General features: G+C 34.6%; 50 protein-coding genes and 1 tRNA gene (2 of these 51 running past the window's edge). 24 read left to right on the top strand and 27 right to left on the bottom strand.

Annotated features, from left to right (window positions below; all coding sequences use genetic code 11):
* Window positions 1–234: the 5' portion of an exosortase F system-associated protein gene (locus M4I44_RS07090; protein ID WP_017494821.1), read on the bottom strand. It extends 213 nt beyond the left edge of the window; the window shows 234 of its 447 coding nt (coding positions 1–234); its start codon is at window positions 232–234; its stop codon lies beyond the left edge, outside the window.
* Window positions 224–760: an exosortase family protein XrtF gene (gene xrtF, locus M4I44_RS07085; RefSeq protein ID WP_017494820.1), complete on the bottom strand. Its 537-nt coding sequence runs from the start codon at window positions 758–760 to the stop codon at window positions 224–226. Before xrtF ends, M4I44_RS07090 begins: the two co-directional genes overlap by 11 nt.
* Window positions 761–831: 71 nt before the next feature.
* Here xrtF and M4I44_RS07080 point away from each other — a divergent pair, with 71 nt between their 5' ends.
* From M4I44_RS07080 to rpe, 14 genes are all read left to right on the top strand, one after another.
* The gene (locus M4I44_RS07080) at window positions 832–1,287 is read left to right on the top strand and encodes a GAF domain-containing protein (RefSeq protein ID WP_070905922.1); all 456 of its coding nucleotides are present in this window, start codon (window positions 832–834) and stop codon (window positions 1,285–1,287) included.
* 39 nt (window positions 1,288–1,326) lie between these two features.
* The gene (locus tag M4I44_RS07075) at window positions 1,327–2,280 is read left to right on the top strand and encodes an energy transducer TonB (protein WP_249966907.1); all 954 of its coding nucleotides are present in this window, start codon (window positions 1,327–1,329) and stop codon (window positions 2,278–2,280) included.
* An 88-nt stretch (window positions 2,281–2,368) separates the two neighbouring features.
* Window positions 2,369–2,635 carry a 30S ribosomal protein S15 gene (rpsO, locus tag M4I44_RS07070; protein WP_007804772.1) on the top strand — a complete coding sequence of 89 codons (267 nt, stop codon included), beginning with the start codon at window positions 2,369–2,371 and terminating at the stop codon, window positions 2,633–2,635.
* Window positions 2,636–2,798: 163 nt separating this feature from the next.
* Window positions 2,799–4,934, top strand: a complete 2,136-nt coding sequence (locus M4I44_RS07065; RefSeq protein WP_249966906.1) for a polyribonucleotide nucleotidyltransferase — start codon at window positions 2,799–2,801, stop codon at window positions 4,932–4,934.
* A 212-nt stretch (window positions 4,935–5,146) separates the two neighbouring features.
* Window positions 5,147–5,539 carry a hypothetical protein gene (locus tag M4I44_RS07060; RefSeq protein WP_017494816.1) on the top strand — a complete coding sequence of 131 codons (393 nt, stop codon included), beginning with the start codon at window positions 5,147–5,149 and terminating at the stop codon, window positions 5,537–5,539.
* Between the two features lie 287 nt (window positions 5,540–5,826).
* Window positions 5,827–7,368 (top strand): tetratricopeptide repeat-containing sensor histidine kinase, encoded by a 1,542-nt coding sequence (locus tag M4I44_RS07055; protein ID WP_249966905.1) that lies wholly within the window; start codon window positions 5,827–5,829, stop codon window positions 7,366–7,368.
* Complete coding sequence (locus tag M4I44_RS07050; protein WP_017494813.1) at window positions 7,361–8,107, top strand: LytTR family DNA-binding domain-containing protein; 747 nt, start codon at window positions 7,361–7,363, stop codon at window positions 8,105–8,107. The genes M4I44_RS07055 and M4I44_RS07050 overlap by 8 nt, the downstream gene beginning before the upstream one ends.
* A gap of 198 nt (window positions 8,108–8,305) precedes the next feature.
* A complete protein-coding gene (locus M4I44_RS07045; RefSeq protein ID WP_017494812.1) occupies window positions 8,306–8,557 on the top strand; it encodes a hypothetical protein in 252 nt (83 codons plus the stop codon).
* Window positions 8,558–8,794: 237 nt separating this feature from the next.
* Entirely contained in the window at window positions 8,795–9,514 is a 720-nt protein-coding gene (locus M4I44_RS07040) for a hypothetical protein (RefSeq protein WP_249966904.1), read from the top strand.
* Between the two features lie 20 nt (window positions 9,515–9,534).
* Complete coding sequence (locus tag M4I44_RS07035) at window positions 9,535–12,270, top strand: carboxypeptidase-like regulatory domain-containing protein (protein ID WP_249966903.1); 2,736 nt, start codon at window positions 9,535–9,537, stop codon at window positions 12,268–12,270.
* A 5-nt stretch (window positions 12,271–12,275) separates the two neighbouring features.
* The gene (locus M4I44_RS07030) at window positions 12,276–13,508 is read left to right on the top strand and encodes a DUF4249 domain-containing protein (protein ID WP_249966902.1); all 1,233 of its coding nucleotides are present in this window, start codon (window positions 12,276–12,278) and stop codon (window positions 13,506–13,508) included.
* Window positions 13,496–15,232 (top strand): hypothetical protein, encoded by a 1,737-nt coding sequence (locus M4I44_RS07025; protein WP_249966901.1) that lies wholly within the window; start codon window positions 13,496–13,498, stop codon window positions 15,230–15,232. Before M4I44_RS07030 ends, M4I44_RS07025 begins: the two co-directional genes overlap by 13 nt.
* 124 nt (window positions 15,233–15,356) lie before the next feature.
* Window positions 15,357–16,220 carry an RNA polymerase sigma factor RpoD/SigA gene (locus tag M4I44_RS07020; RefSeq protein WP_007804760.1) on the top strand — a complete coding sequence of 288 codons (864 nt, stop codon included), beginning with the start codon at window positions 15,357–15,359 and terminating at the stop codon, window positions 16,218–16,220.
* Window positions 16,221–16,555: 335 nt separating this feature from the next.
* Window positions 16,556–17,218, top strand: a complete 663-nt coding sequence (gene rpe, locus M4I44_RS07015; protein WP_017494806.1) for a ribulose-phosphate 3-epimerase — start codon at window positions 16,556–16,558, stop codon at window positions 17,216–17,218.
* Here rpe and M4I44_RS07010 read toward each other — a convergent pair.
* Both M4I44_RS07010 and M4I44_RS07005 read right to left on the bottom strand, forming a co-directional pair.
* Complete coding sequence (locus M4I44_RS07010) at window positions 17,195–17,980, bottom strand: DNA/RNA non-specific endonuclease (protein ID WP_249966900.1); 786 nt, start codon at window positions 17,978–17,980, stop codon at window positions 17,195–17,197. The two genes, rpe and M4I44_RS07010, sit on opposite strands and share 24 nt — an antisense overlap.
* A 122-nt stretch (window positions 17,981–18,102) precedes the next feature.
* Window positions 18,103–20,286, bottom strand: a complete 2,184-nt coding sequence (locus M4I44_RS07005; RefSeq protein ID WP_017494804.1) for a carboxy terminal-processing peptidase — start codon at window positions 20,284–20,286, stop codon at window positions 18,103–18,105.
* A 201-nt stretch (window positions 20,287–20,487) separates the two neighbouring features.
* On the opposite strand from M4I44_RS07005, the gene surE reads away from it, so the two are divergent.
* The 5 genes from surE to M4I44_RS06980 all read left to right on the top strand — a co-directional run bounded on the left by surE (window position 20,488) and on the right by M4I44_RS06980 (window position 25,303).
* Window positions 20,488–21,267, top strand: coding sequence for a 5'/3'-nucleotidase SurE (gene surE / locus M4I44_RS07000; RefSeq protein WP_249966899.1), 780 nt, complete (start codon window positions 20,488–20,490; stop codon window positions 21,265–21,267).
* Window positions 21,260–21,532 (top strand): hypothetical protein, encoded by a 273-nt coding sequence (locus M4I44_RS06995; protein ID WP_249966898.1) that lies wholly within the window; start codon window positions 21,260–21,262, stop codon window positions 21,530–21,532. Before surE ends, M4I44_RS06995 begins: the two co-directional genes overlap by 8 nt.
* 68 nt (window positions 21,533–21,600) lie before the next feature.
* A complete protein-coding gene (lpxB, locus tag M4I44_RS06990) occupies window positions 21,601–22,719 on the top strand; it encodes a lipid-A-disaccharide synthase (RefSeq protein WP_249966897.1) in 1,119 nt (372 codons plus the stop codon).
* An 11-nt stretch (window positions 22,720–22,730) separates the two neighbouring features.
* Window positions 22,731–23,216, top strand: a complete 486-nt coding sequence (locus M4I44_RS06985) for a C40 family peptidase (RefSeq protein ID WP_249966896.1) — start codon at window positions 22,731–22,733, stop codon at window positions 23,214–23,216.
* A gap of 50 nt (window positions 23,217–23,266) precedes the next feature.
* Window positions 23,267–25,303, top strand: a complete 2,037-nt coding sequence (locus tag M4I44_RS06980; RefSeq protein WP_249966895.1) for a ComEC/Rec2 family competence protein — start codon at window positions 23,267–23,269, stop codon at window positions 25,301–25,303.
* A gap of 52 nt (window positions 25,304–25,355) precedes the next feature.
* On the opposite strand, the gene M4I44_RS06975 is transcribed toward M4I44_RS06980, so the two are convergent.
* From M4I44_RS06975 to M4I44_RS06945, 7 genes are all read right to left on the bottom strand, one after another.
* Window positions 25,356–25,802, bottom strand: coding sequence for a hypothetical protein (locus M4I44_RS06975; RefSeq protein ID WP_017494798.1), 447 nt, complete (start codon window positions 25,800–25,802; stop codon window positions 25,356–25,358).
* Window positions 25,803–26,072: 270 nt separating this feature from the next.
* Window positions 26,073–26,525: a hypothetical protein gene (locus tag M4I44_RS06970; protein WP_017494797.1), complete on the bottom strand. Its 453-nt coding sequence runs from the start codon at window positions 26,523–26,525 to the stop codon at window positions 26,073–26,075.
* Between the two features lie 226 nt (window positions 26,526–26,751).
* Entirely contained in the window at window positions 26,752–27,219 is a 468-nt protein-coding gene (locus M4I44_RS06965) for a thioredoxin family protein (protein ID WP_089076823.1), read from the bottom strand.
* Between the two features lie 53 nt (window positions 27,220–27,272).
* Window positions 27,273–28,757, bottom strand: coding sequence for a peptide MFS transporter (locus M4I44_RS06960; protein WP_249966894.1), 1,485 nt, complete (start codon window positions 28,755–28,757; stop codon window positions 27,273–27,275).
* A 14-nt stretch (window positions 28,758–28,771) separates the two neighbouring features.
* A complete protein-coding gene (locus tag M4I44_RS06955; protein ID WP_249966893.1) occupies window positions 28,772–30,430 on the bottom strand; it encodes a peptide MFS transporter in 1,659 nt (552 codons plus the stop codon).
* 79 nt (window positions 30,431–30,509) lie between these two features.
* Window positions 30,510–32,186, bottom strand: coding sequence for a peptide MFS transporter (locus M4I44_RS06950; protein ID WP_017494793.1), 1,677 nt, complete (start codon window positions 32,184–32,186; stop codon window positions 30,510–30,512).
* Between the two features lie 42 nt (window positions 32,187–32,228).
* Window positions 32,229–34,400, bottom strand: a complete 2,172-nt coding sequence (locus M4I44_RS06945; RefSeq protein WP_249966892.1) for a S9 family peptidase — start codon at window positions 34,398–34,400, stop codon at window positions 32,229–32,231.
* A 183-nt stretch (window positions 34,401–34,583) separates the two neighbouring features.
* Between M4I44_RS06945 and M4I44_RS06940 the strand changes: the two genes are divergently transcribed.
* Both M4I44_RS06940 and M4I44_RS06935 read left to right on the top strand, forming a co-directional pair.
* A complete protein-coding gene (locus M4I44_RS06940; protein ID WP_017494791.1) occupies window positions 34,584–35,900 on the top strand; it encodes a hydroxymethylglutaryl-CoA reductase, degradative in 1,317 nt (438 codons plus the stop codon).
* 101 nt (window positions 35,901–36,001) lie between these two features.
* Entirely contained in the window at window positions 36,002–36,916 is a 915-nt protein-coding gene (locus M4I44_RS06935; protein WP_249966891.1) for a GYDIA family GHMP kinase, read from the top strand.
* Window positions 36,917–36,960: 44 nt separating this feature from the next.
* Here M4I44_RS06935 and M4I44_RS06930 read toward each other — a convergent pair whose 3' ends face one another.
* The 12 genes from M4I44_RS06930 to M4I44_RS06875 all read right to left on the bottom strand — a co-directional run bounded on the left by M4I44_RS06930 (window position 36,961) and on the right by M4I44_RS06875 (window position 47,814).
* Window positions 36,961–37,392 carry a hypothetical protein gene (locus M4I44_RS06930; protein WP_017494789.1) on the bottom strand — a complete coding sequence of 144 codons (432 nt, stop codon included), beginning with the start codon at window positions 37,390–37,392 and terminating at the stop codon, window positions 36,961–36,963.
* Window positions 37,393–37,747: 355 nt separating this feature from the next.
* Window positions 37,748–38,326, bottom strand: a complete 579-nt coding sequence (locus tag M4I44_RS06925) for a hypothetical protein (RefSeq protein WP_249966890.1) — start codon at window positions 38,324–38,326, stop codon at window positions 37,748–37,750.
* Window positions 38,327–38,531: 205 nt separating this feature from the next.
* Window positions 38,532–39,122 (bottom strand): hypothetical protein, encoded by a 591-nt coding sequence (locus M4I44_RS06920; RefSeq protein WP_249966889.1) that lies wholly within the window; start codon window positions 39,120–39,122, stop codon window positions 38,532–38,534.
* A 1-nt stretch (window position 39,123) separates the two neighbouring features.
* Window positions 39,124–39,294 (bottom strand): hypothetical protein, encoded by a 171-nt coding sequence (locus tag M4I44_RS06915; protein ID WP_249966888.1) that lies wholly within the window; start codon window positions 39,292–39,294, stop codon window positions 39,124–39,126.
* 69 nt (window positions 39,295–39,363) lie between these two features.
* Window positions 39,364–39,948 carry a hypothetical protein gene (locus tag M4I44_RS06910; RefSeq protein WP_249966887.1) on the bottom strand — a complete coding sequence of 195 codons (585 nt, stop codon included), beginning with the start codon at window positions 39,946–39,948 and terminating at the stop codon, window positions 39,364–39,366.
* Window positions 39,949–39,953: 5 nt separating this feature from the next.
* Complete coding sequence (locus tag M4I44_RS06905; RefSeq protein ID WP_249966886.1) at window positions 39,954–41,450, bottom strand: hypothetical protein; 1,497 nt, start codon at window positions 41,448–41,450, stop codon at window positions 39,954–39,956.
* A gap of 123 nt (window positions 41,451–41,573) precedes the next feature.
* On the bottom strand, window positions 41,574–43,673 hold the full coding sequence (locus tag M4I44_RS06900; protein WP_249966885.1) for a peptidylprolyl isomerase: 2,100 nt from the start codon (window positions 43,671–43,673) through the stop codon (window positions 41,574–41,576).
* A gap of 108 nt (window positions 43,674–43,781) precedes the next feature.
* Window positions 43,782–45,041, bottom strand: coding sequence for a hemolysin family protein (locus tag M4I44_RS06895; RefSeq protein ID WP_249966884.1), 1,260 nt, complete (start codon window positions 45,039–45,041; stop codon window positions 43,782–43,784).
* Window positions 45,042–45,044: 3 nt separating this feature from the next.
* Window positions 45,045–45,239, bottom strand: a complete 195-nt coding sequence (locus tag M4I44_RS06890) for a hypothetical protein (RefSeq protein WP_017494781.1) — start codon at window positions 45,237–45,239, stop codon at window positions 45,045–45,047.
* An 11-nt stretch (window positions 45,240–45,250) separates the two neighbouring features.
* Window positions 45,251–45,802, bottom strand: a complete 552-nt coding sequence (lptC, locus tag M4I44_RS06885; protein ID WP_202704202.1) for an LPS export ABC transporter periplasmic protein LptC — start codon at window positions 45,800–45,802, stop codon at window positions 45,251–45,253.
* Between the two features lie 52 nt (window positions 45,803–45,854).
* Entirely contained in the window at window positions 45,855–47,087 is a 1,233-nt protein-coding gene (locus M4I44_RS06880) for a membrane protein (RefSeq protein ID WP_017494779.1), read from the bottom strand.
* On the bottom strand, window positions 47,080–47,814 hold the full coding sequence (locus M4I44_RS06875; RefSeq protein WP_026109799.1) for a type III pantothenate kinase: 735 nt from the start codon (window positions 47,812–47,814) through the stop codon (window positions 47,080–47,082). The genes M4I44_RS06880 and M4I44_RS06875 overlap by 8 nt, the downstream gene beginning before the upstream one ends.
* Window positions 47,815–47,918: 104 nt before the next feature.
* On the opposite strand from M4I44_RS06875, the gene M4I44_RS06870 reads away from it, so the two are divergent.
* From M4I44_RS06870 to M4I44_RS06860, 3 genes are all read left to right on the top strand, one after another.
* Window positions 47,919–47,994, top strand: a tRNA-Phe gene (locus M4I44_RS06870).
* A gap of 466 nt (window positions 47,995–48,460) precedes the next feature.
* Window positions 48,461–49,957 carry an MFS transporter gene (locus M4I44_RS06865; protein WP_249966883.1) on the top strand — a complete coding sequence of 499 codons (1,497 nt, stop codon included), beginning with the start codon at window positions 48,461–48,463 and terminating at the stop codon, window positions 49,955–49,957.
* Window positions 49,958–49,967: 10 nt separating this feature from the next.
* Window positions 49,968–50,198, top strand: coding sequence for a DUF6814 family protein (locus M4I44_RS06860; protein WP_070905972.1), 231 nt, complete (start codon window positions 49,968–49,970; stop codon window positions 50,196–50,198).
* A 104-nt stretch (window positions 50,199–50,302) separates the two neighbouring features.
* Here the strand turns inward: M4I44_RS06860 and M4I44_RS06855 are convergent, their stop codons facing one another.
* The 4 genes from M4I44_RS06855 to M4I44_RS06840 form a co-directional block, all read right to left on the bottom strand.
* Window positions 50,303–53,176, bottom strand: a complete 2,874-nt coding sequence (locus tag M4I44_RS06855; protein ID WP_249966882.1) for an alpha-amylase family glycosyl hydrolase — start codon at window positions 53,174–53,176, stop codon at window positions 50,303–50,305.
* Between the two features lie 85 nt (window positions 53,177–53,261).
* Entirely contained in the window at window positions 53,262–54,359 is a 1,098-nt protein-coding gene (locus tag M4I44_RS06850; RefSeq protein WP_249966881.1) for a SusE domain-containing protein, read from the bottom strand.
* A gap of 17 nt (window positions 54,360–54,376) precedes the next feature.
* A complete protein-coding gene (locus M4I44_RS06845) occupies window positions 54,377–56,005 on the bottom strand; it encodes a RagB/SusD family nutrient uptake outer membrane protein (RefSeq protein ID WP_026109798.1) in 1,629 nt (542 codons plus the stop codon).
* A gap of 37 nt (window positions 56,006–56,042) precedes the next feature.
* Window positions 56,043–57,671 carry the 3' portion of a TonB-dependent receptor gene (locus M4I44_RS06840; RefSeq protein WP_017494773.1) on the bottom strand. Its footprint extends 1,347 nt past the window's final position, so the window shows 1,629 of its 2,976 coding nt (coding positions 1,348–2,976); the start codon falls outside the window, past its right edge — the gene reads right to left on this strand; it ends in the stop codon at window positions 56,043–56,045.

Below are 57,671 nucleotides of genomic sequence, written 5' to 3'. Positions count from 1 at the left end.
ATAGATTAATGCCAAAGATAAAATAGTGTTCAGTACATAACGGAGTAACAAATTCAGAAAAAGAGTAAAAGTTTTCACCTCGGGAAAAGGCAAATTTTTAAAATCACCGTCAAAATAATCCAAAAACGGATCATAGAACAGCTGATTTTCAAAAGCTCTGATAACTGCAAAACACAATACAATCGCAACCGCGATTATTAATTTGGACTTATGTTCGAGGATTCTACTTAGCATACTTCGAAAATTTGTTTACCCAAATAATCCACAAAAGAAAAACGAAACCATAAATAATCAAAGGAAACAAAGTTCCATGCAAGAAATGATCCTGTTCCGGAAAACGAAACAATAAAACAACCAATATTGCAATTCTCGCTACATTTAAAACATAAATAGAGAAGATTCCAAATACTATAAACAACAAAGTGGCTCTGAACTTTCCGGAAAAAGCAAGTACAAAAGCAACAAACAAAATCATAACGCTTACCGCATTACAGCCTTCAACAATCCGAACGGAATAGTGCTTATTGTACCAAACCTCCATCCAGGAATCAGTAAGGCTTTTATGAATCTTGATATCACAATTAAAACCCTGCATCAATTGTTCGACATTTCGCCCTACAGTGTTGGTTATTCCATCGATTTCATTTGGCCCAAAACCGTTTAGATAAAACTTATATAGCAAGGTAAGTCCAATATAGGCTGCAAAAAAAGTGCCTATAAAAATAAGGAAGGGTTTAAACTGTACGAGATATTTTTTCAACGAAATTTTTTTTCAAATTTATGTATTTTTTGAGTTTAGCTTTAAATACTTTTGTATAAAATCTTAACATCATGACATTTCAAGAATTACAACCAAAAATAAGCACTATTGTTTCTGACACCGTACTAGTTAGAGACGAAAAATTATTAGCAATCTGCCAGTTATTAAACGAGAATATCGAATACTATAATTGGGTTGGTTTTTATTTTGCTAATCACGAGAACAAAACCTTACACTTAGGCCCGTATGTTGGAGCTGAAACTGATCACACGGTTATTCCTTTCGGGAAAGGAATCTGCGGTCAGGTAGCCGAAAGTAATGCCAATTTTGTAGTGCCGGATGTTGCGGCGCAGGACAATTATATTGCCTGCAGCTTTACGGTAAAATCTGAAATTGTTGTTCCGTTATTTGTTGATGGAGTAAATATTGGTCAGATTGATATCGACAGTCATGTTATAGATCCGTTTACAGAAGCTGACGAACGATTTTTAGAATTCGTAAATCAGGAAGTTGCCAAACTGTACTAAAAATAATACATTCGCGTAATTTTCTTTTTATTAAATTCCATGAAACTAATTTTACGCGTTTTCTTTTTCTTTATAATTTCAGCAAAATTATTTGCCCAAGCCCCTGCGTCGGCTAATAAGTTAATTTATCTCGACTCTTTGTGGACACCTGGTACTCCTGAAAATTATAAGTATACACGTCTTATTGAAGACTATTATTCTGAAAAGAAATCCTATGTCTACAAAGACCATTATAAATCCGGGGCAATAAAGTATATTGCAAATACTACAAACAAAGACGTCATTATAAATGAAGGGCAAGCTGTCTCTTATTATGAAAATGGCAACAAAAAATCTTCCGTGTCTTACGTTAACTCAAAAAAAACAGGGAAAGAATTCAATTGGTATGAAAACGGAAACCTGAAATCGGAACTTGAGTATTCTGACTATAAAAAAGGAGAGGTTGATTTTAAAGTTAACAACTACTGGACTCCTAATAAGGAACAAACTGTAACTGCAGGAAATGGCAAAGTTGAAGACACTAGTTACGATATTGAGCAAAGCGGCACCATAAAAGACGGTTTTCCTGATGGTATATGGAAAGGTAAGAACCTAAAATCCAAATACATTTTTACAGAGCAGTATGAAAATGGCAAATTAATCTCCGGAAAGAGCATTGATTCTTTAAACATTGAACACCGTTACAAAATCATAAGTGAAAAACCTCTTCCGAAAAACGGTATTGATTCATTTTACAGATATTTTAGCAGCAAAATGGTTATCCCCGTGGATATAAGAAACAAAGTGTCCGGAAAAATATACATGACTTTTATAGTAGATGAAACGGGAAATCTGGTAGATCCAAAAGTAATAAAAGGTGTTGGTTATGGATTGGATGAAAATGCAATTCAGATAATTAAAGAAGCTAAAAAATGGAATCCGGGCTTAATTAGAGGGATACCTGCAAGGATTCTATACAAACTCCCCATTACAATTGTAAAAAACGGACGATAAAATTCGTTTTTCCAAAAAAAAGTTCTAATTTTGCACCCGTCTTACAAAAGTTGTATGACATACATAAAAATCATTAAACAATATTGGAATGTATTTAACTAAAGAAAAGAAAGAAGAGATTTTCGCACAACACGGTGGTGCAACAAACACTGGAAGCGCAGAAGGTCAGATTGCATTGTTCACTTACAGAATTTCACACTTAACTGAACACTTGAAAAAAAATCGTCACGATTACAACACTGAGCGTTCACTTGTACTATTAGTAGGTAAGAGAAGAGCTTTGTTGGACTACTTGAAAAAGAAAGAGATCAACAGATATCGTGAGATTATCAAAGTATTGAATATCAGAAAATAATCAATATAGAAAAGAGGTGCGAGAGTGCCTCTTTTTGTTTTTACATTACAAGCATTTTATAAGAAAAAAAGTTTGGTTTTTCATTGGGTTTTAGAACAATAACTACACACAACAACAACTACAACACAACTAAAACCCATTGTATAATCAAAAAGGAAAAATTATGATTCCACAATTATTTGTAGAAAAAATCGATTTAGGTGATGGCAGAAGCATCACAATCGAGACAGGACGTTTAGCCAAACAAGCAGACGGTTCTGTAGTAGTAAGAATGGGCGATACGATGATTCTTGCAACAGCAGTTTCAGCTCGCACTTCAAACCCGGGCGTTGATTTTTTACCTTTAACGGTAGATTATCGCGAAAAATTTGCAGCAGCAGGTCGTTTTCCAGGTGGTTTCTTTAAAAGAGAAGCTCGTCCAAGTGATAGCGAAGTATTGACAATGAGATTAGTTGACCGTGTTCTACGTCCGCTTTTCCCAGACGATTACCATGCTGAAACTCAGGTTATGATTCAATTAATGTCTCATGACGAAGAGGTTATGCCGGACGCTTTAGCTGGTTTAGCGGCATCTGCAGCATTAGCTGTTTCAGATATCCCTTTTTATAACTTAATTTCTGAAGTACGTGTTGCACGTATCGACGGAAAATTAGTGATCAATCCAAGCAGAGAAGAATTAGAAAAATCAGACATCGATATGATGATTGGAGCTTCTATGGATTCTGTGGCAATGGTTGAAGGTGAGATGAAAGAAATTTCAGAAGCCGAAATGATCGAAGCCATTAAATTTGCTCACGAAGCTATTAAAGTTCAAATTCAGGCACAATACCGTTTACAGGAAGCTTTTGGTAAAAAAGAAATTCGTACTTACGAAGGTGAGAAAGAAAACGAAGAAATTTACAAAAAAGTAAAAGCTGCTGCATACGATAAAATTTATGCTATTGCAAAAGTTGGTTCCGCTAAACACGAAAGAGGAGCTGCATTTGCTGAAGTAAAAGAAGAAGTAAAAGCTTTATTTACTGAAGAAGAATTGGCTGCTGATGGTGATTTAGTTTCTAAATACTTTTACAAAACAAACAAAGAAGCTGTTCGTAATGTAGTTTTAGAATTAGGCGTTCGTTTAGACGGAAGAAAAACAACAGATATCAGACCAATCTGGTGTGAAACTGATTACTTACCAAGAGTTCACGGATCTTCATTGTTTACACGTGGAGAAACTCAGGCGTTGGCTACAGTAACTCTAGGAACTTCAAGAGAAGCTAACCAAATCGATTCTCCATCTGAACAAGGTGAAGAGAAATTCTACTTACACTATAACTTCCCTCCTTTCTCAACTGGTGAAGCAAAACCATTAAGAGGAACTTCAAGAAGAGAAGTTGGTCACGGTAACTTAGCTCAAAGAGCATTAAAAAATATGATTCCTGCTGATTGTCCTTACACAATTCGTATTGTTTCTGAGGTTTTAGAATCTAACGGTTCTTCTTCTATGGCAACAGTTTGTGCTGGAACAATGGCCTTGATGGATGCTGGAGTTCAAATGGTAAAACCAGTTTCTGGAATTGCTATGGGATTGATTACTGACGGTGAGAAATTTGCTGTATTGTCTGATATTTTAGGAGATGAAGATCACTTAGGAGACATGGACTTTAAAGTAACCGGAACTGCTGATGGTATTACTGCTTGTCAAATGGATATCAAAATTGACGGTTTACGTTACGACATTATGGAGCAGGCTTTAAGTCAGGCTCGTGATGGGCGTTTACATATCTTAGGTAAATTAACTGAAACTATTGCTGCACCAAGAGCTGACGTTAAAGCACATGCACCAAAAATCATTACCAGAACTATTCCTGGAAACTTTATTGGAGCATTAATCGGACCTGGTGGAAAAGTAATTCAGGAATTACAAAAAGCTACCGGAACTACTATTGTAATCAACGAAGTTGACGAACAAGGTGTAATCGAAATCCTAGGTACAGATCCTGCCGGAATTGAAGCGGTATTGGCAAAAATTAAGTCAATTACTTTCAAACCACAAATGGGAGAAGCTTACGAAGTAAAAGTAATTAAAATGTTAGATTTTGGAGCTGTGGTAGAATATACTGCTGCACCAGGAAATGAAGTTTTATTACACGTTTCTGAATTAGCATGGGAACGCACTGAAAACGTAACTGATGTTGTAAACATGGGTGACGTATTCCAAGTGAAATACTTAGGTGTTGATCCAAAAACTAAAAAAGAAAAAGTGTCAAGAAAAGCGCTTTTACAAAGACCTCCACGTGAGGAGAAAAAAGAGTAATCAGATCTTAGTTTACTAAAGGTTTATTCATAGAAAACCCCAATTCATGCATTTGAATTGGGGTTTTTCGTTTTTATGACATTTTCTAACTAAAATTTCCCTTGATTACTAGAAAAATCACAAAAAAACACGACAAACCTTACATTTATATGTGAAAATAAAATATCTTTAACACACCAAAAAAACAAATTAATAATCCTTAAAACACCACTATGAACTTCAACGTTACCCAAATCACAAGAATTAATCAGCAAGATTTTGTATTTTCAGACAAAAGCAATCTTACTTTCCCAATCCCTCCTTTAGCCTCTTCACAACTTTACAGAAATCAGGGAGTCCTTACCTTAAAAATATGTGCTACTGTTTACATCAACTCTAAAGATTCAGCTGCCCCAGCAGTTCGTACACTAATAGAAAACGATACTAATATCGAAGTTTATTTTGACTATACATGGGATGAAAGCACACCAGATACCTATGATGTTTGGTATGTTGAAATCGATTATATTTCTGACAGAATTAGCCAAATTACATCTGTTACATCTTATTTAAGAAATCTGGACCCTGAAACTTCTAGAGGAACTACAACATCTGTAGACGGGTAGTCTTCAGATCCCATAAGCAATCACATCGTTTAATTTTATCTTTAAAAAATTAAACGATGTTTCACAAATCATAATTGAATCAGGGAATAATGAGAAAACTTAACTTACTTTTCTTTTCAATTTTATTTATTTTTCCTTTATATATCTTTAGTCAAGTAAATTCCAGTCTCATTACTTTTAGTGATTGTATAAAGAAAAAAGCTAATGAATTTCCGAAAGAAGTAAACTTCAATAAAGCCCAATTTTTTTATTTAAAAAAGAATTGGGACTCTACATTGGTATATTCTATGAAACAATTAAGCTCAAGTAACAACAATGAGCTTAAAGATTATTGTCATTACTTTAGAGGATACAGTTTTAGAGAATTAAAACTATTAAAAGAAGCAAAATCAGAATTAAATTTAATTTCTAAAAAATTTATATTCTACAATTTAGTAAACTATAAATTTGGCGCCATTTCATTAGAATTAAAAGAATTTGAGAAAGCCATAAGTTACTTTAACAAAATAGAAAAACTTCCAATTGTAAAAAATGGCGATTATAAATTAAGTAATATCTATGAAAATCTAGGAACAAGTTATCTGCATCTTGAAAAATATAATATTGCCGAAAAATATCTTTTTAAAAGCACTTCTCTTAAAATAAAAGAAAACGACACATTATCTATTATAAGTTCATACCTAAATCTTGCAAATCTTTATTACTTACAATATAAAGATCAACAAGCCATTCCATATTTTGAAAAAGCCTATTTTTTATCCAAAAAAGTAAAGGATTTTAATAAAAAGAAAGAGGCCGCTTTAAATATGGCTGTAGTGGAAGAAAACAGAGGCGATTTTAAAAAAGCCTTAATCTACAGAAAAGAATTAGGACAATGGAAAGACTCCCTAAACAATCAAAACAAAATCTGGGCAGTTGCCGATTTTGAGAAGAAATTTGCAGTTGCACAGAAGCAAAAGCAAATTAAAGTTCTTGAAGTCGAAAACAAACTTAAAAATGCACAGCGTAACGGTTTATTTTTTGCTGCCGTTGGGCTGTTATTGATTTTAACAGCAGGAGTTTACCTCTACGCTCAAAAAGTAAAAAACGGTAAGACTATTTTGCGCCAAAAAAACAAACTTGATGAACTAAACGCTACCAAAGATCAGCTATTCTCGATTGTCAGCCACGATTTGCGCTCGTCTGTTAATGCTTTAAAAACCAGTAACACTAAATTATCTTCTACACTGGAAACCAAAAACTATGACGAATTAAATCATCTAATAATCCAAAACAGTACTATCGCAAATGGCGCTTACACTTTGTTGGATAATTTGCTGCATTGGGCGATGTTACAAACCAAACAGTTGTACTTTCAAAAAGAATCCATTCATTTGTACTCTATCGTTCAACAAATTGAACACAACTACAAACCTTTGCTTCTTGACAAAGCCATTACTTTTGAAAATTCGGTCTCAAAAAATAGTTTTATCTTTGTAGACCTCGATTCGTTAAAAATTGTACTTCGAAATTTATTAGACAATGCTATTAAATTTTCGAATGAAAATAGCAAAATCAGCTTTTACACCCAGGAAACCCACCCTGATTTTTGTGAACTTGTTATTCAGGACAATGGTATAGGAATGAGCGAAAGCACCATTCAGGAATTACTCGCTGACAATGCTTTACTTGCCAAAAAAAACAACACTGAAATTATAGGTACCGGTTTAGGTTTGCAGCTGTGCAAACAAATGATCAAAAAAAATGGCGGAACAATAGCCATAGAAAGTGAACTCCATGCAGGAACTAAAATGATTTTGACTTTCCCAAAAACAAAAAACAATGGATAATATTCATGTATTAATTATAGAAGACACTCCTGAACAAAGCGATGCTCTGCGTAAAGTACTGCTTCAAAACAATTATAAGGTTGTAGGCATAGCAACTAATTTTGCTGATGCGTTAAAACTCTTTTACGAAAATACCATCGACATTATTATTATTGATATTTTCTTAGACGGGAAACCGGAAGGAATCACATTTGCGGAATCGATTAACATTATTCCAAATGCAGCAAAACCGTTTGTGTTTTTAACCAGCTCGCAAGACCGTCAAATTTTTGAAAAAGCCAAGCTTACAAAACCGTTCAGCTTTTTACTAAAACCTTTTAATGAATTGGAAATTCTTTATGCCATAGAAATGGCTGTAGAAAAGTTTTATGCTCAAACCGAAGTTTTTCAGACTGAAGAACAAGATACTGTGATTAGCAACGACTACTTATTTATAAAAAAGAAGAACTCCTTAAAAAAAGTAGCATTAAATGATATCCTTTATATTGACGTTGAAGAACGTTATTGCAATATCATAACCGAGAAAGAAAAATTCGTAATTCTTATCTCTTTAACAAAAATCAGCAATCTACTGGATAAAAACAGATTCATAAAAACACATCGAAATACAATTGTAAACACAAATAAAATTGAAGAAATTATTCTGGCTGATAATCTCATTATTTTAAAAGGCGACCACAAAATAAATCTAAGTGATACCTACAAAGATTTTATAAAAAAGATGAATATTTTGTCATAACAACAGTAAGACGAAAAAATAAAAACTCAGCAAATCCTCTCTATCCGGGAGGATTTTTTTGTTTTAAAAGAAGAATACCCTCCCACAGGGTTAGTAAAAAATTTCATGACAAAAAATTCTGCTTTCATGACATTTTTAATTTCCTTCCCGCAAATCGAAATTACTTTTACACCAAGAAATCCAAATTATAAAATCTAAATGAGAATTGAATTAAACAGACCATCGGACATGAAGCTTTTATCTATATTAAAAAAAATAAAAAACAACCCCTGGGTTGGCGTAACTGTCTCTCTTCTCTTTATCATTCCTTGTTTATATAAAATTCTGGACGACATCACCGTTTTCAGAATCGAATATCTTTTGTTAGCCATTGCATTTCCGATCTACATCAAATCGCTTAAAAAAATATTTGATGACATTTTAGATACCTCAGATGATTTTTCAGATTAAAAAATAAATTTTGCCCCAATTTTATCGAGACACTTTGGCTTAATCTTTTTAAGCCTGAGTGTTTTTTTTATTTTAAGACAGGACAGCTTTCCAAACTCAATAATACCGCATAAATCATTCGCTTTTTAAGTCAAAAAATAACAACCTTATTAAAATTTAACAAAAAGACCATTGTTGTTAATATTTTTTTGATATTTTTGAAGAGCTATAAACCAAAAAATCAAAACCACCAATCCTTTGAAGAAAAACCAAATAAAAGGTCAATATATAATTTTATTGGTCTTATTCTTAAATGCGTACATAATTTACGGGCAAACAAACAACGAAATCTTAGTATACAACTGGTTTGACAAAAATCTGGGCGTAGAATCCTTAGAATTTGAAAATGGACCCGCCCATTTAAACTTCGACAAAACAGTCAACAACGAAAACCGGTATTACATTTCCGAAGATTTCAGAAAAGGAAGTATGCAGTATAATAATCAAAATTATTCTGATCTGTTACTCAACTACGATACTTATACCGACGAACTGATTATAAAACCGTATGGTGAACTTAACACCACTAAAATTAATCTCTTTACCCAAAACATCAGTTACTTTAAAATAGGCAATGATAAATTTGTTCATTTAGACGTTCCGAGTTCAACCACTTTCAGGAAAGGATACTATGAAGAAGTTCCGGTGGGAAACAATGTTATTCTTTACATAAAACACTCTAAAGAGAAGAAAAAAAGCAATAAAGCCGAAGTTGATTTAATAGGATATACAGACAGAAAAGAATTCATCCTTTTAAAGCAAAACAATTTTTATCCTATAAATGATAAAAAAGAGATCATAACTTTATTTCAGGAGAATAAAAGAAAAATAAATGATTTTTATCTACTGTATAGAAATCTAAGAAAAGAAGATGCTGCATTATTTATGAAAAACCTCCTCAAGTACATAAATAACTAAAATCTGTAGCAATTATCCAAATGAGAATATTTACCCTTCTTTTATTATTTTTCGGTTTTAATCAATGTATTTATTCACAAGATCAAAAGATTAGTATAAATTACAACAACATCAATCGGATTGAAGTTCTAAAAAAAATAGAGGCTTCTACAAATTATAAATTCTACTTTCAAAAGGAATGGATAGACAACAACGTATTAATATCCGGAGATTACTCTAATAAAGCCATACAGGATGTACTAAGCAAAATCTTTGAAGACACTGATCTGAATTTCTTTATTACCAAAAACAAAGTCATTCTGACCAAGAACAGTATCATCTATGACAAATTTCAAAATGATAAAGTTAAGGCTGGCAATATTCCAATCTTTTTTCAACAGTATGATTCTGTAAAGAAGAACAAAACAGATCAGGCTGCCCCTATTGCATTAATTGGAAAGGAATCCATCGATTCTGAGACTGATTTTTATACCATTTCAGGCTATATAACGGACCTAAAAGACGGTAAACCTCTTGCTGACATAACGGTAAAAGCAAAAAACACCACCGCAACAACCGTTACAAATGCTCAGGGATTTTACAGTCTAAAACTACCTGTTGGATTGGCAACAATCGAAATCGAATCATTACTGTACAATAACACCGCCCGTAAAATAATGATTTACAGTGATGGTACTTTGGATTTTCCGATAATTGAAAAAATAAATCAATTAAAAGAAGTTTTGGTTAAAGGAAAAAACAGTCAAAATATAAGAACTGCAATAACAGGAGTTACAACAATTGAAGCCGAAGGCGTAAAAACTGTTCCTCTCGTTCTGGGAGAAAGAGATGTTCTAAAAATTGCCCTCACCATTCCCGGAATAAAAACTGCAGGAGAAGGCTCTTCTGGATTTAATGTAAGAGGAGGAAAAGAAGATCAAAACCTAATGTTGTTGGACAACGGAACAATATACAACCCTGCTCATCTTTTTGGTTTTTTCTCTTCCCTAAACCCTTACACCATCAATAAAGTTGACATTTACAAAGGAGGTATACCATCTGAATTCGGCGGCAGATTGTCATCGGTTTTTGACATTACTTCTAAAAACGGAAACACAGAGAAATTTTCGGGTGAAGGAGGAATTGGTCCGGTTACCAGTAACCTTACCGCTTCGATCCCTGTTGTAAAAGGAAAAGCAAGTTTATTATTGGGAGGCAGAGCCACTTACTCGGACTGGATTCTAAAAACCTTAGACGATGAAAATCTCAAAAACAGCCAGGCTTCTTTTTATGATTTGTTTGCAAAATACAGTCACAAAATAAACAAAAACAATACTGTTGAAGGCACCGCCTATTACAGTAAAGATAAATACACTATTACTCCCGACTCGTTGTATCAATACAGCAACCGCTTGATTTCTTTGAAATGGAAACATGCTTTTAATGAAAAAAACAACAGTGAACTTAATGTCTCCAATAGCGAATACAAATTCAGTATCGATTACGAATCTGTGAATCCTGAATCTTTTATTTTCAAGTACAAAATAAACGAAACTCAAGCAAGTCTTAAATTCAATAGTGAACTGAACAGTAAGCATAAATTTACTTATGGAATATCAAGCAAATTATACAACGTTAGTCCCGGCGAGCTCAGTCCTGATGGAGAAACTTCGATAGTGACTCCTATAAAGGTGGATGACGAAAAGGGATTGGAATCAGCGCTGTTTTTCTCTGATAAGTTTAAAATTACCGAAAAACTATTGTTAGATGTTGGAGCGCGATACTCCTTATATGCGGCTTTAGGAGCATCTACACAGAAAATTTACAAAGAAGATGTACCTAAGACTCCTTCAACAGTTATAGAAGAAAAAACGTATGGTAATAATAAAGTAATTACGACTTACGGAGGTTTTGAACCAAGGCTTGCTTTGCGCTATATATTTGATGAAAGTCTATTTGTAAAAGCCGGTTTCGATAAAAACTACCAATACATCCATTTGTTAACCAATAACACAACCCAATCGCCTACAGATACCTGGAAGTTATCTGATTTGAATGTAAAACCGCAAAGCGGACTACAGTATTCTCTTGGGATTTTCAAAAAACTGGATTATAAAGATATTGAGTTAAGCCTGGAAGGATACTACAAAACTTCTAAAAATATACTCGATTACAAAGTTGGAGCCAACTTACTTTTAAACAAGGATCTTGAAACGGAATTACTGCAAGGTAATGGAAAGGCTTACGGTGTAGAGTTTTTGCTAAAAAAATCAACCGGAAGACTTAATGGCTGGCTTGGGTACACTTACTCAAGAACCTTTATAAAACTGGACAGCAAGTTTAACGATGAAAAGGTAAACAATGGTGCCTACTTTCCAACTAATTTCGATAAACCGCATGATGTAAGCATCGTAATGAATTACAAATTTACACACCGCTATAGTTTTTCTTCCAATTTTGTATATCAAACCGGAAGACCAATAACCTATCCTATCGGAAAATACAATTACAACGGTGCCGAATACACCCTGTATAGCGATCGTAACAAATACAGAATACCGGATTATTACAGACTAGACATAGGATTAAATATTGAAGGCAATCATAAGATAAAAAAATTAGCACACAGTTTCTGGAACATCTCCATTTACAATGTGCTGGGGCGTAATAACCCTTATTCTATCTTTTTCGTAACAAAAGAAGGCCAGGTAAAAGCCTATCAAACCTCTATTTTTTCTGTTCCGATACCAACAATTACCTATAATTTTAAATTTTAAAAGTTATGAAAAAGATCTTACACTACGGATTTCTTATAACGATACTTCTTTCAATTGTATTGGGATGCACAACACCCTATTCGTACCAAACTAATGGTTTCGAAGATGCTCTGGTAATAGAAGCCACCATGACCGATCAATTTAAAAACCATCAAATTAAATTGTCCAGAACGTATAAACTTGACGGAAAGAAACCAACCTTTGAAAGTAAAGCGGTGGTATATGTTACCGATGATCTGGGTAATAAATATGATTTTCAGGAAAAAAATGAATCCTATATTTCCGTAAACCAGTTTCAGGCCAGTCCCGGCAGAGCCTATCAATTGCATATCCTTACGAAGAATGGAAGAACATATGTCTCTAATGAGGAAAAACTGCCACAACAGACTCAAATCGAAAAAGTAGAAGCAAAAACTTTGACAAAAAAAGGAGAACTGGGAGTTGAAATCACCGTAAATAGCAATGATCCAACAAATAAATCCCGATATTACCGATACGAATACGACGAAACTTATAAAATTGTTGCTCCAAAAGCTTATCCTAAAAAGGCCGTTGCTGTTTTTTTTGCCCCGGGCTCCAACCCAAAAGGACAAGTGGTATTTGAAGACAGAACAACAGAAGTAAGAGTTTGTTACTCAGATAAAAAATCGAATGAATTAATTCTAACCAATACAAACCAACTAAGCGAAGACAGAGTTACTGATTTTCCAATTAAATTTATTAGCAGTAAAGACCCCATCATAAGAAGCAGATACAGCATTTTAGTCAAACAATATGTACAGAATCTCGCTGCCCATACTTTTTATGAGACCCTTAAAGAAATTGCTGACATAGGAAGTATACTATCGCAAACCCAGCCTGGTTTTTTCTACGGAAACATAAACCCTGTTGACAATCCGGGTGAGAAAGTGATTGGTTTTTTTAATGTGTCCTCCTATTCCGAAAAAAGGATCTTTTTTAATTTTACCGATCTTTTCCCTAAAGAACCAATCCCTAAATACCAATATTATTGCCCCTCTCCCGTTCCTGAAAATGAAATAAATGATTTTTATTTCGAATACTGCTTCAATCCCAACAACGAGATTTGTCGAGGAAATGACATTTTAGATTTACTTAAAAGCGGAATAAAAACTTTTTTCCCTAATGAGTCACCTACTTCTTACCTACTATATCCCGTTGAATGCGGAGATTGCACTTCATTTTCATCAAACATAAAACCATCATTTTGGATAGACTAAAACAGATAACGATCATCACTTTAGCAATGTGTTTTCAGCAGATATTATTTGCTCAAAAAAACAATGCCGTAACTGAACTGAATACAATAGATCAAAACCTTAATGAGTCCATTTACATCAGTACAAATGCCAATTCCTATATAACCGGAGAATCTTTATTCTACAAGGTTTTCTGTATCAATAAATCAACAAACGAAATATCAAAATATAGCAAAGTTGCTTACTTGCAACTAGTCGACAAAAACAAAACAACAATCCTTACCCACAAATTATTTCTGGAAAACGGAACCGCCAGCAGCGACTTTTTCATTCCAACAACTCTGGAAACCGGAAACTATAAAATTATAGGATATACCAACTGGATGCTGAACAAAGAAGCCTCAGAATACTGCAATATTGACATTTACATCTTAAACCCTTACAAAGATAAACCTGTAAACACCATTTCTCAAAAAGAAGTAACTTTAGCAGAAACGATAACAAACAGAGACATCTCTTTTAATTTAAAAAGCAAAATTTACAAAAACAGAGATCAGGCAGAATTGCAAATCAACACAAATTCTGATGAGTTTACAAAAGGGAATTATGTGCTTTCAGTAAGAAAAGCAGATGGTTTTATCGCTCAAAAGAAAATCAATTTTGAAGAACTTAGTGCAGGCAATACTTATAAAAATTCTCTATCAGAAATAAAAAACCCTAATTTTCTATTGCCGGAATTACGCGGTGAACTAATTTCAGGAAAAATAAGATCCAGCAATGCTGACATAAAAAATAAAAAAATAGCTCTTTCTATAGTGGGCAAAAATTATACATTGAAGCTTGCCAAAACTGATAATGAAGGAAACTTTATTTTTAATCTGGAAAAGCCAAACTCAAACTCCAATGTAATCGTTCAAATTCTGGAAGACAACAAACAGGATTATACCATTGAAATGGACAAACCGAAAAATATCAATTTTTCAAATTTAAGCTTTCCGGAATTTCAGTTCAATTCAGACTTCAAACAGAATATTTCAGAAAGACTGATTTCCACTCAAATAGAAAACGCCTATTACAATCTTAAAAAAGACAGCATATTAGCCTCAAATGATACCATTCCTTTTTACAACAATTTATCAAAAGAGTTTAAACTGGACGCTTTTACACGATTCGCAACTATGGAAGAAACGATAACTGAAGTTGTAAAAGGCGTCTATTTTTCAAAAGATAAAAACAACTATGCTATTCATGTTTACGACTACGATCCTAATTACGAATCTCCTTTACCAACTTTAATAATCGTAGACGGATTGATTATAGAAGACCTAAACGAGTTATTTCATTATAACCCAAAAAACATCCATAAAATCAATGTTGTAAAAGGAATTTACAATTATGGAGCAAAATCTTTTAACGGCTTAGTTTCGTTTACAACTAAAAATGGCGATTACGAAACCAAACTTAAAGGCAGTTTTATTATCAGACCCGAACTTCTAAGACCACAGTCTAAAAAAGAATACTTTAAACCTGATTATACCGGCACTAAAAATGAAAGAATTCCTGATTACAGACATCAGCTTCTTTGGATTCCTAAAGTGGATTTAAGTGATGTAAATTCAAAAATACAATTTTACACCTCGGACGTATCCGGCAAATTTGAAATCACACTTGAAGGATTTTCTGCTTCGGGAAAACCCGTTTTTATAAAGGAGACTATCGAAGTTAAAGAGGCGCTTTCAAATTAGATGGGAAGAGATAAAAAAGCAGCCAAACAATTAATTTGTAAAAATAATTTAAATTAATTGTAACTTTTTTTGAACTCATTACGTATAACCATTTGCACACTTAAAAATTGAGGAGACAAAAAACATGAGACAACTTAAAATCACCAAGCAGGTAACCAATCGTGAAACTGCATCATTAGACAAATACCTACAAGAAATTGGAAAAGTTGACCTAATTACCGCCGATGAAGAGGTAGAATTAGCACAAAGAATAAAAGCCGGTGATCAAAGAGCATTAGAAAAATTAACAAAAGCTAACCTACGTTTCGTTGTATCGGTTGCTAAACAATATCAAAATCAAGGATTAACTCTTCCTGACTTAATTAATGAAGGAAACTTAGGTTTAATTAAAGCCGCTCAGCGTTTTGATGAGACTCGTGGTTTCAAATTCATCTCTTATGCTGTATGGTGGATTCGTCAATCGATCCTGCAGGCTTTGGCAGAACAATCTCGTATTGTTCGTTTACCATTAAACAAAATCGGTTCTATCAATAAAATCAACAAAATGTATGCTTTATTAGAGCAATCTAACGAGCGTCCGCCTTCTGCTGAAGAAATTGCAAAAGAACTTGACATGACTGTAAATGACGTAAAAGAGTCTATGAAAAACTCTGGTCGTCACCTATCAATGGATGCACCTCTTGTTGAAGGGGAAGATTCTAACCTTTATGACGTTTTACGTTCAGGAGAATCTCCAAACCCGGACAGAGAATTAATTCACGAATCATTACGTACTGAAATTGAGCGTTCACTAGAGACATTAACTCCAAGAGAGGCCGATGTTGTTCGTTTGTATTTTGGTCTTGGCGATCAGCACCCAATGACTTTAGAAGAAATTGGAGAAACTTTCGATTTAACTCGTGAGCGTGTTCGTCAGATTAAAGAAAAAGCAATCCGTAGATTAAAACATACTTCAAGAAGTAAAATTCTTAAAACTTATCTTGGATAAATTCCAAAGTTCCAATTATAGCAATTCCAAATTCCAATTATTTTGTTGGAATTTGGAATTTATTTCAAAACTACCTATATTGGACGACAAAGCAAACAACAGTTTGATTGACTGTTCGTTTTTTGATTGATGATTGAAACTCCGGCTGATTACCGGAGTTTTTTATTTTATTTTTTTTACTGCAACACCTTTTCAGATCAGACTTTTAAAAAAATACAATGCTTCTTGAATTTATTACTCCAATCAAAACATAAAAACTTTGCATAAATCTTTGCGAGCTTTGCAATTAAAAAAATTAACTTTGCAAAAAAAACAACACAACACACAACTACACAATGAAGAATACACTTATTGCTCCTTCTGTTCTGGCAGCTGATTTTGCTAATTTGCAACGTGATATCGAAATGATCAACAACAGTCAGGCCGACTGGTTTCATATTGATATTATGGACGGAGTTTTTGTTCCGAATATTTCTTTCGGAATGCCGGTTTTAGAAGCTATTTCGAGACATGCTAAAAAAACGATAGACGTACACCTGATGATTGTTGATCCGGATCGTTACATTAAAACCTTTGCCGATTTAGGCGCCAATATCTTAAGCGTACATTACGAAGCCTGCACACACTTACACAGAACGCTACAAGCCATCAAAGCTGAAGGAATGAAAGCAGGAGTTGCAATTAACCCTCACACTAATATTGATTTATTAGAAGATGTAATCAACGATATTGATTTAGTCTGTATCATGAGCGTAAATCCAGGTTTTGGAGGTCAGTCGTTCATCGAAAATACCTATGCTAAAGTAGAGAAGCTAAAAGCCTTAATTACCCGTAAAAATGCTTCGACCATTATTGAAATTGATGGTGGTGTGACCAGTAAAAATGCCAAACAATTAGTAGAAGCCGGTGCTGATGTTCTGGTTGCCGGAAGCTTTGTATTTAAAGCTGAAAACCCAACTCAGACCATTGCTGAATTAAAAACTTTGACTACTTTTTAGATTCTTTAAATTGGGAAAGAAATCAATTCCGGTCATTTTCTCAAGAGTCTCAATTGGAACTACAAAATCATAAAGTGATTTGTCACTATCCTTGTTCGGAACTAAAAAAGCAATAGCCTTATGTTCCTTTCCGGTTTTGACCAGGATAATTTTATAAAAATAGCTAGGAACAGATACTTTTTCTGTTCCTATTTTTTTATCCGAATCTTTCAGAATTCCTCCTGTCACTACATAAATGTCATGATACTTTTCAGCCCAATAACGTGTTTTCTGTTCCAGCCTGTTCCAAATTCCACTGTTGAAATCGTGATCTTGTGGTGAAATATTTGAAGTGTAAAAGGTATCGTTATAAGCACTTTCATTAAACTCCATATCTCCCGCAGGACAAAGATGCCCCTTATCATAACCCGACTTTTTATAATTCCTCCAATCTGCGGAACCGGTTGTTACTTTTGGATCTTCAATAAAATAAGGGCGCTTATAATCAGTGTTTTTTAGATATTCTTTCTTTAATTCATAAGCAACCCATTCTGCCTGTTCAAATTTCTCATTATAGGACAGCGTATAATAGTCATGTTTTACAATTTGTCGCGTCGTAGAAGTAGGCAAATACGCTGCTGTAAATACGGAATCTGAACTGCTTTGATTCGAAACAAATGGAGTCTGCTTCTCCTGTTCGGACAGTTTTACACTTTCATTAATTTCTTTTTTACAGGATAACAGCACAAACCCCAACAAACTCAAAAGGATATAATTTTTCATCTTTCTTTCGGATATTTTTTATCTGATTTCCAACATCTGTAGAATACCGTTAAATCTACAAAAAAACGCTCCAAAAAATACATTTTGGAGCGTTTTCCTAACAAATTAATCCTTTTACAGTATTAAGACTTTACTAATTTATCTCTTTTTATTTTAGTTGTAGCACTGTTTCTTACCACACCTTTTACTTGTAAATCATCTAAAACATTCAATGCTTCTTCTACATAAACATCTTTAGATAATGCCTGATGCCAAGCCTCTCTTTTTTCTTTTAATGTAGCATCACTTTTCATTTCAAGCTCTTCGTAAGGCAATGATTTAAAAACCAAATTGTTTTTGTAATCTGAAATTGGTTTGTATTTTTTACCTTCAGTTTCTACTTGCTCCTGAGTTGCTTTGAAGTTTTTGATGTTTAAACTATACGTATTCTCCTTATTCTTAACATCAATCCATTTTGCGTTGTCTTCGATCAATTTAAACTGTGCATTTTGAGCAATTCTGTTTTTACTGCTTTCAATTGCTTTAGTAAAATTTGTATTCGAATGCCATGTGCTATAATCAGCCGGATCTATTTTGTCCCAAGGCATAGCATTGTCGATATCGCGTTCTCCCATTTTTAAGTAGGCATAACGATCCGGCATTACCACATCACTATGAACTCCTTCTAACTGAGTAGAACCTCCGTTAATTCTATAGAACTTTTGTCCTGTAATCTTCAAGGCTCCTAAATCTCCATAATTTGCATTACGAACAAATTGATTCAGATCCAGAACATTCTGAACTGTTCCTTTTCCGTAGGTTTGTTTACTACCAATGATAACCCCACGTTTGTAATCCTGAATTGCTGCCGCCAAAATCTCTGAAGCCGAAGCTGAGAAACTGTTTACCATAATTACTAATGGTCCGTCCCACTCCACTTTTTTATCTTTATCGTACAGTACTTCTTTCTTTTTCCCTGCAGATTTCACCTGAACAATTGGTCCTTCTTCGATAAATAAACCGGCAATATCAACAACAGTCGATAAAGATCCTCCTCCATCGTCACGCACATCAAGTACGATACCGTTTATATCTTCTTTTTTAAGTCTTTCTACTTCAAGAGCAATATCTTTTCCGGCATCACGACCGTCTTTATTCTCAAAATCGATATAGAATTTAGGCAGATAAATTACTCCGTATTTTAATCCGTTTCTTTCTACAATACTGGATTTTGCGTATGTTTCTTCAATTTCAACTACATCTCTGATAATTGAAATGATCTTAATTGTACCGTCTACTTTTTTAACGGTAAGTTTAACTTCTGTTCCTTTGTGTCCTTTGATTTTTTTCACAACATCATCCAAACGCATTCCCACAACATCTACAGGCTCTTCGTTTCCTTGTGCCACTTTCAGAATTAAATCTCCTGCTTCAAGTTGTTTTCCTTTCCATGCCGGACCTCCTGAAATTAACTCATCAATTTGAGTGAAATCATTTTTCTTAGTCAATCTTGCACCAATACCTTCCAGTTTTCCACTGATATTAACATCGAAACGATCTTTATCTTCAGGCGCAAAATAGCTGGTATGAGGATCAAAACGAGTCATGATTGAATTTACATATACTGAAAACCAATCTTCTTTATTCAAATCTTTAATCAGGCTAAAATTGTCATCTAAAGATTTCAGTGAGCTTTCACGTGTTTCTTTTTCCAGAGTTTCAAAAGTTTTCTCCTTATAATTCGGATCTGTTTTCTTTTTATCCTCTTCTAATTTTTGTTTAGTCACAAGCGAAGAAAGTGTAGATAACTTAATTTGTTTTCTCCATCTTTCGTTGATCTCAGCTGTATTTTTGGCATACGGCAATTTGTCATAATCCGCATTAAAAGTCTCATCAATATCGTAGTTGAAAGGCTGTGCTAAAATTGTCTTATAACGTTTTTTGCTTTCCTCCATTCGTTTCATCAATCTTGTATAAGTAAGGTTGAAGAACGTTAAGTCTTTATTTAAAAACTGATCGTCCAATTGCAATTCATATTGTTTGAATTCGTCAATATCCGATTGCAGGAAGAATCTCTTCGAAGGATCTAATGCTTCGATATAATCTTTAAAAATTCCCTTAGAGAATTCATCATTTATTTCTGCAGGACTATAGTGTCCTTTTTCAATGACAAATGCTAATAATTCTAAAAGTGTTTTATCTCTATTCGGGTCCGGATCTACTGATTTGTCTGCATTTATTTTAAAGGCAAACAACGTCAATGACAAGCATAATACGGCTATAAGTATTTTATAATTTCTTTTCATAAACTTAATAATAGCATTCATCAAATTTTTTAATCTAAGTTACGGTAAAAACTGTGCCAACAAAGCCAAGCCCGCTATAATTTTTTGTTAAAGGTATAAAAATGTTTGACGCGCAAAAATCTTCTTCAAATTAGTTGACAAATTTTGCACTTTTTGTTCGTTTTCTACCGAAATCTGTCACTACATTTGCTTAAACCCCTTATATAACCTTACGATTTTAGCATGAAAAATGAGAAACCCCTAATATTAGTTACGAATGATGATGGTATTTTAGCTCCCGGAATAAGAGCTTTAATCAGTGTGATGGAAACTATTGGCGAAGTCGTAGTAGTAGCTCCGGATAAGCCTCAGAGTGCCATGGGTCATGCCATTACCATAAACAACACTTTATTTCTTGACAAAATTTCTAAAGAAGAAGATGTAGTAACGGAATATAGCTGCTCAGGAACTCCTGTAGATTGTGTTAAACTGGCTGTCAATGAAATTTTAAAAAGAAAACCGGACTTGTGCGTTTCAGGGATCAATCACGGGTCAAATTCTTCTATAAATGTGATTTATTCCGGTACGATGAGTGCTGCTGTAGAGGCCGGTATCGAAGGGATTCAGGCAATTGGGTTTTCTTTACTGGATTTTGACTGGAATGCCGATTTTGAACCGATCAAGTCGTTCGTTAAAAACATTACTTTAGAAACTCTGCAAAACAAACTCCCTCCGGGTGTGGTTTTAAATGTAAATTTCCCAAAACTAAAAGAAGAAGAAATCAAAGGAATAAAAGTTTGTCGTCAGGCGAAAGCATACTACGCACAAAAATTTGACAAAAGACAGACTCCTTTCGGTAAGGATTATTACTGGCTTACCGGAAAATTCACAAACGAAGATCAAGGTGAAGATACTGATGAATGGGCTTTAGAAAACGGATACATTTCAATTGTTCCGGTACAGTTTGATCTGACCGCTCATCATACCATGCAGCAGCTTAATACCTGGAAATTAAATGAATAAAAAAGACATTACCATAGGCTTTGTTATTGGAATTTTCACGGCTTTGCTTGGAAGTTTTTTGTTTGTTTCGTTCTTCACCAAATTTGATTTCTTTATGGGAATTCAAACCATCAGGCATCAAGGATATCTCGGAAAAGTAATCACAATCGGTACCGTTTTAGACTTGGCCGTTTTTGGTATTTTTCTAAAAACGAACCGGGAACTGATGGCCAGAGGTGTTGTTTTGGCAGTCATTGTTCTTGCGATTTCAACTTTATTTATTTAAATCTTATCTTTGTGCTGCAAAAATTATTTTGCGTTTAAAGTTGGAAACACACTTTCAAAAAAATCAATATGAAGTACTACATAATAGCTGGTGAAGCGTCAGGAGATTTACATGGTTCTAATTTAATGAAAGCACTATATGAGGAAGATCCTCAGGCGGAAATTAGATTTTGGGGCGGTGATTTAATGCAAAAAGCCGGCGGAACTCTGGTAAAACATTACCGCGAACTGGCTTTCATGGGGTTTGTTGAAGTTCTTTTCAATTTAAAAACCATATTAAACAATATTAAAATTTGCAAGAAAGATATCACAGCATTTCAACCTGATGTTTTGATTTTTATAGACTATCCCGGTTTTAATATGCGTATTGCAAAATGGGCCAAAGCTTTACATTATAAAACGCATTATTATATTTCTCCGCAAATCTGGGCCTGGAAAGAGAATCGTATCAAGGCAATCAAAAATGATATTGACAAGATGTTTGTGATTTTACCTTTCGAAAAAAGCTTTTACGAGGACAAACATCATTTTCCGGTCGATTTTGTTGGGCATCCTCTGATTGATGCTATTCAGAATCAGCCTTCTTTTGACGAAACAACCTTCAGAAAAGAAAACCAACTGGGAGAGAAACCTATTATTGCAGTTTTACCCGGAAGCCGTCAACAAGAAATCACAAAAATGCTAAGTGTGATGCTAAGCGTTGTGGATGATTTTCAGGATTATGAATTTGTAATTGCCGGTGCTCCAAGTCAGGATTTTGAGTTTTATCAGCAATTCATCAGCAATAAAAACATCAAATTTGTATCGAACAAAACGTATGATTTGTTACGCTCTTCAACCGCAGCTCTGGTAACATCCGGAACAGCTACATTAGAAACGGCTCTTTTTAAAGTGCCCGAAGTAGTCTGCTACAAAGGAAGTGCTATTTCCTATCAAATTGCCAAGCGCATTATCACGCTAAAATATATTTCACTTGTCAATTTAATCATGGATGAAGAAGTGGTTACAGAATTAATTCAGAGTGAATGTAACACGAAACGAATTAAAGAAGAATTACAAAAATTACTGACTTCTGACTATCGCGAAAAATTATTAAAGAATTATGACATCTTAGAGCAAAAACTGGGAGGTGTCGGAGCCAGTAAAAAAACCGCAAAGCTTATTGTAGCTGATTTAAAACACGTTTAAAACTTCTTGCTTTGAAAAGAATCTATTATTTAATACTCATCACTGTCCTTTTTGCTTCCTGTAAATCGGCCTCAACTGCGGTGGGCAACAAAGAATCAAAGCGGGAAAACAGATATACGGTTACGCATTTAATCGAACACGCAACAGACAATATTGGGGTGCGATACAAAGTCGGAGGCACCACCAAAAGTGGCTACGACTGTTCCGGATTAGTGTTTACCACTTTTGAATCAGAAAATATAAAACTACCCCGAAACTCTTTTGAGCAGGCTAAGGTGGGAAGAATCATTAAATTTAATGACGCCCAAAAAGGGGATTTAATTTTCTTCAAAACAAACAGAAGCAAACAGATCAATCATGTTGGGCTTATCGTAGAAGTAAAATCAGATGAGATCAAATTTGTACATTCTTCTACCTCAAAGGGAGTCATTATTTCATCTACTAAAGAACCTTATTATCAAAATTCATTTGCTCAAATCAACAGGGTACTAGAATAACCATATAAAATATATCTTTTTTCTTACAAATAATTTAATACTTTTGACTCATGAAAGTATTAGATTTTCCTTTAACTAAAATTACCATTTGGTTTAGCTGTGGTATTTTGGTTGCTTATTATTACCCGTCAAAATTCTCAGTAGTAACTTCCGTTTTTGTTCTTGGTTTTACTGCTTTTTTACTAGTTTACACTTCCCTTCAAAAGAATAACAAGCGAAGCATCTATTTTGGAATAAGTATCTCTTTCATTTCTTTCCTTATTGGCATTGCAACGCTTTTACTTCATACAGAATCACTGCAAGAATCCAACTATACTCATTGTAAAGAAGTTTTTAGCTCTCCACAAACGATAACTTTTATGGTACGCGAAAAACTAAAAAGCAACGCATACAGCGACCGCTACTATGTGCAGGTAAAGAAAATCAACAACAGGAAGTACTCCGGAAAAATTCTTGTAAATGTAGAAAAGGACAGTGCTGAAAATCCAATTATTATTGGAAACATAATAAAAGCCAAAACCATTTTACAACGTACTAGCGCGAATAAAAACCCAAATCAGTTTGACTACCAAAAATACCTTTCAGATAAACAGATTTATGGTCAGTTGTACCTCAATAAAACAGAAATCGAAGTTAATAAAAAACTTCAAAAAGACATCTGGTATTACTGCGGACGTTTACACTCCAGAATTTATAATAATCTGAAAAAAACAGGTTTTCGTCAAACGGAAATGAACGTTGCACTTGCTCTTATATTGGGACAGCGACAAGAAATTTCAAATGATTTGATTCAGGATTATCAGTTCTCAGGGGCTACGCACATTCTGTCAGTTTCCGGTCTTCATGTTGGTTTTATCATGCTGTTCATTAGTTTTATTTTAAAACCTGTTCCCAACACGCGAAAGGGCTCTTTATTAAAATTGATTTCAATACTGTTATCTCTCGCACTTTTTGCCGTAATCTCAGGATTATCTCCGTCGGTACTTCGTTCTGTTGTCATGTTTTCTTTTCTTGCTGTTGGCAGCCATCTGAGAAGAACAGGAAGCACGTATCATACTTTACTTGTCTCTTTGTTTTTAATCCTACTCTTCGAGCCTTACTTTTTGTTTGATGTTGGTTTTCAGTTAAGTTATCTTGCTTTGTTTTTCATTCTTTGGCTACAGCCTCTCTTAAACAGTATCTGGTCTCCGAAGCTGAAGATTACAAAATTTCTTTGGAATGCACTAACCGTTTCTTTCGCTGCTCAAATAGGCACATTACCTTTATGCTTGTACTATTTTCACCAGTTTCCGGGATTATTTTTTGTTACCAATATTGTTATGATCCCTATATTATCTTTTATCATGATTGCCGGAATCCTAGTATTGCTTATTGCTGTTTTTTGTCCTCCTCCAATGGTCCTCACTGCGATATTTGAAAAAAGTATTTTCTTCTTAAACTATACCATCCATTATATTGCATCACTCTACTGGTTTGTTATTCGCAACATTAGCTTCAACTTTTGTCTTCTTATCTCCTCTTACTTTCTAATTATTTCTGTCATAATCTGGGGTAAGAAAAAAAATTACAATACAACTTTCGCTGTATTGATTTCAATTATAGCATTTCAGATTTCCATGATTTACACCAAGAGAGAAACCGCGACCAAACGTGAAATGATCGTTTTTCACACAAAAAGCAACTCTATAATTTCTCAGAAAAACGGAGGTCGTATCAAAGTGTTTTCAAATGATACTCTTTTACTTCAATCCCCGAAAGCAACTCTTCTAAATTCTTATCTGTCGAGTGATTTTAGCCAATTAAGCACTACTGTCAGCATCAAAAACCTGCTATATTTTAATGGAAAAAAGATCTTAGTGATTGACAGTTCCGGAGTTTATAAAATCAGCTCTCCACCTGACATAGTATTGTTGATTCAATCCCCGAAAATCAATTTAGACCGTGTTCTGAAAGAACTGCATCCTAAAATTATAATTGCAGATGCATCAAATTCTTACTCTATTCAAAAAATCTGGAAAAGCAGTTGCCGTAAAAAAAACATCCCTTTTCATGCCACAGCCGAAAAGGGATTTTATTCTTTAAACTAATAAATCAAACTTAGTCCGAAAAGACAAAATAGTTCGTTTAATTCTACAAGATTCAGGGATTCAGAATTAAATTTGCATCTGCAATCCAAGCTTTTGCGCCACCTTGCTTGTACGGAACCAAACCTAAGTTATTAAAAGTAGTTTTGCCTTTTCTGACGGAAGCCATTAAAAGACATACTTGCGGAAGTTCCTGAATGCCTAAAGCGTTTTTTAACTTGACATTTTGCTCCTTTACCATATCAGATGCTTCTGTATCTGACATATCCAGTTTTACCAAAATGACATTATCACGCGACCATACTGCAAAGTCAGGTGTAACAAAAATTTCACTCTGGATTCTCTGCGAAACTCCGGCAGCAGTGAAAAAAATTAATAAGGGCCGTTTTTGTGAATCACTCGCCATTATAGCATCATTCATATCTGTTTTCCAAATCAAATTTTGCGAATGCAGGCCAAACGAACCTAAAAAAAGTAATAAAATAAGTAATTTTCGGTTCATACTAAATTGGTTTTTTAAGTAGGTTAATGCGACTAAATTAACATAATATCTTCACCAAACAAGTGAAAATCAAATAAAATGAGTTAAAAAAGTAACATAAATTCAAATTCATTAATAAAGTCTTGGATTTTTAAGAAAATAAAAAAATATACCCTTTTAAATAACAAAACCATTGATTATCCGGATAAACTGTTCAAAAAAAAATCCCTTCTCACTCAAGAGCAAAAAGGGAATCTACAAATTAAACTAAGAAACTTAATTTAAATCTTACTACTCACCTGAATGCAAAATTGCATTTGACTCCGCGATCCAAGCTTTTGCACCACCCGGTTTATACGCAATTTTACCTAAAGCGCTAAATGTGGTTTTATTTTTTCTAATCGAAGCACTTGCAAAACAAACTTCAGGCAAGTCCTCCACTCCAAAAGCATTTTTCAATTTGAGCTTTTGTTCTCTATCACTTTCATCCGCTGTACTGTCAGACAAATCAAGTTTTACAAGAATAACGTTGTCACGGGACCAAACCGCAAAGTCTGGAGTTTTAAAAATTTCGTTCTGAAGATTTTCCGGCACACCTGAGGCAGTGAATAAAATTAGCATTGGTTTTTTCTGTTCATTACTAAGCGCAATAGCATCCGTCATATTTGTTTTCCAAACTAAATTCTGCGCCTGCATAAAAATTGAACCTAAAAAAAACAGTAGGATAAGTATTTTTTTGGTCATATTAAATTGGTTTTTGGTTAGAATATTAAGACGAAATTAACATAATATTTTAATTTTCCAATTTTTATTAATACAAAAAATATATTATGTGTTTTTTTAACCAAAATAAATTACAAAATACACAATAAGTGTAAAATTTAGTTATTGCTTTTTCTTACGAAACAAAAAAACTCCTTGCCAAAAGGCAAGGAGTTTTTCTAACTATAATTGTAATTTAATGTTTATGCTACGATTTTTTAGGATGTACAATTCCTTCAGCAACTGTTAACCAGGCAGTCGGGCCACCCGCAACATATCCTGTCTGACCCAATCCTTTAAAATTCACTTTCCCGTCTTTTGACTCTGCGCTTGTGAAATAAATAGTCGGAAATCCCTGAATTCCAAACGCTTGCTGTAATTCATTATTCTGATTTTTAAGCTCTGGTGTCTGAGGCGTTCTTCTTGGATAATCAAGCTCAACCAACACTACATTCTCGCTCGCCCATTTTTTGAATTCAGCGGTTTTTAAAACCTCATTCTGCAAACGAATACACCACCCACACCAGTCACTTCCGGTAAAAAACATTAACAAAGGTTTTTTCTCTTTATTACTAACAGTGATCGCTTCTTTAACATCCGTATACCATTTTAACTCTTGTGCCTGCGTTACAAATGCTCCCGCTAAAAAAAGCGTTATTAAAAATATTTTTTTCATATCCTTTTATTTTACACACAAATTTAAACAAAAAAAGAATCGTAAAATGTCGTCTATTTTACTTCTTGCATTAATTTTCTAATAATTGGCGAAATTGCTAATAATATCAAGCCCGCAACTAGCGAATAAATAGCCAGTTGATAGTAACCTTCTGTATACGATTGTAATTTAGAAATTAAGGTGTCGCCGGTATTTGATCTGGAAATCTCGGCTCCCAGTTTACCCGCAGCCAACTGTCCAAAAGCACTTGCCAGGAACCACAACCCCATCATCATTCCGAATAATCTTTTTGGAGATAATTTGGTAATAATTGACATTCCGATTGGCCCCAGACAAAGTTCCCCAATAGTGGTTATCAGATAAGCAAACGTAAAGACATTTAATGAAGCAATTCCGTTAGCATCAGCAAAGAATTTAGTCAGATAGAAGATGTAAAAGGAAGCTGCCAGGAATAAAAACCCAATTCCGAATTTAATTAAAGTATTCGGTTCAATTTTCCGTTTCCCTAACCAAATCCACAACAAACCAATAAGCGGACTTAAAACTACTACAAAAAAAGTATTCGAACTGTTGTTCACAACGTTGGGATCAATTGTAAAAAACAACAATTTATTATTCAAATTATCTTTTGCAAAAAGCGATAACGATCCACCACTTTGTTCGTAAATAGAATTGAACAGGAAATAGAAAAATACAAACAGAAAAGCAGCAAAAAGCTTCTTTTGCAATTTAGAATCTCCCAGTTTAAACAATTCATAAGCAAAATACAAAACAGCAACTGTACCAATAGTATACATAAAATAATCCGTATACTTCGTATTCTTAACCATTATAAAAATAAAAGGCAAACTCAAAATAGACACAGCATATACGGCTATCTCACGAATTCGTCTCTTTTGTGGTGTTAAATTCAATAACGGAGAATCACCAATTGGTCCTAAATATTTTTTAGTAAACAAGAAGGTGATCAACCCTAAAAACATTACAATTGCAGCGGATAAAAAGCACAATTGCCAAGAATAAAACTTCCCTAAATACACACACAAAGCACCACCAAAAAGTCCGCCAACATTTATACCGGCATAAAACATCCCATAACCTGCATCTCTTCGACCATCATCTTCACGATACAATTCTCCGACCATCGAGGAAACATTGGGTTTAAAAAAACCTGTCCCAATAATAGAAAAAGCAATTCCGTAATAAAAGAAATCATGAGGCGCAATAGCAATCAAAAGGTTCCCCAGAATCATGATGATTCCTCCAAAAAACAACGATTTTTTAAATCCTAATACTTTATCGGCAAAAATACCTCCAATAAATGTAAAGGCATATACAAAAGCCTGAATAGCACCATACTGCTCGCTGGCATGATCTTCTTTCAAGAAAAGCTGATCAACCATAAAAATAACCAAAACCCCACGCATTCCGTAAAAGCAAAAACGCTCCCACATTTCGACAAAAAACAAATACCATAATTGTTTCGGATAATTGCCTTTAAAATTTTGAATTTCTTCTAAAGTGATTTTTTGCTCCATTTATTTATAAATAATTAATTAATTCCTCTCTCTTTCATCACTTTGTTAAGTTGCTTTACTAAAGCAAACATCAATATTGTCGCAAACATTAACAGCGCAAAATTTATCCAAAAAAAGTTGACTTTATTGTCGTAACTATCCCACATACTGGCTAAAACACCACTTAGTTTATTCCCTATAGAAGTTGACAGAAACCAGCCTCCCATCATTAAAGAAGTTATATTAACAGGACTTAATTTGGAAACTACTGATAATCCCATGGGACTCAAAAACAATTCACCAATTGTTATAATACCATAATTCGCTACTAACCACCATGCACTAACTTTCTCTGTACCGTTACCCCCAATTTTTACAGCAGCTATCATAACCAAAACAGACAGCGCCGAAATCAGCAAACCGAAAGCAATCTTTGTAGGTGTTGAAGGTTCTTTTTTACGCATTCGTAAAAAAGAGAAAAATGCAACGACCAAAGGAGTTAATATAACGACCCAGCCCGGGTTGATAGACTGACTTAAATTTGTTGCCCAAAGATGAACCTTAGCACCTTCTGCCGGTAATTTATCCGGAGCAACATTTCTAAAATATAAAGGATAATTGACTTCTTTCTTAACCACTCCGTTTACTTTTTGCAAACGAAACTGATCGTCGTATAGTTCCGTAGAGTCCTTTTTATATTCGACCTCTTTTGCCAGTTTTAGCTTTGCAATTACCTTACCTGATGTTCCAGTTACCTCTCTGTCAGTATATCGATCTGCCCAGGTAGTAAGCGCCGAGCCATTAAGCTTAAAGACTGCCCAAAATAAAATCACTACTCCAAAAATAGCCAATAAAGCTCCTATTGATCGCTTATCTTCTGTTTTTGCTTTAAAATAAAGCGAACCGTAAAAGAGGACTATTGGAATACATGCAAAAATGAAAGCGTCTGTACTGTCTGAACCAAATATAGAACTATTCACATTAGCATCGGAAGCTACTCCTTTTATCAACCAGCCAATTGCTCCAAAAACAAAAGAGGGCAATAAAATAAACAGTATAATTTTATAAAAAGGCATATCTCCTTCCTGCACTCCTTTTTTCTGGTCGTGTCCCACATAATGCTTCGTACCCAACAAAAACACAATAACACCTATAAACATTCCGACACCGGCAGCCATAAAAGCCCAATGCCATCCCAAAAGGATTTGCAAAGCAGCTCCAAAGAAATTACAGATAAAGCCTCCAACATTAATCCCCATATAGAAAATATTGTAACCTTCATCTTTTTTATCTTTATACTCTTCTTTAGAATAAAAACTGCCCAGTAATGTAGAAATATTGGGTTTAAAAAAACCATTTCCAACAATTATCAAAGTCATGGCGATATAAAGCATGGTCAAATCATGCACTCCAATTAAGAAGTAACCAACCCCCATTAAAATTCCGCCAAGGATGATTGATTTTCTATATCCTAAATACCGATCGGCAATTAGTCCGCCAATAAACGGCGTCAGAAAAACCAAAGCAATAAAAGTCCCGTATAAATCAGAAGCCTCTTTCTCGGTCATAGCAAAACCGCTCTTTACATCTTTCAGATATAAAGTAAAAATTCCGATCATTAAATAATAACCAAAACGTTCCCACATTTCAGACAGAAACAGGAATGGCAATGCTTTTGGGTGTTTTTTCCACATAACTATAAAGTCTTTAAAATTAAAATTACCTACAAGCCTAAACCTGTAGGTAATTTTTTATATATGATTACGATTTATGTTATCTAACACCATGCATCATTCTTTTCAGAAATGGAGTCAAAGCAAATAAAATAATTGCAGCAATACCTGTTAAAACAACAAATACCATGAAGAATTCGTATAAGTTATGAATTTCGAATCCGGCAAAGAAGTGATTATGAGCACTAATTTGGTGGTGCTCTAATAAAGCTAATTGTTCAGCTGTTGGTGTAACTTTGTTATCTAAAACTGCCTGAAGGTCAATTCCTAATTCTTTTGCTTTTGCAAATTTGTCTCCGGTTGCTGGTAAGATTGAACCTAAAGTTCCTCCTAAAGCATAACCTGAAGCATTTGACAAGAAGAATACTCCGTACAATAACGACGCAAAACGTTTTGGAGAAAGTTTACCTACCAATGACAAACCAATTGGAGACAAACATAATTCAGCACATGTATTTAAGAAATATAATAAAATAAGCCATTTTACCAATAACAACCCTGATGTTCCGATATAAGAAACCTGAGTCGCGATCATAAAGAAACTAACCGAAATTACCACTAAACCAACGGCTAATTTTACCGGTGAAATTGGTTCTTTACCTTTGGCTCTTAAAGTATCCCAAAGTACGCTAAACGGCACTGCTAATAGCACTACGAATAGTCCGTTAAAAATCTGAACCATTGACGGAGGCATTTGCCATCCGAAGAAATTTCTATCCGTTTGGTTGTCTGCAATAAAAGTCAATGACGAACCTGCCTGCTCAAAAGCTGCCCAGAAGAAAATAATAAAGAAAGAAACGATGTAAATTACAATAATTCTGTCTCTCTCTACTTTAGTCAAAGAAGTATCCGAAATAATTAATCCGGCCAATGACAAACCACTGGAATAAATCAAAGTATAAATCAAGTTCTGACCTACCACATAATGGAAGAAGAATCCTAAAGCGACAAAAGCGATTCCGGCAATTGTTAAAGCTTTACTTGAGAAATTAGCTTTCTGAGCTTCTCCTTCTTCAAAATCAGAGGCGTCATTTTTAGAAGGCAAACCTCCTAATGGTTTTCCTTCAGGAGAAACCACATATTTATTTTTCAGGAAGTAAAAAAGAATTGTTCCGATAAACATTGCAGCAGAAGCAGCAAGGAATCCCCATCTAAAAGCGTGGATATCTCTAACTCCACCAGCATCTTTAACATCTCCTAACAAAGGGCAAATAGACTGACCTAAAAAAGCACCAATATTGATACCCATATAAAAAATAGTAAAAGCACTATCTAATTTTGTCTTTTCCTGTTTAGGATACAAACTTCCTACCATACTTGAAATGTTTGGCTTGAAGAATCCGTTACCGAATACGATAACTCCTAATGCAGTGTACATAATAATCGTAGCAAACGCTCTGTTACCTTCAAACACACTACCACTGGTAAACAGCAACAATTGTCCGATTGCCATAAGCAACCCTCCTAAGATGATACAATTTCTGTTTCCTAAGAAACGATCGGCAACAAAACCTCCCAACATTGGCGTTAAATAACAAAGCCCAAGGAAACCTCCGTAAATCAAAGAAGCCTCTTCTTCCTTCATCAACAATGAATTTACAAGAAATAAAGTTAATAAAGCTCGCATTCCATAAAAGTTGAACCGCTCCCACATCTCCGTTCCGAATAATACCCAAAGTCCTTTTGGATGCGCTGTTTTTACCTGAGTTTCTCCCATATTCTTTATTATTTATTTAAGGTTTTTAGTTTTGTTTTATAATTATAAATTTTCTTTGATGAAGTTAGTCATTTTGTTGTATAACTGAATCCTGGTCTTTCCTCCATAAATACCATGATTTTTGTCCGGATAGATTTGAGAATCAAATTGTTTATTGGCCTGAATCAATGCTTCCATCATTTGCATGGAGTTTTGCACGTGTACGTTATCATCTGCTGATCCGTGAATCAATAAAAACTTACCTTTTAGTTTGTCAACGTGATTTATTGGAGAGTTCTGATCGTATCCGCTTGCATTTTCCTGAGGAGTCTGCATGTATCTTTCCGTGTAAACGCTGTCATAAAAACGCCAGTTGGTCACCGGAGCAACAGCAATAGCCATTTTAAAAACATCATTCCCCTGAAAAATACAATTTGAAGCCATAAATCCTCCAAAACTCCAACCAAATATTCCAATTCTTGAAGCATCCACATACGGATATGCTCCAATTACTTTTGCGGCGTCAATCTGATCTTCTACTTCGTATTTTCCTAATTCTTTTTGAGTAACTTTTTTGAAATCTGCCCCTTTAAAACCAGTTCCTCTACCGTCAACACAAACCACAATATAACCTTGTTGTGTTAGAGATGCAAACCAATAGTCGTCTGAATTGTTCCAATCGTTGTTTACCTGCTGAGAACCAGGCCCGGAATACTGGTACATGAAAACCGGATATTTTTTTGAAGGATCAAAGTCTTTAGGTTTTAAAATCCACGCATTAAGTTCATTGCCTTTAGCTGTTTTTAAAACAAAAAATTCTTTTGTTGGTAAATTGTAAGCTGTTAATTTAGCAGAAAGTGCCTGATTGTTTTCGATAACCTGAATTTCTTTTCCTGTTTTCGCCTCGTTTAAAGTATAAGTAGTAGGCTGTGTACTGCTTGAGAAAGTATTGATAAAAAACTGAAAGTTTGGACTAAAAGTTGCCGCACTTGTTCCTGTATTTTTAGACAAACGAATTTTATTTTTTCCGTCTAAAGCAATACGATAAATATCTCTGTTGATTGAACCATTTTCTGTAGACTGATAGAAAATTGTTTTATTTTTTTCATCGAAACCGTAGTAAGACACTACTTCCCAGTTTCCTTTTGTAACCTGATTTTTAAGTTTTCCGTTTTTATCATATAAGTAAATATGATTAAACCCGTCTTTTTCGCTGGTCCAGATAAAGCTATTGTCTTTTAAGAAGGTCAAATTATCGGTAACATCCACATAAGCCTTGTCTTTTTCATTCAAAACTACTTTTGTTGCAGCAGTAGTTCCATCTACAAACAACAAATCCAGATTGTCCTGATGACGGTTTAAAACCTGAGCAGATAATACATTGTTATCATTTGTCCATTGTAATCTTGCAATATAAAAGTCATTGTAGTTTCCTAAATCAACTTTTTTACCTGCATTACTCACTGCATCATAAATGTGTAAAGATACTACTGAGTTTTTTTCTCCTGCCTTAGGATATTTAAACGTTTCAATTGTTGGATATAAATCTTTTTGAAAGATTGACATCGAAAATTCCGGAACAGCACTTTCATCAAAACGGATGTAAGCTAATTTTTTACTGTCTTTACTCCAGTCAAAGGCACGAACAAAGGAGAACTCTTCTTCATAAACCCAGTCCGTGATACCGTTAATAACAGCATTTTTCTTTCCGTCGGTAGTAACTGCTGTTGATTTTTTCGAAGCCAGATCATACACATACAAGTTATTCTCTTTTGCATAGGCGATTTTAGTTCCGTCCGGAGAAAAAGTTGGCTCCTGAATCTGAAAATCGAATAATTTGCTCAACGTTTTTGTGGTGATATCGTATAAGAAGTAATCTGCTGTAAACGAGTGACGGAAAATTTGTTTGCTGTTACAGGCAATTAAAATCTTTTTCTCTGAGGCATCAAAAGTATAACTGTCAATTCCTTCAGCAAGATCCTTATGATTCTTTGTATCGATTAAATTGGCTACTTTTTTTAGTGTTGCAAAATCGTACAAATCAATCTGCATGCTTCGGCTGGCCTGATCTACATTTAGTACCGTATATTGGTCTGTATTTTTTAACGATTGCAGTTCATCCATTCCTTTTGCCCGAAATGCTCCGCTATAAATATTCTCGACAGTAATTTTTTGCTGACCAAAAATAGTGGTCACTAAAAATAAAAATATAACAGTAATTTTACCTGTATTCATTAGAATTATTTTAAATATAAAAAAAGAGCCCAATTTTAATAAAAAAAATGAACATAATACCCATTTTAATTGTTAAATGTTAAAAAAAATAACGATTGCGTAGTTTTCAATTTTCAAATACATTGCAAACAAAAGTCTTAAAATAGTATCTTTGCCGCAACTTTATTATTTAAAATACTGAGAATGAACAACGCCGTTGCCGGATTTTCGAAATTATCCAAAAAAGAAAAAATAAACTGGATTGCCAATACCTATTTTTCAAGCCCTGAAGAAGCCCTTTCTATTATAAGAAATTACTGGAATACAGACGAAAAGCTACAGCAATTGCACGATGAATTCATCGAAAACACCATTACAAACCTTTACATCCCGTTAGGAGTAGCGCCAAATTTCCTAATCAACGGAAAATATACCACAATTCCGATGGCAATTGAGGAAAGTTCGGTAGTAGCCGCAGCATCAAAAGCAGCAAAATACTGGTCGACCAGAGGCGGTTTTAAAGCAACGGTTATGGCTACCGAAAAAATAGGTCAGGTACATTTTACCTTCAACGGAGATGCTGAAAAACTGCAGTCTTTTTTCAATCAGATTAAACCTAAATTCTTCACCGACACGCAAAGCATTACTAAAAATATGCAACAACGCGGCGGTGGAATTTTAGACATAAAACTAAAAGACAAAAGAAGTCTTCTGGAAAATTATTTTCAGCTTCACGCTACTTTTGAAACCAAAGACAGCATGGGAGCGAATTTCATCAACTCATGTCTGGAGCAATTTGCGACTACATTAAAGGATGAATTTCACCATTCTGATTTGTTTTCGGAAGATGAAACTCTAAAAGTAATTATGAGTATTTTGTCTAATTATGTACCAAATTGTATTGTTAGAGCAGAAGTTTCCTGCCCTATCGAAGATTTAACAGAAAAACACATTCCGAATCCGCAGGAGTTTGCCGAACGTTTTGTACAGGCGGTTCAAATCGCCGAAGTAGAACCTTTCAGAGCTGTAACTCACAATAAAGGAATTATGAACGGTATTGACGCTGTAATTCTGGCCACCGGAAATGATTTTAGAGCAGTCGAAGCAGGAGTTCACGCTTATGCTTCTAAAAATGGTCAATATTCAAGTTTATCTCATGCTAAAATAGAAGACGGCATTTTTACGTTCTGGCTTGAAATTCCTTTAGCACTGGGAACGGTAGGCGGATTGACTTCTTTGCATCCACTGGTAAAACTATGTTTTGATATTCTTGAAAAACCTTCTGCAAAAGAATTAATGGAAATCGTTGCAGTTGCCGGTCTCGCACAAAACTTTGCTGCCTTACGTTCCTTAACTACTACCGGAATCCAGGAGGGACACATGAAGATGCACCTGAACAATATTATCAATCAATTTGAAGCAACTGAAGAAGAACGTCATTTAATTAAAACTCATTTCAAGAAAAGTGCCGTTTCACATAGCGCTGTGGTGGAGTTTATCGAAAATCTAAGAAAAAAGTAAAAATTTTAAATTCCAAACTTCAAATTCCAAGTTCCAAGGTTAATTGGAATTTGGAATTTATAACGACGTTTCGGGATTGGAATTTAATTTATAATTGAAGAATGAAAACAACTTTTTACAGTAACGGAAAATTGCTTATTTCCGGGGAATACCTTGTTTTAGACGGAGCTGACGCTTTTGCCTTACCTACCAAATTTGGTCAAAATCTGGTGGTTGAAAATGGCACAAACCAGGAAATCAGCTGGAAAAGCTATGATTTTGACGGACAGCTATGGTTTGAGGATTCAATTCCTTTTTCAGAGATCATCGACAATCCAAAATCAGAAATCGAGACTGTAAAAACGACTTTGATTCAAATTCTTCATGAAGCTTATCTTCTGAACCCGGAGTTCCTAAAAGATACTGATGGTTACAGAATCAGCACCCATCTTACATTTCCTAAAAACTGGGGATTAGGCACTTCGTCAACTTTATTGAACAATGTTGCGCAATGGACGAAAATCAATGCTTTTACTTTGCTAAAAAACAGTTTTGGAGGTAGCGGTTATGACATAGCCTGTGCACAAAATGACACGCCAATTGTTTATCAAATTGAAAATAATGCTGTAAAACCGATCTCTTTTAACCCGGATTTTACAGATAAAATTCATTTTGTATATCTCAACAAAAAACAGAATAGTAAAGCAGCCATAAAAGCCTATTACAACAATAAAAATCAAAATTTAGCGCAAAATATAGCCGAAAACAACAAAATTACTTCTAGCCTTATCAATGCTAAAACAGCAAAGGAATTTGCTCTTGCTGCTGAAAAACACGAGGTTCATTTAAGCGATATTCTGGAAATGGAAACCATCAAAGAGATTGCTTTTCCCGATTTCAATGGAGTCGTAAAAAGCCTTGGTGCCTGGGGTGGAGATTTTGTGATGGTGATCTCCAAAGAAGACCCCAGATCTTATTTTGCTTCAAAAGGATACGAAACCATCCTGAGTTACGAAGAAATGATTCTGCAAAAATAAAGTCATCAAATTTTAACCGATCTAAAACCAACAGAAAGGAGATTTTAATTTACTTTTTTACTTTCGCGATCTTTGGTTTCCAGTTTTCTGACTTTTTGATTTTCCTGCTCATTAGATTCTCTAAGTGTGTTGTGCAGTCGCTCAGCCATTTTTTCTATGTTATTGGTTATAGAATCATAAACCTCTTCCATTCTGCGATGCTTCTCTTCTTTTATTGCCTTCAAAACGTCATCCACAAAAGCTTTATCATACTTCTCCGCAACTGAATCCCTTGTATTGGTTAGTCGGATTACATAATCATTACCTAAGACCGTCACTTTAAAATGCTGCTCTTCGTTACTTAAATAATACTTCCCTCCTAATTCATCCCCATTGATTTCGGTACTGCTCAATTTTAAAAGCTCTGTTATTATTCCGAAAATATGATTTTCAATCTTAGAATAAGCTCTGGGCTTTCTTTTCAACAGCTTAAACATAAAGATGGAATGCTAGATTACTAAAGTATTTATTCATCAGTCTTAAATGGGTTTTGTTTGAATTTTAGATTATAATTTCAACAAATTAACTGTAATATTCTTAATACTACAAACTTTTAACCAAAATTCCTCACAAAAAATCTAAAAACACAAACAACAAAACTCCTTTAACCCTCATCAATACGTAACAAAAAAACCGAAACATTCTGTTAGATCGTTTCGGTTTTAATATTTCTATTGAAGTCCAGAGACATATATTGTTAGGATAATACAAATAGACATTTTTTTTTAAAACTTCTGTTATCATATATCTTGCTTAAACAAAAATAGCACTTACACAGAATCTCAATCACAACTAGTAATAAACATAATCTCCAATCACTTTAACTACAATCCACTTTTCTTTTTCTTTTTTCATGATTACAACTTGTGGCTGATCACTATTTCCAAAATCAACTATATTAAAATAAAAAATAATGTACTTTCTATTCCTATAATACATGGGCTCAGAAATTATTATAATTTTATAATTTAGGTTATTAACATACTTATCCAGAAAAGCCCCTTTCATAATTAAACCTCGGCCTTTCTCTAAAATAAGATTATAGCCAGGAAAATCTTCTTCCTTCCAATATCTTTTTATTGTATCATATGCGTATCTTTTATACATTTTTTCCCAATGCTTCTTCGCAAACAGACCATCTGTATAATCAATATCCTCGACAATATGCTCTAGTCCCTCACCTCCATTAAAAATTCGCAATCCTAATAAATTAGGTTCTTTGTCAGCCTGCAAAATATACTTTCTCGTTCTATCTATTTTCTTAGTTTCTAAAAATGCATTTACAGGCTCATAATTTTTAATATATGGGCTGCCGGCACAAGACATCATAAGAAATGCTAATATTACAGCTACAGTTTTTAATTGTCTCATAATTTTCATTTTATACATGGTTTTCCCACAGGAGAAGTAACTCCATATTGCTCCCCTTTCCTTTCTGCAGTTATTCTGGCGAAAATTCTTTCACGTTCTTTATGGGAATATATTCGCTTTTTGAAGTCCTTCCAAAGCCAAATCCAGATACACCTGAGAGTCAGCCGGGAAATGCTTTGGGAATCTTCTAGTTCCAATCTGTTTATCAATAAAAAACCTCTTCCCACATTGTTCTATCAACAATCCATTTTCCTTTTTCTTTTTTCATAACTACGACTTGCGGGCTAGAGCCACTACTGAAATATGATGTGCTTAAATAAAACATAATATATCTTTTATTTCTATAATACATAGGTTCAGAAATTATCATAACTTCATAGTCTAAATATTTAGCACTCTTATAAGGAAGCTTGGGCCAGTCTCTACTATTCTCTAAGATAAAATCATATTTCGGGAAATCTTCTTTCTTCCAGTATTTCTTAATCGTATCATTGATATACCTTTTATACATTCTTTTCCAATGTTTTTCTACAAACAAACCATCGTTAATATAATAATGAGGGTCTGCTATATGCTCAGATCCTTCACTCCCGTTAAAAATACGTAGTACTATCGCATTAGATGCTTTGTCTGTTTGCAGAATGTATTTTCCTCCTTTTCCTATTATTCTTTTATCTATTATTTCTTTTTCCAGGAACACATTAATCGGTTCATAATTTTTTACATATTGTGTACCGGTACAGGATAAAATAAAAAAGGGAATAATTACGAGTAATACTTTTAATTGTTTCATCATTTTACTTTTTACAGGGTATCCCAACGGGAGAGTTTACATCATATTGAGTTCCCAATTTTTCGGTATTAATTCTAGCTAAAATCCTTTCTCCATCTTTAAATTTTTTATTGTTAGGATCATCAGGAAAATTTTCATTAAATACGTGGGTTCCTTGAAGTCCTCCCCAATTCATGTCGAGATAGACCTGTTTAATAAGAACTGAAGAAAAGACTAGTTTTAAATTCAATATTTAAACTATACGCTAGTAATAAACATAATCGCTAATCACTTTAACTACAATCCACTTTTGCTTTTCTTTTTTCATGATTACAACTTCTGGCTGATTACTGCCAAAAAAAGATGCTATATTAAAATAAAACATTACATACTTTCTTTCCATATAATACATAGGTTCAGAAATCATTACAACATCTTCAATCTTACTATTCATATATTTATCGTGAAATGCCGATCCAAATAAACCTTCCTTACTTTCTAATATAAAATCATACTCAGGAAAATCTTCCTTTTTCCAATATCTTTTTATTGTATCAAACGCGTATTTTTCATACATTTTCTTCCAATGTTTTTCTACAAATAAACCATCTTTATAATCTATAGGTACATTTTGCTCTCCAACATGATCAGGTCCTTCACCACCATTAAAAATTCTCAAAGCTTGTTTATTTGAAACCTTATCCGCTTGTAAAATATATTTCTTTCCTCTTTCTATCTTTTGAGTTGCTAAAAATGCATTAATAGGCTCGGAACTTTTAAGATATTGTGCATTAGCACATAAGAAAAAGAAAAAATAAATTGTAGTAAATATTTTTTTAGACTGTTTCATTATTTTCATTTTTTACATGGTTTTCCTGCAGGAGAAGTGCTACCATACTGCTCTCCTTTCCTTTCTGTAATTACTCTATTCAAAATTCTTACTCTATCTTTAAAATTCTTATGATTTGGATCGTTTGGATAAGTGGTATCAAATATTTTAGTCTTATCAAGTCCTCCCCAAGCCATGTCAAGGTATATCTGGCGAGGAAAACCTGAAGTTACCGGTTGTCCTGTATGAAATTCTTGGATAGTAGATGCTATTGCATTGACATATTTTTTAGCAATTAACTCATGATGTTCATTTGGAAGGGCTTTAGGATTCTTTCCAATTTCTTGCTCTACATAAGCTTCATAGATAGTTGGAAAGTCATAAATTATTGAAGCTCCTAAAGTTTTATTTTCATTCAATAGACTAATCAAATAAGCATGAATAACCTCGTGCGCCATTGTAGCGGCAACCGACAAATCGGTAGGAGGATTTGTATTACCTGTTCCGTAAATATAATCCTGATTGAAAACCATATTAACATCGTTAGTACTCCCGCTGGCCTTAGTGGTTTGTGCCCATACATTTGGATTATTATTTTGTATTTGTCCCGTTGACATGTTTATATTAAAAACAGATCCCGTCGCACTAAAACGAGTTAGCATTTTTGCGATATCGGCCTGTTTTAAATTTTTCAATTTTTCCAAAACTGCTTTGGTACAGGCGTCCAGTTTATCCGCACTAATTTGCTCTTCTATCCTTTGTGCATTTGGGGAAGTTGTCGAACCTGAACTTCCACTTCCTCCACCTCCGGGAGACTTCACATATCCCTTTGGACTGTTACCCTTCGATCCTGAATTTAAACTGCCTCCATAAGAGCCTCCACCGCTTCCTCCACCACCATAATCCTGTTTATTTTCGGATTTTTCCCTGCGAATGATCACTTCATCTAACTCAAAAGGATCTGATTTAGCTGTCGATTTATTGAGACGCTCTGCCTCCTCCGGAGAGATTACTCTAAGTCCTGTTAGCCCTGCTGTCGTAGTGGAGTTTTCAAATTTTGCTCCGTTTACAAATCCGCTTTCTAAATCCCAGGCAATGATATATCCATTAAAGTTAACTAAATCCTGTGAACTTTTTATTTTTTCTAAAGATTCCGATGACGGTATTATTTCATATAATGTAGCCGAAAATTCTTTTTTATCCTCTGATGGATACAAATACAATAGTTTTTGTCCTTTATAAGCGTCACTGAGATTTTTATCTCTAACAGGAACCACAATTGCCTCAGACCCATTTTCAAACTTTTCTGTACCTGCTTTATTCCAATCATAAACCTGATCTTTAAACGACGAATCAATTTTTGCCTTTGATTGATACTGTTCAAACCAAACCTTCGCTTGATCAACATGAATAGATTGCTCTATTTTCTGTTTACCTCCCGCTTCTTCTAAAGCACAACGACTTGTTAACACTGCAACTCCTAAAACCATTAAGAGGATTGCTAATTTTCTAGTATTTTTCATACAAATATATTTTTATAAATATAAGAAAAATACTATACAAAATTAAAGAAGCAAATTTTATTTCATAAAAAAAACCTGCTCGAACTAACGAGCAGGTTTTTTATAAAGTTTTAACTAACTAAACTAGTAGTTAAATTGCAATCTGTTATCTTCAATTTTAGCGTTAGCTTTCAATGCTGGTAAAATTCTACTTGCATCAGATGCGCTTTGTGCTTTTACTTTAGCCACATATTCTGCATGATTAGCAGCTGCAGGAGCTTTTACTGTACTGATGTTTTTCACTACATATACACCTGTATTACCTTCAATTGGAGCAGAGATTTTGTTTGCAGCTAATGCAAATGCATTACCTACCACTTTTGGCTCTTGTCCTACACCTCCAGGCAATACCGGGCTATCCATAGTAACATTAGCAGCTTGTTGAACTGCTACACCAGCACTTTTAGCAATAGCTTCAAGTGATGAACCTTTCATTTTTGCTTTTAAGATCTCCGCTTTTTTCTTGTTCTTTAAAATTGACTCTACATAAGGTCTTGCCAAAGTTACAGATACTAAACCTGATTTGTTTTCGCTTTTGTATTGTGCAATTACGTGACCGATATTAGCCAATTCAAAACGTTTTACATCTCCAGTGTTTGTTTCTTTATCAAATGCCCATCTGATGATGTTACGTTGATTTCCTAATGGACCAAATGCTTCGTCCATAGCTTTTGCAGTTATTGGAGCAGCCACTTTTAAACCTAATTCTTTTGCTGTAGCATTAAAATCTTTATCAGCAGCGTCCATTTCAAATTTAGTTGCTAATGTAAATACTTTATCAGAAGTAGCTTCAGAAGGCTCAATTTTTTGAGCGATAGTAGCTAAACGAATTCCGTCTTGTTTGTCGGTAATTTTGATCACGTGAAATCCAAAAGGAGTTTCAACTAAACCAACTTTTCCAATTCCGTTACTGAATACAAAATCATTGAATGGTTTCACCATTTGGTTTGGACCAAAATATCCTAAATCTCCTCCTTGTTGAGCAGAAGAATCATCTGAACTTGTGAAAGCCAACATCATGAAACTATCAGGGTTTGCCTGAACCTGAGCAAGAATTTCTTCTGCTTTAGCTTTAGCTTCTTCTTTCGTTCTTTTCTCTTTTGTATTTGGAGTTTGAGAACCTTCGTATCCAATTAAAATATGACTTGCTTTTGCATTAACTCCCGCTTTAAATCCTAAAGATTTAGAAATTGCATAGTATCTTCCGTAAACATACGGTCCGTAAATTGCTCCTGCAGGCAAACTGAATAATTTATCAGCATCAACAGCCGGCAAAGCATTTTTAGGTACATATGTTGAATCGTAAGGAACATCAGAATTTAAGTTTACAAATTCAGCAATGTTGGTAGCATTTTTAAATCCTGGCAAAGTATCGTTCTTACCTGTTTTAGCATTGTACTCTACTCTTCCGTTTAATAATGCCGTAATTTTAGCTTTAATTTCAGCTTCGTCTTGTTTTGAAGCTTTATCTTCTACTAAAACATATTGAATTTCACGAGTTGCATCCGCTTTGAATTTCTTCTCGTTTTTCTTCATATATTCTACAATCTCTGAATCAGAAATTTTCACTTCACTATCTTTAATTGAAGAATACAAAGCAGCAGCATAAGCAAAGTTTACTTTGTTAGCTTCCATTTCATATTTTAGTTTTCCTTCACTTACAGTAGTGTAAAGTCCTGATTTTACTAATGTATTGTAGATTTGAAATTTAGCGTTTAGCTCAGCATCTTTTTCTTTTTGAGAGATAAATTGTGCTGCTTCAGGATTGGTTTTAAAGTATTCTTTAAATTTAGCTACATCAAAAATACCGGCAGCATTTAAGAACATTGGGTTTTTACCAATATTCGGATCTGCCTTTAAAACTTCAAGCAGGTGTTTTTCACCAACTCTCAATCCTAATTTATCAAACTGTGTTGATAATAATGCGATTGAAACCTCTTGGTCCCAAACTCTGTTTGCAGCTTCAGTGGAAGTAATTCCTTGACCACTTTTTTCAACATTACTAACTTTAACTCTAAAGTCTTCAAATGAAATATCTTTTCCATCGATGCTTCCCACATCTTTTGAACTTTGACCAAAGGTTCCTCTTGTGAATAGATCTTGTATTATAAATGCAAATAATGCAAGTGCAATAACTCCTATCAATAAAGCGGAACGCTGTCTAATTTTTGCTAAAACTGCCATTTTTATTATCGTTAATTTTATATTCAGTTTGCGAAAATACAATTATCTAGTTAATAACAATACAACTAGCGTTTTATTTTACACAATTTTTTTTATTAATTTAAAAAATCACTCTTTTATTGTCAATTTAACCAATTCTATTTTCTTATTTGTGGCTTCTTCAATCACAAAATGATAGTTTCCAATTCGTATTTCTTCTCCTTTTTGAGGAATTTCTTTGGTCGAATTGACAATAAAACCACCTAAAGTCCCGTAAGAATCCTCCTCAGGAATCGCTAATTTATAGGTTTCATTTAGATATTCTACATCTAATCGGGCAGAGAACAAATACTTACCTTCTCCCAATTCCTGCTCCATCAATTCCTCATCTAAATCATGCTCGTCTTCGATCTCACCAAAAAGCTCTTCAACGATGTCTTCTATGGTAATAATTCCGGAAGTTCCTCCGTATTCATCCAAAACTACGGCCACATTTTTTCGTTTTTTGATCAACAGATTTAATACATCTTTTATCAAAATGGTCTCAGGAACAAATTCAACCGTCATCAAAACCGATTTTATTGTTTTTGGTTTTTTGAACAAATCAAACGAATGCACATACCCCACAATATCATCGAGTGAGTTTTGACTCACTATAATTTTTGAATAGCCGGTTTCTACAAACAACTCTTTAAGATCCGTAACGCTGTCAAACAAATCAATATCGACAATTTCGGTACGCGGGGTCATAATATCACGAGCCTTTACACCTGAAAATTCCAGTGCATTCTGAAAAATCTGAATTTCAGAATCTACTTCTTCATCATCTTCAACAGCATTCATTTGTTCTGCAATATAATTTCCCAATTCAACTTTGCTAAAATACAACTGTATCTGATCTCCTTCTGTTTTAAAAAATTTACGCAGAATAAAATCTGAAATCCAAATAAAAAAAGCGGAGAAATAATAGAACAAACGATAAAACAAATAGGCCGGAATCGCAAAAAACTTGATTAACGAATTGGCATAAATCTGAAAAAAAACTTTTGGAAAAAACTCAGCAGTTACCAAAACTACAAAAGTCGAAATAACAGTCTGAATCAGTAAACTTGCTAAATTTGAAAAATGCCCGCCTGAACTGATGATCCATTTCAGAATCAAATCTCCCATGTAAAAGGCATAGACAACCAAAGCCAGGTTATTGCCAATAAGCATTGCAGCAATAAACTTTGAAGGATTTCCGGTAAGTTTTGTTAGAATTTGTGAGGCAAAATTATCTTGTTTTTTTTCAATTTCAAGATAAATTTTATTGGATGAAATAAAAGCAATTTCCATTCCTGAAAAAAAGGCTGACAATATTAGACATAATATTATAATCCCTATTTCCATTGTTTACTGCTTTTTATTACGGTCATCAAATTTCTTAACAAATTTCCTCCTGAAGAAGAACATAAATACTGCCATACCTGCAATTAAAAAACTTAAAGCGGCGGTATCATTTCCATCGTTTATCTTTGTAAAACCATCATAAATAAAGTAAATAGCAAATATGATGTAAACGTATTGTGTATATTTTATGTAACCCATAATCTCTTTTTTTATTCGTCTGATTCGATCTCACCGCTCACACGCTGCGAATTAATCACTTTAAAATCCTTACTAAAATCTATCCCTTGCCCATTTGAGCTTCCTTTTGCATCTGTAAGCTTAAATTTCCTTTCGGTATAAAACCATTCGTTATTCTGATCGAAGTACAGCTGTTCTGTTTCCAGCATTTGCCCTTCTTCAGAAGTGATTCTAACTTTTCCCTGCAAGTCAATTATGCCGGTTGGCTTATAAGACACTGCATAATTTGATCGGATAAAGGTACGCTTTTGATTTTTATCGTATAAGGTAACATCAATTCCTTTTGGGAATTCGGTAAATGGAAAATCTAAATTAGAATAATCCAGCATTTTAGGACTTTTCAAAACCCCGGTTATACGCCCGGAGTCTGTATATTTAATATCAACGGTATCTGCATCACTTCCGGGAACAAACTCTGAGAAGTTAATTTTCTGAACTTCTTTAAAATTACTTTCGCACCCAAAAAACAGTGTCACAGTAAAAACTGTGACAGCCGCTATTGTATATCTTTTTGATAAATTCATTTGCCAAATGTAGTAAATTGTAATGAGCTTAAAAAAACATAAAAGTTTATGTTTAATTGAATTTACTTTTCACGAACCATTTATCATTAAATGAGAAGCTCATACTAAAATTGAAATAGTTTTCCTGAACTAAACCTGCTGACGTCGTTCCTCTTTTTCCGAACTCAAGTCCAATATTAACATTTGAAAAAGATCCGTTATTAAGTGGAATCCCCATACCCAATGTCATTCCTAAATCATTGATTTCCTGATTATTTATCACCAAACCAATTTTCTCGTATTTTAATCCGGCTCTATACGTCATTCGGCTAAAATAGCTTGTGAACGATCCATAATTAGGAATATAGTAACCGCCTATCGCATACTTTTGATATTTTTCGTAACGTACATTATCTCTTGTATTGTAAAAATTCGCAAGCTGTCCCTCGCCCTGAAAAGAAATGGTAGTACCCACCAGCCATTTTCTGGCTTCCCCGATACCAGCACCAAAGGTTATTTTATTTGGCAACTTTAGTTTATTTGTTTGTTCAGGAGTATTAATTGGATCCGAATCACCATCTACCTGAATAACTCTCGTGCTGTTTGAATTTAAGTTACTGGCAAACGTATAATTCAAACTGGTAAACAAACTTAGTTTTTTATCAATTTTTGCTTGATACATTGTCCCAATATTAAAATTAACACCCGATAACTCAGAAGTATTTGTTTCTCTGGTTGCGTTTTCAACATTTGTTCTAAGCGCTAAACTACTAGTTGTAATTTTTCCGAAATTATATTGTGCATCAACTCCAATATTCCAGTTCTTTTTAATCTTATATCCTAAACCAAAAAACACTTTATTAACGCCGCCTTTTCCCTGAAGCTGCGTACTTGTAGCCCCTTCTGTATCTGTAAGGTCATTTTGAATTTTATATCCAACAGAACTCAACGGAACTAAACCAAACGCTGCTCCAAATTTTCCCATTGGAATTCCTAATGCCAAATAATCAAAAGTAGCTCTTTGTGCCTTTTCAGATTTTTCGCCGGTTTTCAGATTAGTTGTACCAAAAGATCCCCCAACTGTAAAAGTTGTAAACTTTAAACTCGCATAACTTGCAGGATTTTCAATATTCAGGTGAATACTATCCTGCTCCACCGCAACTCCTGACATCGATCTGTTTTCAAGGGTCCCTTTAAATCTTGTATCTCCAATTCCGAAGAAAGAATAAGGCGATGCGGTACCCTGTTGAGCGAATGAAACGAACGAGATAAGCAAACAAGCGCTTACTATAATTTTTTTAATCATTGTCGATTTTATATTGAAATGTTTGGTTCAAACTCTCCAAAAGGAAATTTGAATTGGCAAATATGGTATTTTTTAATCGTTTAGCCAAAAAATCTGCATCACCTCCCGTTAAAATTATTATAAAATTTGAAAAGTTTGCCCGATATTCATCGATAAAACCATCAATCTCATAGACGAATCCATTGACCACTCCGGAATGAATTGCCTGTTTTGTGGAATCTCCAATATAGGAATCCGGAGACTCTAAAGTGAGTAACGGCAGTCTGGCTGTAAAATTGTGCAAAGATTCGTAACGCAACCTTAGTCCCGGAGATATAGCTCCACCTAAATAATTATCATTTTCGTCGATGAAATCGTAGGTTATACAAGTTCCGGCATCAATTACCAGTCTGTTTTGTTTGGGAAATTTCAAAGTTGCTCCGGCCGCCAAAACCATTCGGTCTATTCCTAATGTTTTTGGAGTTGCATATTTATTGGTGAAGGGAAAAATATCCTCATGGGTTAAAAAATGAACTTTTAGATCCTTTTCAAAAGTCAGGAAAGATTGTTTTTCGATATTTCCAACCGATGCAACTACCAAATCGGAGCATTTCTGAAATTTTTCTAAAATTTTTTTAATTTTTTTTTCGAGCTCATTTTTCTCAAAAGTAAAAATTTCAAGAACAGTACCACCCTCAAATACAGCAGCTTTAATTCGGGTATTTCCAACATCAACCGTTAAAATCATGTTTGTTTTTTTAGCAAGGCGAAGATACGAATTGATTTTTTTAAAAAAATGTTTTGGATAAACGAAAAATGATTCTATCTTTGCACCCGCAATGCGCACAGCACGGTACCTTAGCTCAGATGGTAGAGCAATGGACTGAAAATCCATGTGTCCCTGGTTCGATCCCTGGAGGTACCACCAAAACCCACTCAACCGAGTGGGTTTTTTGTTTTTACTATCTTTCCTTCGCAATTAAACATTCTAACACAAACTTTTTTCTTTCCAATTAGACTTTGCGTTCCTTGTATAATCCTTCATGCACATTCCGGTTAAAAACAGCACGGATGATACAGATTCTATGTATTATTTTCCAGAGGATAATAACATCTCTCATGATCCGCTTCTGCCTTTTCGGGACTTAAACAATCATATTCATCTCCCTTAGTGCTTTACACTGTTCAATAGCTATGGCTCTCTCTGAGCAACTGTTCCCGAATACTTTAATTATAGCCTAAATATTTTACGATAACTATTCTGCCTAAAAAACAACATATATCTTTTATTATCTTTTTGTTAAAAAATCATTAAATAAATAAAAAAATATCTTATATATTCGCGAAATAACACCTTATACTTTTATTCATCATCAAGTACACAAAGTCAGCTTATGAGCAACACCTCTACAAAGGGCATCTGGAAAGTAATTTCGGCATCGTCGATGGGAACCATGATTGAATGGTATGATTTTTATATTTTCGGAAGTTTAGCAGTCGTCATTTCAACCAAATTCTTTCCCAGTGATAATCCTACTGCTGCATTCTTATCGACTTTAGCCACTTTTGCTGCCGGATTTGTAGTGCGGCCTTTTGGGGCATTGTTTTTCGGAAGACTTGGTGATATCATTGGCCGCAAATATACTTTTATGGCTACCCTCTTATTAATGGGAGGCTCTACTTTTTTAATTGGCTGTATTCCGAGTTATGAAACAATTGGCTTTTTAGCTCCTTTATTGGTTTTAATTCTTCGTTTACTTCAGGGTCTCGCTCTTGGGGGCGAATATGGCGGAGCTGCTACTTATGTGGCAGAACACGCTCCTGCGGGACAAAAGGGGTATTGGACTTCGTGGATTCAAACTACCGCAACAGTTGGTTTATTTATTTCTTTGATGGTCATATTAGCCACAAAAAATATTCTTTCGCCCGAAGATTTCGATTCCTGGGGATGGCGTGTTCCGTTTTGGGTTTCTATTGTGATGATTGGAATCTCCTATTTGATTCGTAAAAACATGGATGAATCTCCTGTATTTGCTAAAGCCAAAAAAGAAGGAACAACAAGTACCAATCCTTTAAAAGAAAGTTTCGGGAATCGATATAACCTGAAATTTGTTTTACTCGCATTATTCGGCGCCACTATGGGGCAAGGTGTGGTTTGGTACACCGGGCAATTTTATGCCATGAGTTTTATGAAAACAGTGATGAATATTAATTCGTCACAAGTAGATGAATTACTGGGAATCGCATTGTTGTTCGGAACACCATTTTTTATTTTTTTTGGATGGCTGAGTGATAAAATCGGACGAAAACATATTATGATGGGAGGAATGCTGCTTGCTATTTTGTTTTACAGACCTATTTACAAAAAAATGTACAACACAACCGATCTAAAACACAAGACTGAAATAGCCGAGAAAACAACTACAAATACAGCTGTTTTTAAAGAAAATCAAACCATTACCACTATTTCGAAAACCTATACTGACGGAACTACGTATACAGAAAAGAAAACAAACTTTGCAGATCAAAAAGAATCTCAAAGCAGTGTTATTATAAATATCAATTCTAATGATGAATGGACTTTAATTTTCTTAATTTTCATTCAGGTTTTATTTGTTACCATGGTTTACGGCCCAATTGCAGCTTTTTTAGTTGAACTGTTTCCAACTAAAATCAGATATACTTCGATGTCACTTCCCTATCATGTAGGGAACGGAATTTTTGGCGGACTACTCCCGGCAATTTCAACTTATTTTGTAACTCACGCTAAAGCTGCCGGAAAAGATGATTTTTATCTTGACGGACTTTGGTATCCAATTATTATAGCCTCAGTATGTTTTGTAATTGGAATGGTTTACATCGATAATAAGAATAAAACAAATCACCTTTAATATACTATTTATGAATTCAATCAAACAAGCTTTAGGTGTTCTGTGGATTATACTGGCAATTGCAGCGACTTATTTTTGCATTTTCGAATTTGGCTTACCTAAACTGCTTTCAGACAAACAAGACGATCTTGTATTCGGAATCATTATTCTTTTCATTCTTACTCCATTAATTGTTTTGGGGCTAGGTACTTTTGGCTATTTTGCTGTAGCAGGAGAATACAATACTAAAATAAAAAGATAATAAAAAACGAAAGGACTGTCTAAAAACAGACAGTCCTTTCTCGCCACTAACAAAACCAAAAATCTTTTACCTGTCGGTTCTATTTTTCTATTTGTTTCGATAAATTATTTTTTAACAAACTTCATTACCTGAGTATGTCCATTCTCATCAACTGCTTTCACAAGGTACAATCCTGTTTTCAAATCGTTTACAGCAAACTGAGAATCCCTATTTCCTTTCGCATTAAAGCTTTTCACTAATTGCCCCGAAACGGCATATACCTGAACTTTTGACACTGGTACATTTAAAGTAAAATAGTCTGAAACCGGATTGGGATACAGATGAACTGCACTTCCTTTTTCAAAATCCGTAATGGCTAAATTTGCTGCTTTATTGCCATAAATTCTATACTCTCCTGCAGGAAGATTTAAGGGAGCATTTACGTCAGCAACATTAATAGTAGTATTGTCCATCAAATTATACCAGGTGCCTGTATATTGAAAACCTGTTGGAACATTTTGAGCAGTAACATCAAAATTTGCCACTATTAAAACATCCTTTAACTGGGTTGAAGACAAGGCCGAATTGGTAATTTTAATGTTAACTGATAAAGAATTTGTATTTGCAATTACGGGAGTTCCCAAAAACACAGGCTCTTTTATTTTCAAGGTAATCATCTTTGCCCAGTCAGTGTAAATTTTACTACGCGATGAATTACCCAACCAATTACTGGCCCATTGAGGCTGTGGTTTTGTATCCAATTTACAATCACCCACAACGCCATCAAAATCATTGTTAACCGAATTATCATTACAGGTAAAAATAGAATTCTCCCATCCTAATTCTCCAAAATGCCAGATCATTTTTGGTCCCGGAACTAATAACGAAACGGCACCAATTGCCGACATCCTAGACAATGCAGTGTCTAACGTTTTTACATTATACCCTACTGTTGAATTTCCGTATTGTAAATTTTTATACATCAAACGTTCTTCATCATGACTTTCAGCATATCCCATTAATCGGTTTGCGGTAAAACCATGACTTTCACTAGACATTCTTGAAATAGTACTCTCACTTGCGTACCCCATTGACAATTGGTTGTAGGGTCCTGTCATTTTCCCCCACATCATTACTCCTTTAGAAGGTGTCTCAACAATTCTGTAATTCGCCCATTCTTTTTCCTCAGTATCAGATCCCAGATGTTCGAAAATCGTATAATGTGTAGGATCCAGACTCCATGAATAATCAGCATACTTTTTTAATACATCTACCCTGTCTTGTTGATAGGCATCCGTACAGGCTCCATCAGAAGCCGTACAATTTTGCGTAAAACCTTTGGTTAAATCCCAACGGAAACCGTCAATTTTATATTCTTCAATCCATTGTTTAATAACACGATCGACATAGTTCTGCGTTTTTAGCGACTGGTGATTGAAATCTTCTCCCACATTGTACGCATGTTTAGCTACTGTATTAAAATAGGGGTTTTCGGCAGTTGGCGAACCAAAACCATCTCCATCCGGATCATTCATCCACATTCTCACCATAGGGTTTCTTCCGAAAGCATGATTTAAAGCAACGTCCAGAATTACTGCAATTCCATTTTGATGACATAAGTCGATGAATTCTTTTAACTTATCTGAAGTCCCGTAAAATTTATCCAAAGCCATATGAAACGAGGTATTGTAGCCCCAACTTTCATTGCCTTCAAACTCCATTACCGGCATTAGTTCGATGGCATTTATTTTAAGATTTTTGAAATAATCGATACGGTCTATTAAACTTTGATAGTTTCTGGCTGCATCAAAATCACGAACCAAAACTTCATAAACTACTAACTTTTCTTTTTCGGGTTTTACGAAATTGGTCACCTGCCAATTGTATGGTGTTTGTCCGGTTTTTAGAACGGTAACTTCAAAATTCTGTCCTGCCGGATAAACAGGCATGTTGGGATAAGAAGCTGAAGGAATAGAAGAATCATCATAAGGTGATAACACTAAAGTGGAATACGGATCGGCTGTTTTTACCATCGAAGGTGAATTAGCCAATGGTGTTGTATCTACTACCCAATATTGATACGTATTATTTGCGCCTGAAACCAATCCCGTTAATTCTAACCAGAATTTACCCGACGCAGGGTCTTTTTTCATAGCATAAGCCGATGAAGGCTGCCAATTATTAAAACTTCCGGCAACGTATACAAAGTCTTTTAAAGGCGCATCCAAAACCAAAGTGGCTTTTGTGGCATCGGCCAGATTGTAGTTTATTCCGTCTGTCAAACCCGCTGGCATTGTTTCTAAAACCGTATTTGGATTTACCACAACCGAAAACTTCTTTACAATAGTAGTTGCTCCCTGAGTCACACTCAGTTCATAAATTTGATTGCTTGTAATATTTGAGTGAGAATAAGAATAACTTACCGTACTTGTATTGGTATTAATGGTCGCTCCATTTGACTTCAAGAGGTAGCTTGCCGCACCATTTGTATTGGTGGCCACTATATTAAAATTTGCGCCTGAAACAATAATTGTTGTACTATTTTCTGCAGGACTAGTGAGGCTTACCTGAAAGCTGCCTACTTCTACTAAAATATCCTGCGATTTTTTATCGCCATTTCCGTTTTTCGCTTTTACCAAAAAACCAATTCTTCCAATCCCTGTGGTATTGTAATAAACTGTTGGTGTAATGGTTTTGGTATACGTGTCTGTACCCGAATTATAGGTGAATTTGCTCGCCTCGCTTGAAGCATCCCAGGAACCATTATCCGGACTTCCCTTCTGAGTAGTATCATTGGTATCAAAAGCCCAGGCCCACATATACAAGGAATGGTCGGTAATTCCCCAGCTATTTTCATCAACACTGGTACCGTTAATGGTGATGGTAATGGGTGTAGTCTCTTCAAAAGTTGACGGACTTACGGAGTAGCTTACCGTTTGCGTTTGGGCAAAAGTAGCCACAGACCACAAAAATGTGATCCATAGTAAAGTTTTTTTCATAATGTGGTTGATTGGTTGGTTAGTTAGTCTGACTAAAAAAAGGGCTATCTTCTAACAGATAGCCCTTTTAAATTTCAGTAAAAAATTATTCCTGATTTGGAATCATTAAATAGCTTCCGTCTAAATCATTAAAATAAATAACATATTTAGATTTTGCTACTGGTATATTTTCACCGGAACCTCCTCCTGAGAACGGAGTAGTTCCTCCCCATGAAACGTCCCATTTATCATCTGCTCTGAATTTAAGTCCGCCATCTTTCAACGCCGTTACTCCCAGAGTCCAGATATGATCGTTGAACGTAGATTTTTTCATCGCTGTCGACGTATTCCAGCCTCCTGGCGTACTATCGCCAATGATACCAACTGTTCCATACGTTTTAGCAGCAGACGCATCATACGGAGTTAGTTTGTACGTTAGTTTTTGTACATCGATTTTAAAGGTGTAATACCCCTGAGTTGCAATTACAAAACTAGCCGGATCAGCGTCAGATTCTTTTCCTCTGTACACTAAAACATCACCTGCACCACCATACATTGGAGCCCAGCTGCCTAAAGTACTAATGGTTTTAAAAGCACCCGCTTTAAAGAATCCTGTAAAAGTATATTCGTTAGGATTTTTTGGATTTCTGAATAAAATTTGATTTCCTTTATTATTATCCCATCCTGAAACTGTTGCGTCACCAACTAAATACCATTCTGTAAATTTGTAATCTACTTTTCCGGTATAAGGGGTTACACTAATTGTGATTACTGTTTTAGAAACCTGTGGAACTCCGCCTGAAACGCTTGAAGCTATTTTTACATCAAATAAAGAGGCTACTTCTGTTTGAGCTCCAAGATCAATCGCTGCCTGGTTCAAATCTTTTGCAAGCACTGAAACCTCGGCTATATTTGTGGTTCTTTCCAGCGTAACTGCTTTCGAAAAATCACCTCCTTTTTTATCAATCAACAACGTATAACTTACTACTACAGGAGCAGAATAGGTTGCTTTAGACCATGTAAATTTGGCCACTTCCTGCGAAGGTTTATCCACATCTAAAACAAATGCTTTTCCTGTTGCAGGTGCCGTAATTTCAGGTGTTGCAACAGCATCAACAATTTGTCGGTTCTCTACATCATCAGCATTACACGAAACAGCTAAAACACCAATAAATGCGATTAAAATTTTATATATATTTTTCATTTTAATGTTTTATAAAGTTAATACCCAGGATTTTGTTTCAATGTTGGATTTGCTTGGATATTTCTTGCAGGAATTGGCATTAAATCTCTGAAAGATGCAGTTGCTGCTCCCGCCATAATTCCACCTTTCCATTGCCAGATTTTAGATCCTCCGCTAAACTTACCAAAACGAATTAAATCAGTTCTTCTGTGACATTCCCAGAACAATTCTCTTCCTCTTTCATCTAAGATAAAATCAAGTGTTAACTGTGGAAGTGTAATTGCTGGTGCACCCGCTCTGCCTCTAATTTGGTTTACGTATCCTAAAGCTGTATTAAGATTACCGCTGGTAGCTCCTCTAAGAGTAGCCTCAGCATACATTAAATAAGCATCTGTTAATCGGAACATTGGAAAATCAATATCCGGAATATCATTTCTTTGTGCTGCAGAACCATCAGCATTTTTATTGATGTATTTTGTTACTGCATAACCATCCGTAAAGGTCGATACATTATTAATGTCTAATGATTGTCCATTCGTATAGAATGTTCCTCTTTTATCCCCTGTTGCAGTTGCATCAGGAAAAAGAGCTACAAACTCTCTACGAGTTCTAATCCCTTGCCATCCACCATCCATTCCTCTGGATGCTGCATCCATGCTACCTCCAATAGAAGCGTGCATGATAAAACTCATTCCTCCACCAGTTGCTCTAATGGCATTCCCATCACTAACAATTGGGAAAATAACTTCAGACTGAGCGCCATTTCTATTATTATCTGCAGAGAATAAGTATCTGTACGGAACATTTGCGAAAGTATAACCTGAACTCGTAATAATTTCATTACACAATGTTGCAGCTTCATTGTTCTTGTCTACACCAATGTATACTTTAGCGTTCAAATAAACCTGTGCCAATAAAAATTTGGCAGCCGTTTTATCCACTCTTCCATATTCATTTGCTTTTGAAGCTACTAAGCTATTGTCTAAGTCCTTCAATTCAGATTCAACAAAAGCAAAAACTTCCGCTCTTGTTTTTTGCTCCGGATAAAAGAATCCAACAGGGTCTTTTTCTGTTGTAATTGGCACATTTCCGAACAAATCCATTAAGTTGTAATAAGAGAAAGCTCTTAAGAAACGAGCCTCAGCTCTAAAGTTAGCGATATCAGCTTTCAGCTTGGCATCAACATTTCTTGACGCTAATTTCTCTTCTGTTGTTTGTCTTAAAAACTCATTCGCAACACTAATGTGGTAAAACGCTCTGGAGAAAGTCCCTTCCAAGAACTCATTTGCAGGAGACCATGTTTGTGCATTCAAAGTTGGTAAAGTACCATCAGCCCACGCAATGATCGCTTCATCTGTGGTAAATTCCTGTGTTACAAAAAGTAATCTTAAGTAACTGCTAAAGTCACCACCAAGTCCAGCGATATCAGGGTTTTTTCCAGGTATAGCCGCATCACCATCACCATCATTACCTCCAACATACAAACCTGCATATAATTTAGCTAAAACTTGTTTGTACGATGCCGGATCTTTAAAAAAGGTTTCTGATAAAAATTCATCATCATCCTTTGGCGTCACGTTTAAGTCGTCCGTACACGAAGTAAGCGTCATACTTAATCCTAAAACGAATAGGAAAAAATAAGATATATATTTAAATGATATTTTCATTTTGTTTGTTTTTAAATTTTTGATTTTCAGTCTACTATTAGAAATTCGCATTTACACCAAACAAGAATGTTCTTGCTCTCGGATAAACGTTATTATCAATTCCATTGAATTTCTCAGGATCTAAACCATTGTATTTTGTTAGAATGAAAACATTCTGAACTCCAGCTGTAAATCTTAAAGAAGCACCTTTAATGATCGTTTTATCAAAAGTATATCCAAGTGTAACGTTGTCTAATTTGATAAAAGAAGCATCTTTCACAAAATAGTCAGACAAGTAACGTGATGTACCATTGTCTTCAAAAGTGAAACCAGTATTGTAGTAATCTGAACTTACGTTAGACAAATCTGTTTGTCTTCTTAATCCCGCATCAGAATACCCTAAATTAGAACTTACGTTATCAAAAATCTTATTACCTACACTTGCTCTCCAGTTCATTGTAAAGTCAAACTTTTTGTAGTTTAAGGTAGAAAACAATCCAAAAGTATAATCAGGTGCAGCTTTTCCAGCTCTGTAACGGTCAGCCGTATCAATTTTTCCGTCTCCGTTTCTGTCTACATAAGCCCCGGCAATTGGTCTTTTGTTTGCATCGTATAATTGCTCGTATACAAAAAATGAGTTTGGTGCATAACCTACTGAGTTAATCAGGATTTTATTTCCGTTTCCTCCGGCGATATTATCTCCCGTTAAGTACCCCTGAAAACCAGGAACTGTAATTCCTAATTCCGAAATATTCTGATCGATATAAGTCGTGTTAAAAGCTACATTCCAAGTCAGATTATCACTTTTAATAATATCAGAAGCAATACTAAATTCAACCCCTTTTGTTCTTACACTTCCAATATTAAAGAAACCTTGATTTCTAATATTAGCACCATCAGGAACTGCGATATCCGCTAACAAATCAGATGATTTTTTATCAAAATAGTTGATCGATCCTGTAATTCTGTCATTGAAAAATCCGTAATCGATACCGATGTTAGATTCTGCCAATTCTTCCCATTTGATATTTTCGTTATATCCTTCTGGTCTTGCAGTTGGATAGATGGTATTACCAAAAATGTATTGTGAGTTAATTGTTCCTAAAGTTACTCTTTGTAAATAATCGTACTGAGCAGAGATATCCTGTTGTCCTGTCGTTCCGTAACCCACTCTTAATTTCAAACTGGAAACTGTTGAATTCCCTTTTAAGAAAGCTTCTTCAGCAACATTCCATGCAAAAGCACCTCCTGCGAAGTTCCCCCATCTGTTGTCTTTAGAAAAACGGGAAGTTCCGTCTCTTCTGTAATTTAAAGTCAGTAAATATCTGCTGTCATACCCTAAATTCAAACGTCCAAAGAACGATTGTAAGTTCACATCCGGATCTGTAGCTACATCCTCATTAGGATTTGGCTGTCTTGTTTCTCCAGATGAATATTTTTCTTTTTGAAACAATTGGTAGTTATAACCTGCCGTTGCATCAATTTTAATTTTTCCTAAATCTTTAGTATAATTAAAATAAGCATTTAAGTTTTTATTTTGAAGTGCATCCGTATATCTCGAATAGTTTCCAAGATTTACATAACCCGGATCGCTGAATGCTTTTGGCTGAAATCCTAAAATACTTTGTGTACTTACTTCAGTAAATCCGCTGCTGTCAAATCTGTCGATACCTGCTTCAGCAACAAC

This window comes from Flavobacterium sp. B183 (genome assembly GCF_023539155.1).
GTDB lineage: Bacteria > Bacteroidota > Bacteroidia > Flavobacteriales > Flavobacteriaceae > Flavobacterium > Flavobacterium tructae.
Note: the sequence above shows the minus strand (reverse complement) of the source record. Positions and strands in the feature narration are given on the sequence as shown.

What these genes read in the sequence shown, in the direction of transcription:
- surE (WP_249966899.1), top strand. Translation starts at nt 20,488, where the DNA reads ATGAAAAATGAGAAACCCCTAATATTAGTTACGAATGATGATGGTATT.
- M4I44_RS06965 (WP_089076823.1), bottom strand. Translation starts at nt 27,219, where the DNA reads ATGAAAAAAATATTTTTAATAACGCTTTTTTTAGCGGGAGCATTTGTA.
- M4I44_RS06850 (WP_249966881.1), bottom strand. Translation starts at nt 54,359, where the DNA reads ATGAAAAATATATATAAAATTTTAATCGCATTTATTGGTGTTTTAGCT.
- M4I44_RS07055 (WP_249966905.1), top strand. Translation starts at nt 5,827, where the DNA reads ATGAAACAATTAAGCTCAAGTAACAACAATGAGCTTAAAGATTATTGT.
- M4I44_RS07080 (WP_070905922.1), top strand. Translation starts at nt 832, where the DNA reads ATGACATTTCAAGAATTACAACCAAAAATAAGCACTATTGTTTCTGAC.
- M4I44_RS07060 (WP_017494816.1), top strand. Translation starts at nt 5,147, where the DNA reads ATGAACTTCAACGTTACCCAAATCACAAGAATTAATCAGCAAGATTTT.
- rpe (WP_017494806.1), top strand. Translation starts at nt 16,556, where the DNA reads ATGAAGAATACACTTATTGCTCCTTCTGTTCTGGCAGCTGATTTTGCT.
- M4I44_RS07005 (WP_017494804.1), bottom strand. Translation starts at nt 20,286, where the DNA reads ATGAATGCTATTATTAAGTTTATGAAAAGAAATTATAAAATACTTATA.
- M4I44_RS06915 (WP_249966888.1), bottom strand. Translation starts at nt 39,294, where the DNA reads ATGAATTGGGGAGGACTTCAAGGAACCCACGTATTTAATGAAAATTTT.
- M4I44_RS07030 (WP_249966902.1), top strand. Translation starts at nt 12,276, where the DNA reads ATGAAAAAGATCTTACACTACGGATTTCTTATAACGATACTTCTTTCA.
- M4I44_RS06855 (WP_249966882.1), bottom strand. Translation starts at nt 53,176, where the DNA reads ATGAAAAAAACTTTACTATGGATCACATTTTTGTGGTCTGTGGCTACT.
- M4I44_RS06890 (WP_017494781.1), bottom strand. Translation starts at nt 45,239, where the DNA reads ATGGGTTACATAAAATATACACAATACGTTTACATCATATTTGCTATT.
- M4I44_RS06875 (WP_026109799.1), bottom strand. Translation starts at nt 47,814, where the DNA reads ATGATTTTAACGGTTGATGTTGGAAATACCCGAATTAAAGCTGCTGTA.
- M4I44_RS06955 (WP_249966893.1), bottom strand. Translation starts at nt 30,430, where the DNA reads ATGTGGAAAAAACACCCAAAAGCATTGCCATTCCTGTTTCTGTCTGAA.
- M4I44_RS06845 (WP_026109798.1), bottom strand. Translation starts at nt 56,005, where the DNA reads ATGAAAATATCATTTAAATATATATCTTATTTTTTCCTATTCGTTTTA.
- M4I44_RS07020 (WP_007804760.1), top strand. Translation starts at nt 15,357, where the DNA reads ATGAGACAACTTAAAATCACCAAGCAGGTAACCAATCGTGAAACTGCA.
- M4I44_RS06945 (WP_249966892.1), bottom strand. Translation starts at nt 34,400, where the DNA reads ATGAATACAGGTAAAATTACTGTTATATTTTTATTTTTAGTGACCACT.
- M4I44_RS07075 (WP_249966907.1), top strand. Translation starts at nt 1,327, where the DNA reads ATGAAACTAATTTTACGCGTTTTCTTTTTCTTTATAATTTCAGCAAAA.
- M4I44_RS06935 (WP_249966891.1), top strand. Translation starts at nt 36,002, where the DNA reads ATGAAAACAACTTTTTACAGTAACGGAAAATTGCTTATTTCCGGGGAA.
- M4I44_RS06920 (WP_249966889.1), bottom strand. Translation starts at nt 39,122, where the DNA reads ATGATGAAACAATTAAAAGTATTACTCGTAATTATTCCCTTTTTTATT.
- M4I44_RS06995 (WP_249966898.1), top strand. Translation starts at nt 21,260, where the DNA reads ATGAATAAAAAAGACATTACCATAGGCTTTGTTATTGGAATTTTCACG.
- M4I44_RS06865 (WP_249966883.1), top strand. Translation starts at nt 48,461, where the DNA reads ATGAGCAACACCTCTACAAAGGGCATCTGGAAAGTAATTTCGGCATCG.
- M4I44_RS06930 (WP_017494789.1), bottom strand. Translation starts at nt 37,392, where the DNA reads ATGTTTAAGCTGTTGAAAAGAAAGCCCAGAGCTTATTCTAAGATTGAA.
- M4I44_RS06950 (WP_017494793.1), bottom strand. Translation starts at nt 32,186, where the DNA reads ATGGGAGAAACTCAGGTAAAAACAGCGCATCCAAAAGGACTTTGGGTA.
- M4I44_RS06860 (WP_070905972.1), top strand. Translation starts at nt 49,968, where the DNA reads ATGAATTCAATCAAACAAGCTTTAGGTGTTCTGTGGATTATACTGGCA.
- lptC (WP_202704202.1), bottom strand. Translation starts at nt 45,802, where the DNA reads ATGAATTTATCAAAAAGATATACAATAGCGGCTGTCACAGTTTTTACT.
- M4I44_RS06960 (WP_249966894.1), bottom strand. Translation starts at nt 28,757, where the DNA reads ATGGAGCAAAAAATCACTTTAGAAGAAATTCAAAATTTTAAAGGCAAT.
- M4I44_RS06980 (WP_249966895.1), top strand. Translation starts at nt 23,267, where the DNA reads ATGAAAGTATTAGATTTTCCTTTAACTAAAATTACCATTTGGTTTAGC.
- M4I44_RS06910 (WP_249966887.1), bottom strand. Translation starts at nt 39,948, where the DNA reads ATGAAACAGTCTAAAAAAATATTTACTACAATTTATTTTTTCTTTTTC.
- M4I44_RS06940 (WP_017494791.1), top strand. Translation starts at nt 34,584, where the DNA reads ATGAACAACGCCGTTGCCGGATTTTCGAAATTATCCAAAAAAGAAAAA.
- M4I44_RS07050 (WP_017494813.1), top strand. Translation starts at nt 7,361, where the DNA reads ATGGATAATATTCATGTATTAATTATAGAAGACACTCCTGAACAAAGC.
- lpxB (WP_249966897.1), top strand. Translation starts at nt 21,601, where the DNA reads ATGAAGTACTACATAATAGCTGGTGAAGCGTCAGGAGATTTACATGGT.
- M4I44_RS06905 (WP_249966886.1), bottom strand. Translation starts at nt 41,450, where the DNA reads ATGAAAAATACTAGAAAATTAGCAATCCTCTTAATGGTTTTAGGAGTT.
- M4I44_RS07010 (WP_249966900.1), bottom strand. Translation starts at nt 17,980, where the DNA reads ATGAAAAATTATATCCTTTTGAGTTTGTTGGGGTTTGTGCTGTTATCC.
- M4I44_RS07035 (WP_249966903.1), top strand. Translation starts at nt 9,535, where the DNA reads ATGAGAATATTTACCCTTCTTTTATTATTTTTCGGTTTTAATCAATGT.
- M4I44_RS06900 (WP_249966885.1), bottom strand. Translation starts at nt 43,673, where the DNA reads ATGGCAGTTTTAGCAAAAATTAGACAGCGTTCCGCTTTATTGATAGGA.
- M4I44_RS06970 (WP_017494797.1), bottom strand. Translation starts at nt 26,525, where the DNA reads ATGACCAAAAAAATACTTATCCTACTGTTTTTTTTAGGTTCAATTTTT.
- M4I44_RS06975 (WP_017494798.1), bottom strand. Translation starts at nt 25,802, where the DNA reads ATGAACCGAAAATTACTTATTTTATTACTTTTTTTAGGTTCGTTTGGC.
- M4I44_RS06925 (WP_249966890.1), bottom strand. Translation starts at nt 38,326, where the DNA reads ATGAGACAATTAAAAACTGTAGCTGTAATATTAGCATTTCTTATGATG.
- M4I44_RS06895 (WP_249966884.1), bottom strand. Translation starts at nt 45,041, where the DNA reads ATGGAAATAGGGATTATAATATTATGTCTAATATTGTCAGCCTTTTTT.
- M4I44_RS07065 (WP_249966906.1), top strand. Translation starts at nt 2,799, where the DNA reads ATGATTCCACAATTATTTGTAGAAAAAATCGATTTAGGTGATGGCAGA.
- M4I44_RS06880 (WP_017494779.1), bottom strand. Translation starts at nt 47,087, where the DNA reads ATGATTAAAAAAATTATAGTAAGCGCTTGTTTGCTTATCTCGTTCGTT.
- M4I44_RS07045 (WP_017494812.1), top strand. Translation starts at nt 8,306, where the DNA reads ATGAGAATTGAATTAAACAGACCATCGGACATGAAGCTTTTATCTATA.
- rpsO (WP_007804772.1), top strand. Translation starts at nt 2,369, where the DNA reads ATGTATTTAACTAAAGAAAAGAAAGAAGAGATTTTCGCACAACACGGT.